45 protein-coding genes (1 of these 45 running past the window's edge) are annotated in these 57671 nt (G+C 38.2%); 17 read left to right on the top strand and 28 right to left on the bottom strand.

Annotated elements, in window-relative coordinates; all coding sequences use genetic code 11:
- The first annotated feature begins 160 nt into the window (after positions 1-160).
- The 11 genes from AC6CH7_RS20310 (at position 161) to AC6CH7_RS20360 (ending at position 11497) form a co-directional block, all read left to right on the top strand.
- Positions 161-574: a DUF5655 domain-containing protein gene (locus tag AC6CH7_RS20310; protein WP_498264461.1), complete on the top strand. Its 414-nt coding sequence runs from the start codon at positions 161-163 to the stop codon at positions 572-574.
- Positions 575-661: 87 nt separating this feature from the next.
- Positions 662-1600 (top strand): outer membrane protein assembly factor BamD, encoded by a 939-nt coding sequence (locus tag AC6CH7_RS20315; protein ID WP_498264462.1) that lies wholly within the window; start codon positions 662-664, stop codon positions 1598-1600.
- On the top strand, positions 1600-1926 hold the full coding sequence (locus tag AC6CH7_RS20320) for a DNA-directed RNA polymerase subunit omega (protein WP_172661099.1): 327 nt from the start codon (positions 1600-1602) through the stop codon (positions 1924-1926). The genes AC6CH7_RS20315 and AC6CH7_RS20320 overlap by 1 nt, the downstream gene beginning before the upstream one ends.
- 41 nt (positions 1927-1967) lie before the next feature.
- The gene (gene coaBC, locus AC6CH7_RS20325) at positions 1968-3161 is read left to right on the top strand and encodes a bifunctional phosphopantothenoylcysteine decarboxylase/phosphopantothenate--cysteine ligase CoaBC (protein ID WP_498264463.1); all 1194 of its coding nucleotides are present in this window, start codon (positions 1968-1970) and stop codon (positions 3159-3161) included.
- Between the two features lie 2 nt (positions 3162-3163).
- Positions 3164-4105: a type IX secretion system protein PorD gene (porD, locus tag AC6CH7_RS20330; RefSeq protein WP_498264464.1), complete on the top strand. Its 942-nt coding sequence runs from the start codon at positions 3164-3166 to the stop codon at positions 4103-4105.
- Positions 4106-4181: 76 nt separating this feature from the next.
- Positions 4182-4562: a BlaI/MecI/CopY family transcriptional regulator gene (locus AC6CH7_RS20335; protein WP_498264465.1), complete on the top strand. Its 381-nt coding sequence runs from the start codon at positions 4182-4184 to the stop codon at positions 4560-4562.
- Between the two features lie 27 nt (positions 4563-4589).
- The gene (locus AC6CH7_RS20340) at positions 4590-6410 is read left to right on the top strand and encodes a M56 family metallopeptidase (protein ID WP_498264466.1); all 1821 of its coding nucleotides are present in this window, start codon (positions 4590-4592) and stop codon (positions 6408-6410) included.
- 133 nt (positions 6411-6543) lie between these two features.
- The gene (recN, locus tag AC6CH7_RS20345) at positions 6544-8202 is read left to right on the top strand and encodes a DNA repair protein RecN (RefSeq protein ID WP_498264467.1); all 1659 of its coding nucleotides are present in this window, start codon (positions 6544-6546) and stop codon (positions 8200-8202) included.
- Between the two features lie 81 nt (positions 8203-8283).
- Positions 8284-9099 carry an enoyl-ACP reductase FabI gene (locus tag AC6CH7_RS20350; RefSeq protein ID WP_498264468.1) on the top strand — a complete coding sequence of 272 codons (816 nt, stop codon included), beginning with the start codon at positions 8284-8286 and terminating at the stop codon, positions 9097-9099.
- Positions 9100-9116: 17 nt separating this feature from the next.
- Positions 9117-10352, top strand: coding sequence for a carboxypeptidase-like regulatory domain-containing protein (locus AC6CH7_RS20355; RefSeq protein ID WP_498264469.1), 1236 nt, complete (start codon positions 9117-9119; stop codon positions 10350-10352).
- Positions 10353-10423: 71 nt separating this feature from the next.
- Positions 10424-11497, top strand: a complete 1074-nt coding sequence (locus AC6CH7_RS20360) for a PA0069 family radical SAM protein (protein ID WP_498264470.1) — start codon at positions 10424-10426, stop codon at positions 11495-11497.
- A gap of 4 nt (positions 11498-11501) precedes the next feature.
- Here the strand turns inward: AC6CH7_RS20360 and AC6CH7_RS20365 are convergent, their stop codons facing one another.
- The 6 genes from AC6CH7_RS20365 to AC6CH7_RS20390 all read right to left on the bottom strand — a co-directional run bounded on the left by AC6CH7_RS20365 (position 11502) and on the right by AC6CH7_RS20390 (position 20111).
- A complete protein-coding gene (locus AC6CH7_RS20365) occupies positions 11502-12440 on the bottom strand; it encodes a hydroxypyruvate isomerase family protein (RefSeq protein WP_498264471.1) in 939 nt (312 codons plus the stop codon).
- Positions 12441-12478: 38 nt separating this feature from the next.
- On the bottom strand, positions 12479-13486 hold the full coding sequence (locus AC6CH7_RS20370) for an FAD:protein FMN transferase (RefSeq protein WP_498264472.1): 1008 nt from the start codon (positions 13484-13486) through the stop codon (positions 12479-12481).
- A 14-nt stretch (positions 13487-13500) separates the two neighbouring features.
- Positions 13501-14826: a Gfo/Idh/MocA family protein gene (locus tag AC6CH7_RS20375; RefSeq protein WP_498264473.1), complete on the bottom strand. Its 1326-nt coding sequence runs from the start codon at positions 14824-14826 to the stop codon at positions 13501-13503.
- Positions 14827-14869: 43 nt separating this feature from the next.
- A complete protein-coding gene (locus AC6CH7_RS20380; RefSeq protein WP_498264474.1) occupies positions 14870-15838 on the bottom strand; it encodes a formylglycine-generating enzyme family protein in 969 nt (322 codons plus the stop codon).
- 211 nt (positions 15839-16049) lie between these two features.
- Complete coding sequence (locus tag AC6CH7_RS20385; RefSeq protein WP_498264475.1) at positions 16050-18590, bottom strand: ATP-dependent Clp protease ATP-binding subunit; 2541 nt, start codon at positions 18588-18590, stop codon at positions 16050-16052.
- 366 nt (positions 18591-18956) lie between these two features.
- A complete protein-coding gene (locus AC6CH7_RS20390; protein WP_498264476.1) occupies positions 18957-20111 on the bottom strand; it encodes a lactonase family protein in 1155 nt (384 codons plus the stop codon).
- A 156-nt stretch (positions 20112-20267) separates the two neighbouring features.
- Here AC6CH7_RS20390 and ettA point away from each other — a divergent pair, with 156 nt between their 5' ends.
- On the top strand, positions 20268-21947 hold the full coding sequence (gene ettA, locus AC6CH7_RS20395; protein WP_498264477.1) for an energy-dependent translational throttle protein EttA: 1680 nt from the start codon (positions 20268-20270) through the stop codon (positions 21945-21947).
- A 44-nt stretch (positions 21948-21991) separates the two neighbouring features.
- Here the strand turns inward: ettA and AC6CH7_RS20400 are convergent, their stop codons facing one another.
- The 6 genes from AC6CH7_RS20400 to AC6CH7_RS20425 form a co-directional block, all read right to left on the bottom strand.
- Complete coding sequence (locus tag AC6CH7_RS20400; RefSeq protein ID WP_498264478.1) at positions 21992-22912, bottom strand: TIM barrel protein; 921 nt, start codon at positions 22910-22912, stop codon at positions 21992-21994.
- Between the two features lie 89 nt (positions 22913-23001).
- Positions 23002-23820, bottom strand: coding sequence for an alpha/beta hydrolase (locus AC6CH7_RS20405; protein WP_498264479.1), 819 nt, complete (start codon positions 23818-23820; stop codon positions 23002-23004).
- 3 nt (positions 23821-23823) lie between these two features.
- Entirely contained in the window at positions 23824-24696 is an 873-nt protein-coding gene (locus AC6CH7_RS20410) for an ROK family protein (RefSeq protein ID WP_498264480.1), read from the bottom strand.
- Positions 24697-24848: 152 nt separating this feature from the next.
- Positions 24849-25076 carry a DUF1456 family protein gene (locus AC6CH7_RS20415; RefSeq protein WP_498264481.1) on the bottom strand — a complete coding sequence of 76 codons (228 nt, stop codon included), beginning with the start codon at positions 25074-25076 and terminating at the stop codon, positions 24849-24851.
- A gap of 45 nt (positions 25077-25121) precedes the next feature.
- A complete protein-coding gene (locus AC6CH7_RS20420; protein WP_498264482.1) occupies positions 25122-26429 on the bottom strand; it encodes a DEAD/DEAH box helicase in 1308 nt (435 codons plus the stop codon).
- 26 nt (positions 26430-26455) lie between these two features.
- Positions 26456-26674: a hypothetical protein gene (locus AC6CH7_RS20425; RefSeq protein WP_048907169.1), complete on the bottom strand. Its 219-nt coding sequence runs from the start codon at positions 26672-26674 to the stop codon at positions 26456-26458.
- A 268-nt stretch (positions 26675-26942) separates the two neighbouring features.
- Between AC6CH7_RS20425 and AC6CH7_RS20430 the strand changes: the two genes are divergently transcribed.
- Entirely contained in the window at positions 26943-27416 is a 474-nt protein-coding gene (locus AC6CH7_RS20430) for a ribonuclease H-like YkuK family protein (RefSeq protein WP_498264483.1), read from the top strand.
- 32 nt (positions 27417-27448) lie between these two features.
- Here AC6CH7_RS20430 and AC6CH7_RS20435 read toward each other — a convergent pair whose 3' ends face one another.
- From AC6CH7_RS20435 to AC6CH7_RS20500, 14 genes are all read right to left on the bottom strand, one after another.
- Entirely contained in the window at positions 27449-28033 is a 585-nt protein-coding gene (locus AC6CH7_RS20435; RefSeq protein WP_498264484.1) for a hypothetical protein, read from the bottom strand.
- Between the two features lie 96 nt (positions 28034-28129).
- Complete coding sequence (locus AC6CH7_RS20440) at positions 28130-29158, bottom strand: porin (RefSeq protein ID WP_498264485.1); 1029 nt, start codon at positions 29156-29158, stop codon at positions 28130-28132.
- A gap of 43 nt (positions 29159-29201) precedes the next feature.
- Positions 29202-30569 (bottom strand): ammonium transporter, encoded by a 1368-nt coding sequence (locus tag AC6CH7_RS20445; RefSeq protein WP_498264486.1) that lies wholly within the window; start codon positions 30567-30569, stop codon positions 29202-29204.
- A 410-nt stretch (positions 30570-30979) separates the two neighbouring features.
- Positions 30980-33283: a family 20 glycosylhydrolase gene (locus AC6CH7_RS20450; protein ID WP_498264487.1), complete on the bottom strand. Its 2304-nt coding sequence runs from the start codon at positions 33281-33283 to the stop codon at positions 30980-30982.
- A 15-nt stretch (positions 33284-33298) separates the two neighbouring features.
- Positions 33299-34249, bottom strand: coding sequence for a tRNA modification radical SAM protein MnmL/YtqA (gene mnmL / locus AC6CH7_RS20455; protein ID WP_498264609.1), 951 nt, complete (start codon positions 34247-34249; stop codon positions 33299-33301).
- 90 nt (positions 34250-34339) lie between these two features.
- Positions 34340-34840 (bottom strand): hypothetical protein, encoded by a 501-nt coding sequence (locus tag AC6CH7_RS20460; RefSeq protein ID WP_498264488.1) that lies wholly within the window; start codon positions 34838-34840, stop codon positions 34340-34342.
- The gene (locus tag AC6CH7_RS20465; protein WP_498264489.1) at positions 34833-36101 is read right to left on the bottom strand and encodes a condensation domain-containing protein; all 1269 of its coding nucleotides are present in this window, start codon (positions 36099-36101) and stop codon (positions 34833-34835) included. The genes AC6CH7_RS20460 and AC6CH7_RS20465 overlap by 8 nt, the downstream gene beginning before the upstream one ends.
- Positions 36098-37351, bottom strand: coding sequence for a condensation domain-containing protein (locus AC6CH7_RS20470; protein ID WP_498264490.1), 1254 nt, complete (start codon positions 37349-37351; stop codon positions 36098-36100). The genes AC6CH7_RS20465 and AC6CH7_RS20470 overlap by 4 nt, the downstream gene beginning before the upstream one ends.
- Positions 37348-38523 carry a glycosyltransferase gene (locus AC6CH7_RS20475; protein ID WP_498264491.1) on the bottom strand — a complete coding sequence of 392 codons (1176 nt, stop codon included), beginning with the start codon at positions 38521-38523 and terminating at the stop codon, positions 37348-37350. Before AC6CH7_RS20475 ends, AC6CH7_RS20470 begins: the two co-directional genes overlap by 4 nt.
- Positions 38524-38532: 9 nt before the next feature.
- Positions 38533-39741: a glycosyltransferase gene (locus AC6CH7_RS20480; RefSeq protein ID WP_498264492.1), complete on the bottom strand. Its 1209-nt coding sequence runs from the start codon at positions 39739-39741 to the stop codon at positions 38533-38535.
- Entirely contained in the window at positions 39734-40498 is a 765-nt protein-coding gene (locus AC6CH7_RS20485; RefSeq protein WP_498264493.1) for an alpha/beta fold hydrolase, read from the bottom strand. The genes AC6CH7_RS20480 and AC6CH7_RS20485 overlap by 8 nt, the downstream gene beginning before the upstream one ends.
- Complete coding sequence (locus tag AC6CH7_RS20490; protein WP_498264494.1) at positions 40489-40788, bottom strand: acyl carrier protein; 300 nt, start codon at positions 40786-40788, stop codon at positions 40489-40491. The genes AC6CH7_RS20485 and AC6CH7_RS20490 overlap by 10 nt, the downstream gene beginning before the upstream one ends.
- On the bottom strand, positions 40776-45053 hold the full coding sequence (locus AC6CH7_RS20495) for a beta-ketoacyl synthase N-terminal-like domain-containing protein (RefSeq protein ID WP_498264495.1): 4278 nt from the start codon (positions 45051-45053) through the stop codon (positions 40776-40778). The genes AC6CH7_RS20490 and AC6CH7_RS20495 overlap by 13 nt, the downstream gene beginning before the upstream one ends.
- Positions 45054-45065: 12 nt before the next feature.
- Positions 45066-52073, bottom strand: coding sequence for an SDR family NAD(P)-dependent oxidoreductase (locus tag AC6CH7_RS20500; RefSeq protein WP_498264496.1), 7008 nt, complete (start codon positions 52071-52073; stop codon positions 45066-45068).
- 547 nt (positions 52074-52620) lie between these two features.
- Here AC6CH7_RS20500 and AC6CH7_RS20505 point away from each other — a divergent pair.
- Positions 52621-53154 (top strand): OmpA family protein, encoded by a 534-nt coding sequence (locus AC6CH7_RS20505; protein ID WP_498264497.1) that lies wholly within the window; start codon positions 52621-52623, stop codon positions 53152-53154.
- Positions 53155-53194: 40 nt separating this feature from the next.
- Here AC6CH7_RS20505 and AC6CH7_RS20510 read toward each other — a convergent pair whose 3' ends face one another.
- A complete protein-coding gene (locus AC6CH7_RS20510) occupies positions 53195-53620 on the bottom strand; it encodes a hypothetical protein (RefSeq protein WP_498264498.1) in 426 nt (141 codons plus the stop codon).
- A 61-nt stretch (positions 53621-53681) separates the two neighbouring features.
- Positions 53682-54239: a hypothetical protein gene (locus AC6CH7_RS20515; protein ID WP_498264499.1), complete on the bottom strand. Its 558-nt coding sequence runs from the start codon at positions 54237-54239 to the stop codon at positions 53682-53684.
- Positions 54240-54439: 200 nt separating this feature from the next.
- Between AC6CH7_RS20515 and AC6CH7_RS20520 the strand changes: the two genes are divergently transcribed.
- The 3 genes from AC6CH7_RS20520 to AC6CH7_RS20530 all read left to right on the top strand — a co-directional run.
- Positions 54440-55390, top strand: coding sequence for a hypothetical protein (locus AC6CH7_RS20520; RefSeq protein ID WP_498264500.1), 951 nt, complete (start codon positions 54440-54442; stop codon positions 55388-55390).
- Between the two features lie 94 nt (positions 55391-55484).
- Positions 55485-56945 carry a PP2C family protein-serine/threonine phosphatase gene (locus tag AC6CH7_RS20525; RefSeq protein ID WP_498264501.1) on the top strand — a complete coding sequence of 487 codons (1461 nt, stop codon included), beginning with the start codon at positions 55485-55487 and terminating at the stop codon, positions 56943-56945.
- A 1-nt stretch (position 56946) separates the two neighbouring features.
- Positions 56947-57671 carry the 5' portion of an FtsW/RodA/SpoVE family cell cycle protein gene (locus AC6CH7_RS20530; protein ID WP_498264502.1) on the top strand. The gene runs 3322 nt beyond the window's last position, so only the first 725 of its 4047 coding nucleotides appear in the window; the start codon lies at positions 56947-56949; its stop codon lies beyond the right edge, outside the window.

Raw genomic sequence — 57671 nt, forward strand, 5'->3', positions numbered from 1 at the left:
CAATACACCATCGCCTGTCACCTCACATCAGAAAGTCTTACAAACGACAAAAGGTCGTTCAGAATCATTTCAAAGTCGTTGAAAAATATACAGCAACTCCTAAAATGTACCCCAATAAGCAATAATCAAGCAAGAAAAATCAGAACCACCTAAACGAAAAATGAATTATCTTTATAGATTGGCACCAATACAATATGCTATTATGGATAACAACAAATCATTGTCAGCATTCCTTCAAGGAAAATCATCTTCCTCGATTGATCTTTTCAATCACTTTGTTTCATGTTACCAACAATTAGGCGAGGTGAAATTCCATGCTACCAAAACAATGATAGCTTTCTCATCCCGCATCAACTTCGCTTACGTTATACAGTTTGGCAAAAACTTTATTGATGTTGTATTTCCATTTAAACAACCATATGAAGACAATATGTGTTTTCGAAAAATAAAGCTTGTTCCGGGGAGTGATGACTACAACCACCACCTTCGAATATATTACAAAGAAGACATAAATGACGAGGTGCTAAAGTATATGTCTATGGCTTATAAAAATGAAAACGTTAAATTATGTTAAGCACTTGACAGGATGAATGCCTTTACATAGCTTAGCGTCCTATTATTTTTAATTGACGGTATCGTATTATTAACTTATCTTTGCAGAATGTTTAAAATTAAACACGTATTATTATTAAGTTTCACCATTATAGCCCTTACTATTGCTGGTTGTAAAAGTCAGTTTGAGAAGATCAGACTGAGCAACGACGTTGCAAAAAAGTACCAGGAGGCCATGCGGCTATATAACAAAAAGAATTATTCTAAGGCATTGATCTTATTCGAAGACTTGTCTCAAAAATACAGGGGAAGAGCTGAAGCCGAGGAATTGAATTACTACTACGCACTAACTCTCTTTAAACTAAGAGATTACACAACTGCAAGATATCAATTCAAATCATTTGCAGATAGCTATCCAACTAGTAAATACGCGGAAGAGTGTAGATATATGAGCGCCTACTGCTATTATCTGGACTCTCCAAGACCCAGCTTAGATCAGGAAAATACCTATAAAGCTATTGATGCATTACAGCTCTTTATTAACTTCTATCCAAAAAGCGAACGTGCTGTAGAGGCAGCAAAATACATCGGTATTCTGCGTACTAAACTTGAAGACAAAGCATATGCAAATGCAAAAATGTATTATGAAATAGGTGGTAATGGTGGTGAAGCATCTAACTACAGGGCCGCTGTTATTGCACTAAAAAATGCACAAATCGATTATCCCGATATTAAATATTCAGAGGAAATGGATTTGTTAATGATCAAATCACAGTACGCTTTTGCTAAAAATAGCATTGAGGATCGTCAGGAAGATCGTTTCTCAGAAGCAATTACTTATGCCAATGAATTTGCAGAAGCGCACCCTGAAAGTAAATACTTAAAGGAAGCAAATGCCTTAAAGAAAGATAGTGAATCTGGAATAGAAAGTGCTAAACGCTTTATAGCTGAACGCCTTGCTAATTATGAAAAATATAAATCTCAATTAACGAAAGAATCTAAAAGAGATAGTTCTGCAATTAATACAATTAAAACCCCCAACAGATAATGAGTACGAATAAACCCGCAATACCAAATACTACGGTTACTAGAAATGTTAATGATCTGGATCAAAAAACCGGAAACATCTATGAGTCTTTAGTAATTATTTCTAAAAGGGCTAATCAGATTTCTAATAACATGAAAGAAGAGCTTCACGGCAAATTAGCTGAGTTTGCATCTTCTAATGATAATCTTGAAGAGATTTTTGAGAACAGGGAGCAAATTGAGATCAGCAAGCACTATGAGCGTTTACCAAAACCTTCATTAATTGCTATTGACGAATTTCTGAACGACAAAATTTATTACAGAAATCCTGCTAAAGAGCAACAATAATATCGCGCATAGGTATTAAACTGCATCAATGCATTAAAACCATGCTAAAAGATAAAAATATTATTCTAGGCGTTTGCGGCAGCATTGCAGCATACAAATCAGCAACCCTGGTAAGGCTACTGGTAAAGGCTGGCGCAAACGTCAAAGTAATTCTCACTGCAGATGCGGCAAACTTCATCACTCCGCTCACGCTCGCAACACTATCAAAACATCCTGTTTACACCCAATACTTTGAAGAAGAAACCGGAGTTTGGAGTAATCATGTAGAATTAGGCCTCTGGGCCGATTACATGCTCGTTGCACCGGCAAGTGCAAATACATTAGCAAAAATGGCTACCGGCCTGTGCGACAACCTACTAACTGCAGTTTACCTTTCGGCAAAGTGCCCTGTTTTAGTTGCACCGGCAATGGATCTGGATATGTGGAAGCATGAAGCCACTCAAACCAATATAGATAAACTATTGTCATACGGCAATCTCCTCATTTCTCCCGGGAAAGGGGAATTAGCAAGCGGCCTATATGGTGAAGGAAGAATGGCTGAACCTGAGGAAATCGTTTCATTTCTATTGGAAACAATAAGTGAAGACCTTCCATTACTAGGAAAAAAAGTCCTTGTAACAGCAGGACCTACTTATGAAGCTATAGATCCTGTACGCTTTATAGGAAACCATTCTTCCGGCAAAATGGGGTTTACTATTGCAGACCAGTTTTCTCGTTTAGGTGCTGAAGTAACATTAATTACAGGACCAACAGCTGAAAAGAGCTCACAACAGCTCAAAAGAATAGATGTTGTAAGTGCTGCTCAAATGCTAACTGCATGTCAAAAAGAGTTCCCTAACGTACAAATTATGGTAATGAGTGCTGCCGTTGCTGATTATACACCAGTAACTACAGCTAGTCAGAAAATAAAAAAAACCAGCGGCGAGTTCAACCTGGAGTTAAAAAAGACTGAAGATATTCTGGCTACTTTAGGCAGACTGAAGACAGAAAATCAAATACTTGTTGGCTTTGCTTTAGAAACTGAAAATGAGGAAGAACATGCAAAGGACAAACTTACGAGGAAAAATCTTGATCTCATTATCCTTAATTCCTTAAATGACAAAGGCGCAGGTTTTAAGATGGATACCAATAAAATAACTATCTTTAATAAAGCATTTGAGAAGACAGTTTTTGAAATGAAATCAAAAACTGAGGTTGCCAAAGACATTTGCAATGAAATTTTAAAGCTTGTTTAAGCATGAAAAAACGCTACTTACTTATCTTACTTTTCCTTTTTATTTGCCAGACCTTTGTTAATGCTCAGGAATTAAATGCAAGAGTTCAGGTGCAGGCTCCTACTATCCCTAATATGGACAGAAGAAACCTGGAAGTTCTTGAAACTACCATAAGGGAGTTCTTAAATAATAATAAGTGGACTAACGAAAATTACAGCCCACAGGAGCGTATTGAATGCAATTTTGTAATCACTATAACTGACTGGGATGGCAGTGCTGCCTATAAAGCGGAGGCACAGCTTCAATCTAGCAGACCGGTTTACGCATCAGCCTATAATAGTACGCTGCTTAATCTAAGTGATAAAGATTTCGATTTCAACTATGCTGAAGGTCAGTCATTAGATTTCTCCGATCAAACTTATATTTCCAATCTTAGCTCTCTACTAAGTTACTACGCCTATACCATTATTGGCTTAGATAAAGATAGTTTTAGTCACCTTGGCGGCACTCCTTTCTATAAGAGGGCCTCTACCATTCTAAACAACGCTCAGGTATCTGGCAATAAAGGCTGGAAAGCCTTTGATGGGTTACGTAACCGCTACTGGCTAAATGAAAATCTACTTAATAAAACCTTTGAAGAACTTAGAGTATTTATTTACGACTATCATTTTAATGGGCTTGATCGCTTGCAAGAAAATACCGGCCGTGGAGTAAAAAAAATGATAACCCTGCTTAGTGGATTAAAGCAAATGGACAAACAGAAATTAGGTTCTATTTTTCCAAACTTCTACTTTTCTACGAAAGCAGATGAGGTTGTAAATGTCTTTTCTATTCCTACCGGAGATGCCTCTGATCGTATAAAAGCATACAACCTGCTTGTGCAAATTGATCCTGCCAACATCAATAAATACGAAACGCTCAATCAGGCAATTGCCCCTCTTAATCAAGGTCTTAAAAACAATTAAAAAAAATGTTAGAAATATTTTTTTTATACGAATACATTCGTACATTTGAATACGAAACAATTCGTATAAACAAAATATGGCAACATCAATAAACCTTAAGCCTACAGAAAGCGAACTAGAGATCTTACAGATATTGTGGGAAAAGGGTAATTGTACGGTTAGAGACGTTCATCAGATTTTGGAGAAAAGCAAAGACTCTGGTTATACCACTACGCTTAAACTAATGCAGATTATGCACGAGAAAGGACTTGTTAAACGCGACACCTCTTCTAAAACCCATATTTATACTGCACTTCTCAATCAGCAAAAAACAGAACAGCACCTGGTAAATAAAATGATCGATAATGTTTTTAATGGATCGGCGGCGAGATTAGTAATGCAAGCGCTTGGAAACCACACCGCAAGCAAAGATGAAATTGATTCGATAAAAAAATATCTTGATGAATTAAGTAAGTAATAAACCTAAAGAACCAAATATAAACGCATGGAAGCAATAGTAAACAACCTGATTAAAGCTACCGGATGGAGCATCTTCCACTCTCTATGGCAAGGCGCCATCATTTATGGCATATTGGTAGCTGTTACAAGTGCATTTCCTAAAATAGATGCAAAAATTAAGCACAATATGGCCTATGGAGCATTGTGCCTTATATTTCTGGGGTTCTGTATTACATTCTTTACCCTGTTTAAACTTCCGGTAAATAGTGTTGCGATTGCATCTAATCAAATTTCCAATGTACAGCAATCAGAATACCTTCTTCACTTACCTCAGAATATGAGTAGCATAACAGAGAACTTTTTCCCTTATCTGGTTAGCATTTATAGTATTGGCATATTGTTTCAGCTGTTCATCCTGGGTATAGGCTATAAGAAATTACTAGATTTAAAATGGGCTGATCGTACTTCTGTTCCTGCTTCATGGCTTCCAATTTTTGAAACTATGGTGAGTAAATTAAATCTTCGCCAAAATATTGAATTCTACTTATCTTCCAGAGTAAACGTTCCACTAGTTATCGGTTATTTAAAACCAGTGGTATTATTTCCAATTGCTTTGGCATCTCAGCTTGATATAAAACAAGTTGAAGCAATATTAATTCATGAGCTTTCGCATATACGAAGAAACGATTATCTATTAAATTTAATAAAAACCGGTATTGAAACCATACTCTTCTTTAACCCATTTGTATGGCTGGGCGGCCGACTGATCAATATAGAACGTGAACATGCTTGTGACGATCTTGTTTTAAAATTTACTGGCAGCCCACTAACCTATGCACATGCACTTTTAAAACTTGAAATATTAAAAAACAAAACCACTCCTGCCCTTTCAATGGCAGCAACTGGAAAAGATCAACATTTGTATCAACGCATTAAAAGAATTACGGACATGAAAACCAATTATATGAATGCCAAACAGCAGATTTTGGCCATAACCTTAACAATAGCTACCATAATATCCTTAGCCTGGATTAGTCCTGCAAAAAAAGCTCCTGCTATAAATAAGGCCGACCAACATAGCAAAAAAGTTGATATTGAAGGAATAGCTATAAAATCAAAAATGCAGACACTATTAGCACCGGTTGCTAACGAGGACTGCGATAATGACCTTGTAAAAACAGATACCACAAAGAAAAAAAACAAGTTCAAAATTGTTACCGTTGATGCTAAAGGAAATAAAAAAGAATATAACTCGCTTAAAGAAATGCCTGATAGTTTAAGACAGGAAGTAGTTAATGAATCATTTATGAATGATTTTAAGTTCGATTACAAGTTTAATCTTGACTCGGTAACAAAAGTAAGCATGGCCTATATAAAATCGCCTGAATTTCAACAACAGATAAAAGACGTTAAAAAAAATGCTGCAGAAATGGCTAAGCATTTCACTTCTCCTGAATGGAAAAAACAACAGGCAGAGATTCAGCAAAAAGCCATTGAAATGAGCAATCATATAAACTCAAAAGAGTTCAAACAACAGCAAGAAATGGCATTTAAAATTGCTCAGGATATGCGCAAGAAATTTGATTCGCCAGAATGGAAAAAGCAACAAGCCGATATTCAGAAAAATGCTGTAGAAATGAGCAAAAAGTTTAATTCTGATGAGTGGAAAAAACAACAGGCAGAGATGAAGAAAAACATTGATCTGATGCGTGAAAAGATAAATTCTCCTGAATTTAAAAAACATATTGAGGAGATGAAAGAGCTACAAAACTCACCTGAGTATAAAGAGCTGAAAAGAAAATTTGACAATGGAATTGATAGCATTAAAAAGAAAAAAGGAATTAAAACAGATATAGACCTGAATTGATCAAACACAGATCATACGAATTATTAAATCACACAATAAAATTAGATTGAGGGCAGAAGAGAAATCTTCTGCTTTTTTTTGTTTGCAAGAATAAACATCCATTGATTAAGTTTTCATAATTTAGCAGCGTAATATGCTACAAAAACTTTCTATTCGTAACTATGCTTTAATAGATAGTGTTGATTTGGAACTTAACAAAGGTTTAAATATCATCACTGGCGAAACAGGTGCCGGTAAGTCTATCATGCTTGGCGCACTTTCCCTTATATTGGGCCAGCGTGCCGAAACTAAGTATTTCTTTAATCAGGATAAAAAATGTATTATCGAGGGGCAATTTCTGCTGAGCGACACTTCATTGCAATCTCTTTTCGAAGAAAACGATATTGACTTTTATAACGAAAGTATTTTAAGGAGGGAAATATCCACAGATGGAAAGTCAAGAGCCTTTATTAACGATACTCCCGTTACCCTTATTGTAATGAAGCAAGTTGGCGAGAAACTCATTGACATACACTCTCAGCATGCTACACTAGAAGTAAACGACCCTGGCTTTCAGCTGCTAGTGGTAGATACTTTGGCAAATCATCAATCTTTGTTAGCCCAATACCGTGAGCAATATAAAGTTTATAAAAAAGCGCAGCAACAATTATCCACCTTACAGGAAGCCGCTGCCGAAGCCCGCAGTAGACAAGACTACGAACAGTTCCTTTTCAATGAATTGGAAACCGCAGCCTTAAAGTCCGGTGAGCAGGAACAGCTTGAAACTGAATTACAAATGCTTAGCAATGCTGAAAGCATCAAAAGAAGCCTTTTAAATAGTCAGAATATACTGAGCGAACAGGAAACAGCTGTGTTACCTCTATTAAAAGAGGTTATCAATCAGCTGCAAAGCATTGAGAAATTTAATCCTGACTATGCTACTTTAAACGAACGCCTAAGGTCTTCACTTATAGAAATTAAAGACATTGCTCAGGAAACTGTAGCATTTGAAGAAGGAATAATTTTTAACCCTTCCAGAATTGAGGAAATTAATGCACGTTTAGACATCATTTATAATCTCCAGCAAAAACACAGGGTAAATTCTATTGAAGAATTGCTGGCTATTGAAGCGCAATTATCACAAAATCTAAGTGAGCTATTAAGCGGAGATGAAGAGATTGAACGACTTGCAAAAGAAATAGCCTTGATGAAGGAAGATCTGGAGCGCAAAGCAACCGAACTATCGGCAAATAGAAGCAAATCTATAACCAATACAGAAGATCAGGTAGCTAAGGTGCTTAATCAGGTTGGCATGCCTAATGCTAAAATTAAAATTGAACAGAATGTACTTCCTGAATTGAATAAGGACGGAAAAGACAATATCACCTTACTATTCTCTGCCAATAGCGGACAGGCGCCTGCTCCTGTAGGTAAAGTTGCCTCCGGAGGAGAGCTATCCAGACTGATGCTGGCTATTAAGTCGATCATGGCCAAGCATACCTCATTACCTACCTTAATATTTGACGAAATCGACACAGGTATTTCAGGAGAGACAGCCGTTCGGGTAGGTAATGTAATTGGAGATCTGGAACGGAATATGCAGGTAATATGCATTACTCACCTACCTCAAATTGCAGCAAAAGGTGATGCTCATTATTTTGTTTATAAAAATGAAGAGACTGAGCGTACCACAACAGGTATTAGAAAATTAAATCCTGAAGATAGAATAAAGGCAATTGCTGAAATGCTTAGTGGTAAAGACCCTGGTGCATCGGCGCTCAAGAATGCTCAGGAGCTGCTTGGTTTTAACTAATCTTTAACAATAACCGCCACACATATCTTTTAGATTTTTATTACTTTCGATAAATCATAAGAAGAACCAAAATAAAAAGATATGTATAACTTACTAAAAGGTAAACGTGGTATCATTACTGGAGCATTAGATCAAAATTCAATAGCATGGAAAGTTGCTGAAAAAGCACATGAAGAAGGTGCTGAATTTGTTTTAACCAATGCTCCCATTGCCATGAGAATGGGTGAGATTAATGCTTTGGCAAAAAAGACAGGTTCTCAGATTATTCCTGCTGATGCAACCAGTGTAGATGAGCTTACAAACCTGTTTACCCAGTCACAAGAAATATTAGGCGGTAAAATAGACTTTATGCTGCATTCAATTGGCATGAGTGTAAACATCCGTAAAAAAATCCCTTACACTGAACTAAACTACGACTATTATCAAAAAGGCATAGATGTTTCTGCACTCTCATTTCACAAAATGCTTGCTGTAGCCAAAAAACTTGATGCGATAAATGAAGGTGGCAGTGTTGTGGCTCTAACCTATATGGCAGCTCAACGAACCTATCCGTTCTACACAGACATGGCAGATATTAAAGCAATGCTTGAATCAATTGCCCGCAGTTTTGGCTATCATTACGGCCTGGAGAAAAAAGTTCGTATCAATACAGTTTCTCAATCGCCAACTAAAACCACTGCCGGAGCAGGAATTAAAGGCTTTGGCGACTTCTATGATTATGCAAATGCCATAGCTCCATTGGGCAATGCCGATGCTGAATCGTGTGCAGATTACTGTGTTACTCTTTTTTCTGACTTAACCCGCATGGTTACCATGCAGAACCTTTTCCATGATGGAGGGTATTCATCAACAGGCGTTAGCGATATCGTTATGCAGAAAATGGGATTAGAAGAATAACCCGTTAGTTTATAATTATGATCCGTCGACTATCATTAGCCATTTCCCTAATATGTTTTTCTATTACTGTTTGTGCACAAAATTCATATTCAATTAGTGGTGTTGTCAGAGATCAGAAAGAAACTTTACCTGGTGCAGGCATTTACATTAGTGGCTATAAAATAGCTACGGCAGCCGATAACAATGGCCGCTTTAAAATAAACAACCTGCAACCAGGAAATTACGATATCCTTGTTCAAATGGTAGGGTATCTGCCCTATTCCAAAAATGTTGTCATTTCCGATAAATCAGTAGAGGTAGAACTAACCCTTAAAGAGAATACAGTTCAGTTAAATGAAGTAGTAATTCGTGCAGATCCTAACAGGGCCAAATACATTGAACAGTTTAAAGAGTTCTTTATTGGTAAATCGCCAAATGCTGCCCAGTGTAAAATACTAAACCCTCAGGTCCTTAATATTGATTATGATGTCAGCAAAAGCTTGCTTACTGTAAAAACAGATGAGTTTTTAATAGTTGAAAATAAAGCTTTAGGATATCGCTTAAAATATATGCTGGATAATTTTGAGTACAATTCCAGAACACGCATAATTTATTATTCCGGACATCCATTTTTTGAAGAACTAAGGGCTTCATCATCACGAAGAAAAAAATATACTATAAATCGCGAAATTGCATATTATGGTTCTTCTCAACACTTCTTTAAATCTCTTTATCAAAACAAAACTAAAGAAGAAGGCTTCATCATTAACAAAATGATTAAAGTTCCTAATCCTAACCGTTACCCTGATAAGGTAATAAATGAGAAATTAACCAAACTGAGAACCATTCCGCCAAAGACTGGTATCTTTAAAACCGCTGCTAAAATAGACACAGCACAAGTTAATTTTTGGCAAAAGCAGCAAGATATGCCTAAATATCTTGATAAACTTGACCGTACAGAAGTGCTTCCAGACACGCTGGTTCACTATTACAACCAGAATTTAAAGCTACTCGACTATACTGATGCACTTTGTGTGATATACACAAAGGAAAAGGAATCCTTAGCTTATTCCAAAACCGGATTTTGGATTTTCCGACCATTGGATTTGCCGAATTATGAAATCTCTGTAGCCAATTTGATGAACGGACCAGTCCGATTCTATGAGAACGGGGGTATTCACGATTCGAGATCCTTTTTATACGAAGGCTATTGGGCTTATGAGAAAATAGCGGATATGGTACCTATGGACTACATACCTCTAAAGCGCAAATAAAGATTACATCCCCCTCAAAAAAGTGAACAACTTCTTTTTAATAATACTAATATTTTTAGTAATTTTAATTAATGATATTAGACAAAGAAACACCGGACAATTACCATAAAGGAAGAGGAGCTCAGTTTAACCCTCATAATCGCTTTGCTAAAAATGATTATGTAAAGGAACATGATGAAGGAATTGACGAATGGGAAGAAGAGGATCAAAAGACCACTTTCATTTTTGGCAAATCAAAATCTATTGTAAACAAAGTAGATAGTCCTGATGTAGGTATGCTCTACTCTCTAAACCCTTATCAGGGATGTGAACACGGTTGCACCTATTGCTATGCACGAAACGCGCATGAATACTGGGGATTTAGTGCCGGATTAGATTTTGAACGCAAAATCATAGTAAAAACGGACGCCCCTGTTCTGTTCAAAAAGTTCCTGGAGCGCAAAGGATGGGATGCATCTACTATCTCATTATCTGGCAATACGGACTGCTATCAACCCGCAGAAAGACGCTTCAAAATAACGCGTCAGCTTTTAGAAATTGCTTTGGATTATAAACAACCCATTGGGATGATCACAAAAAATGCGCTCATACTTCGTGACCTGGATATTCTGCAGGAAATGGCTAAACTTAATTTGTGCATGGTATATGTTTCGATTAATAGCTTAAATGAAAAGCTCCGTTCAAAAATGGAACCGAGAACAACTACTGCCAAACAACGATTAAAAATAGTGGAAGAGCTAAGCAAAGCCGGCATTCCTATGGGCGTTATGGTTGCTCCGCTCGTTCCAGGTCTAAGTGATCATGAAATTCCGATTATCCTAAAAACGATTGCCAATTGTGGAGCAATATCAGCGGGTTATACTGTGGTACGACTTAATGGCGCGATTGGAGGGATATTTGAAGACTGGTTGCGCAAAAACTATCCTGACCGCTTTGAGAAGGTGTGGCATATGATTCAGTCCTGTCACGGTGGAAATGTAAACGATAGCAGATTTGGAGATAGAATGAGAGGCGATGGCAATATCGCTCAGTTAATTAGAGATAACTTTAAACTTCATTGTCGGCTGAACCACCTAAACGAGAAAAAGATTGAGTTGAACCCCGGTTTGTTTAAAATCCCCAAAGCTCAACTCGATCTATTTTAAAACGCTAAGAAAGAAAGTTATCTTCTTCTCTATATGCCTGTATTACTCTGAGTTCACCTTCTTTTCCTGGCTTTGAATTGCCGTGTTCCATACCCATAACGCCTTTATACCCTTTTTCATAAAGGTGTTTGAATAAGTTCTTGTAGTTAATCTCACCGGTTGTTGGTTCATTTCTTCCAGGATTATCACCTATTTGAATGTAGGCAATCTCATCCCAGCATCTATCAATGTTAACTATTAACTGCCCTTCTGTTTTTTGCATATGATAAATGTCATAAAGAATTTTACATGAAGGGCTCTGCACTGCCTTACAAACAGCATAGGTCTCATGCGTTTGTTGTAAAAATAATTCAGGGGTATCACTTAAAGTCTCTAATACCATTATTAAACCATGAGGTTCAAAAATTTCGGCACCAGCCCTCATCGCATCAATAACATTTGCAAATTGATTTCCATAAGGTAATTTGCGTTCGTAAAATCCCGGAACAACTGTTAACCATTTTGCATTACATCTTTTTGCAGCTTCTACAGACTTTTTACAGGTCTCTACGAATTTATCTTTAAATTCTTTTTTACCCGTTGTTAATGATGTTTTCCAATTATCCCCTCCATCAACAACAAAAACCCCCATTCTCATACCCAATTTGGCAAGCAGGTCTCCTATTTTTGTTTGTTCATCAACTGATCTTCCTAAATAGCCATTGTCCTCAATAGAACGAAAACCCTGATCATGCATAAATCTAATCTGATCCAGAAAGCTATCGCCAGCATTATTCTTAAACATTCCCTGATGGGGAGCATAATCTAGATTAAAAGTTTTACCAGCCAAAGCTGAGCCTTGCCTCATAGTAGTTTTGTCCGCAGCAAGTCCATTTATTGAAGACCCCGCCACAAGCGCACCAGTGGCAACAAAGCTATTTTTTAAAAATTCTATTCTGTTCATATTTTTGGTTTTTGGTTAGGTACTTTTTTAATAGTGAATTAGTTTATTATCATTTTTTTAAATCCTGCCGTTAATGTATCGGCAATACTTCCGTCCTTGCGGTGATAGATAATATACGCTTCCATATTTTTTTTGGTTGCAAAATAAAGTGCTTCATTAACATTCATAGCCATTATAGGGCTATCATATCCATCGGCAGTGATAGCGTCCCTTGCATAAATTGTCACACTAATCAATGTATTATCTAAAGGATAACCCGTTTTAGGATCAATTAGGTGTGCAACCTTCCTGGAGCCTCTTCGTAAATATTTCCGATAATTACCAGCAGTGGTTATTGCTCCATTATTAACACTGATAACATGCCTCACTTCAGGTTCGGCATTTGGTGAGTCCGCAGGTCCCTCAATCCCGATACTCATTGATGCCCCATCAGGTTTCGGTCCTTTTATCCTTAGTTCACCGCCTATTTCTACTACAAAGGATGTGATTCCTTTATTAATTAAATAATCAGCCACTACATCAACACTGTATCCCTGGGCAATTCCATTAAGATCTACATTTATACAAGGCTTTTGTTTTTTAAGGAAATTACCTTTTAAACTCAGGTTATTCATGCCTACGCACTTCAGTAATTCCTTTACCTGAGCACTATCGGGGAATTTATCTATTGGCTTTGAACCAAAGCCCCATGCCTGTACAAGAGGTTCAACAGTTACGTCAAATTTTCCTTTAGTAGCTTTATAAACTTCAAAAGATTTTGCCATTACTTTAGCAAAATGTGGATCTAAAACGCCCCCTTTAGAAGAAGCATTAAACTTATTGATCAAAGAATATGATTTGTATAGCGACATAGATGAATCTATAACCATAAGAATGCTATCTACATTACCCTTAGTTACAATGCTATCCCGAGCAAAATACTTAATGGAATAATCAGTTCCCTGAGCATAACCATGTATAGCATACTGTCGCAGATCTTCCTTCTTAAAAAGAAGAAAAATTTGCGACAGCAGCAATAAAATAAAAGCTTTATTTATAAAAAACATTACGTTAGTAACGTTTATATCACCTTAGTTTGCCCTGGTGTAGGAATTGGGTACAATCCATTAACATCAGGTAATAATTTAGGTTTTGCAGTCCAGCTCAACTCATCAGGAAATAAACTGTTCTCTGCTTTTAAAGCATCGTCCCATTTAATTGTTTTTCCAGAATAGGTTGCATAACGACCAATAATGGCCGTCATACAGCTTTTTGCACCGCGTTCTGCATCCCAGAATTTATATTCGCCCTTAGCAATAGCGGCAAAAAGCTCATCATGCTCAGTTTGATAAGGATTAGGGTTTATTTTTGAACTGTAACTATAGATCAATTTATTTTTAGTGTCATATAATCTTCCTTCATTACCTGCAGATAAGAAAACACGACCTTTAGTTCCATGGAAACTTTCATCAACACGGTTATCAATACCTTCAAAGTGGCGACACTGACTGTTAATTACAGAACCATCTGCATAAGCTAATTCTACAGAGTGGTTATCATAGATCTCACCATAATCTTTTCCAGTTCTCCAAGCACGGCTACCGGTACCCTGAACAGAAACCGGATATGCATCTTTAACCCAGTTTGCAATATCAATATTGTGTACATGTTGCTCCACTATATGATCACCACATAACCAGTTAAAATAGTACCAGTTACGCATTTGGTATTCCATTTCAGTTTGGCTGGCTTCGCGTGGTTTTACCCAAACACCACCGCTGTTCCAATATACCTGACCACCGGTGATATCACCTATAGCCCCATCCTGAATGCGTTTAATAACATCTCTATAGTTATTTTGATATCTACGTTGTAGGCCAACAACAACATTTAATTTCTTAGTTTTCGCAATTTCGGCAGCTGCTAAAACTTTACGGATACCTGGCGAGTCAACAGCCACTGGTTTTTCCATAAATATGTGCTTGCTCTGGTTAACTGCCTCTTCAAAGTGACTAGGTCTGAATCCTGGAGGAGTTGCTAACAAAACAACATCGGCCAGGGCAATTGCTTTTTTATAAGCATCAAAACCTACAAATCTACGTTCTTGAGGAACATCAACTTTTGCTCCAAATTTTTCAGAAATCTCTTTGTATGCACTTTCTAATCTATCGCTAAAAGCATCAGCCATAGCCACCAATTTTAGGTTTTGCTTAGTACTTAATGCCTGAAAAGCAGCACCGGTACCACGACCGCCGCAACCAATTAATGCAATTTTGATGGTGTCATCTACAGATGATTGCGCTCCACCGTTAGCAAAGGCAACTCCATTTAACATAACACCTCCGGCAACTAGAGCCGAAGTTTTTAAAAATTCGCGGCGTTTGTCGCGCAGTTCTTCATTGTTCATTGTACTTTAGGTTTATATATGGTTCTTAGTATGTTTGGTTCTATTAGTAATCTTTAATAGGTGCCTTGCTATAATAAGCATCTATCTCTTCTTTTGATGGAGGTGTTACGGGCCTAACTAACCTCATTCCAACAAAAGGAGCTTCAGGAAACCACCAATTACTTTTTGGAATCTGAGGATCCAGCTGTTTCCAGCTCGGGTCTGATGCTAGTCGGGATGCCGAACGAGCATCTTTAGGTTCATCATTATATGCACCACCTCTTACCGCATTTGGATATAATTTTTCTGGAACAGCAACAGGATCATTTACCTTATCACCTTTTATTGATGCATAAAAATCTGGCAGATATTGATCATAAGTCCACTCTGCAACATTTCCATACATATCATATAATCCCCACGCATTTGGTTTTTTCTGACCAACAACATGAGTTTTACCATCACTGTTTCCGTTAAACCAGGCATAATCACCTAATTTTGAACCGTCGTTTCCAAAAGAATATTCGGTAACAGAACCTGCGCGGCAGGCGTATTCCCATTCAGCTTCAGTAGGAAGCCTGTAAAAGACTCCTGTCCTGGCATAAAGCCATTTACAATACTGAATAGCATTATAATGAGTCATAGCTAGTGCAGGCTGCCCCTCTTTACCCATTCCGAAAGTCATATCCAGATACGGTTTGGTAGGTCTTGTTATTGCATCAACATTTTTTGGAATTGGAGCAGTACTATGTGCTGCTTCGTAATCCTTATACAAAAATGGCTCGTAATTATCCCAGATCACTTCGTAGGTACTCATCCAAAACGGGGCAATTTTCACTTTGTGAACCGGCTGTTCATCAGCATTCCCCTTTTTACTTCCCATCATAAATTCACCACCGGGAATAGCAACCATATCGAACGACAACTTTGTGCCTTCCAATTGTTGTTTATAAGATTCGGGTTTCTCTTGTGCAAGAGTAGTTTGAACAGCAAGAAATGCTAAGGGCACTAACAATGATAATTTCACTTTCATTTATAAAATTTTGATACAACAAATATTTTAACCTAACCTATTTCTTCTCTAAAATAGAGGCAATAATTGATAAACCAAAATCTGCACCCATATAATTTCATAAAATGTGTAATCTAAACACTAAGCTAACCTTATAAAATGGAAATTAGCACAAAAAAAAACGCCTGTCAGATGTTCATCTAACAGGCGTTTCATAGTCACAGGTGGTAGTTTATTCTACGCTTCCCTCTTCTTTTTTCTTTTTCTTACCCGGACTTTTATTTTCTACAACAATAACATCTCCTTCTTTATCATAATCGATTTCCAAAATGTCTCCATCATGAATATCTCCTTTAAGGATTTCTTCAGCGATTGGATCTTCAAGATATTTTTGTATTGCGCGTTTAAGAGGTCTGGCTCCAAAGGCAGAATCAAAACCTTTATCAGCAATAAACTCTTTCGCTTTCTCTGTTAATTTAACTTCGTAACCTAAATTATGTACGCGACCAAATAATGATTTCAATTCTATATCAATGATTTTGAATATTTCCTCTTTTCCTAAAGAATTGAAAACAACCACATCATCAACACGGTTAAGAAACTCAGGAGCAAATGCACGTTTCAAAGCAGTTTCAATAACGCCTCTTGAATGCGCGTCAACCTGGTTTACTTTAGCTGAAGTAGAGAAACCTACTCCTTGTCCGAAATCTTTTAGCTGACGGGCACCAATGTTAGAGGTCATAATGATAATGGTATTTCTAAAATCCACTTTACGACCTAAACTATCTGTAAGCTGTCCTTCATCAAGCACCTGCAATAAGATATTGAATACATCCGGGTGAGCTTTTTCAATCTCATCCAAAAGAATTACTGCATAAGGCTTACGTCTAACTTTTTCAGTTAACTGACCACCTTCTTCATAACCCACATATCCTGGAGGCGCTCCCACTAAACGTGATACCGCAAATTTCTCCATGTACTCACTCATATCAATTTGAATTAGTGAATCATCACTATCAAACATAAAACGGGCAAGTTCCTTAGCTAATTCAGTTTTACCAACACCTGTCGGGCCTAAGAAAATAAATGAACCAATTGGTTTTTTAGGATCTTTTAATCCGGCTCTGGTACGTTGAATTGCCTTAGTCAATTTTTTGATGGCATCATCCTGACCGATAATTTTCTGTCCAACAGTCTCATACATATTCAATAGCTTAATGCTATCAGTTTGTCCAACACGTTGTAACGGAATACCAGTCATCATAGAAACAACTTCAGCCACGTTATCTTCTGAAACAGTATAACGTTTAGTTTTTGTTTCATTCTCCCATTCAGCCTTAGCACGATCCAACTCCTCTAAAAGATTTTTTTCAGTATCTCTTAATTTGGCTGCTTCTTCGTATTTCTGACTTTTTACAACTTTATTTTTTTCAAGTTTGATCTCTTCGATCTTGTTTTCAATTTCGATGATGTTTTCTGGAACATGAATGTTCGTTAAGTGAACTCTTGAACCGGCCTCATCTAAAGCATCAATAGCTTTATCTGGTAAAAACCTATCAGTAATGTATCTTGATGTTAAGGCCACACAAGCATTAATTGCTTCGTCGGTATAAGTTACGCCGTGGTGATCCTCGTATTTTTCTTTAATACGATTTAATATCTCGATAGTTTCATCTGGTGTAGCAGGCTCAATCATTACCTTTTGGAAACGACGGTCCAATGCACCATCTTTTTCTATATACTGACGGTATTCATCAAGCGTGGTAGCACCAATACATTGTATTTCGCCCCTGGCTAATGCAGGTTTAAACATATTCGATGCATCTAGTGAACCAGAAGCACCACCTGCGCCTACAATTGTATGAATCTCATCAATAAACAAAATTACATCAGTAGATTTTTCAAGCTCGTTCATCACTGCTTTCATACGTTCTTCAAACTGCCCACGGTATTTAGTACCTGCAACTAAAGAAGCAAGGTCTAAAGTAACTACACGTTTGTTGAAAAGAACTCTTGATACCTTGCGTTGAACAATTCTCAAGGCCAATCCTTCAGCGATAGCTGATTTACCAACACCCGGCTCACCAATTAAAATTGGATTGTTTTTTTTACGACGAGATAAGATCTGAGACACACGCTCAATTTCTTTTTCACGACCAACAATTGGGTCTAGTCTTCCTTCCTCAGCAGCTTTTGTTAAATCTCTTCCAAAATTATCCAAAACCGGAGTTTTAGATTTTATGTCAGAAACTTTTTTAGGGCTACTAAAGCTCTCTTCCTCGCGGTAATCTTCATCACCGCCTGTTGATGCACTATTTTGAGTTTCGTCTTTGAATCCGTTTTTATTCACTTCAACCTCCTGCTTAAAGATTTCGTAATTAACGTTGTATTGTAATAAAATCTGCGAGGCAATATTGTCATCATCACGAAGGATAGACAACAATAAATGCTCAGTTCCTATCAAATCGCTTTTAAAGATTTTTGCCTCCAGATATGTTATCTTAAGAACCTTTTCAGCTTGTTTGGTTAAAGGAATGTTGCCCAGATTTACTGTTACACTTGAGGTACCTCTCACGGAATCCTCAATTGAGCGGCGAAGTTTTGAAGTATCAACTCCTAATGATTTCAATATCTTAATAGCCATACCATCGCCTTCGCGAATAAGGCCTAACAAAAGATGTTCTGCGCCTATGTAATCGTGACCTAATCTCAGGGCTTCTTCCCTGCTAAAAGAAATCACGTCTTTTACTTGTGGAGAAAATTTAGCTTCCATATATACCTTTCTAAAATCCGGAATGCTCTAAACTATAAAAATTGTTTAATAAAAAGCATCCCTGATTTTTTTATTTTATCAACAATTACGCCATTGACTATTAATTAGATGTTGGAACTGCCGTAATTTCATAAATGTTACCAATCTTTGACTAATTCATTTACGCTTAATTTTCAATATTTCCACATATAGCTATAGGTCAGAAACGCTTATTTATCTGTTTTAAACAGATCCAGATCACTTTGTCGTATAAATGTAATGATTTTTATGCAATTATATTACCTGTCAAAACTGGATATTATCAATAAAAAAACTACCAAAATGGCAGACTTTTGCCAGATCAAATAAAATGGCCACCTTATCCTCTTATTCTACCGGAACCAACTTTAAACACACAGGTTGTCCTACTTCTATTTTATTGGATGTTAGTGTCAATTTTCCGGTTGCCTTGTTTATTTTATAAGCTGTAACACTATTAGCATCTTGAGCTGCAACCAGCATGAAATTTCCAGATGGTGTTATCAAAAAGTTTCTTGGCGTCTTATCAACATCGTATCGTTCCACAAAGGTTAGCCGACCATTCTTTTTGTTGATAGCGTAAGCCACTATATTGTTCGCATTCCCTCTATTCGACGCATATAGAAACAAACCATCAGGCGATACATGTATATCTGCGGCACTATTTTCATTAAATGTTTCGGGCATCATATGAACGCTTTGTAAAAAGGTTAGCTTACCGTTATTAAAGCTGTATACGTTAACAACCGCCGTCATTTCCTGCACGAGGTACAGGTATTTTTGATCAGGAGAGAAATCCATATGACGAGGACCATTACCAGGCTGCACACTTTCAAAAGCAGGCTTAGCCGGCGTTAAGGGACTTTTTTTGCTCCTATCATAATTATAAATGTTTACCTTATCTGTTCCAAGGTCTGCATAGAACAGAATTTTCTCGTTCTTTGATAGTAAAGCCGAATGTACATGCGGGCCCTCCTGTCTTAATTTATTGGCGCTCCCTCCCTCATTTTGTATACTTTGCGATGCCTGCGCTAAAGAGCCATCGCCATTTATGGGCAAAACAGTTAAACTACCACTCCCATAATTAGACACAAATACATTTTTACCATCCCGATCTATAGTAACATGGGCTGGCCCCACGCCTGAAGACGATTGTTTATTGATAAATTCCAGTTTACCCGTTGAACGATCAAATTTAAATGAACTTACCTCTCCTACTTTGTTCGAATTAACTGCATAAACAAACTTAAGATCATTGCTTATTGTTAAAAAAGCAGGATTTTCTACACCGTCGATCTGGTTTAAATAGGTCATTTTACCACTTTCATCATTAAATCGATAAACCAATATACCCTTGCTTTCATTAGTTCGGGTATAAGTACCAATCAGCAGATCAAATGTTTTAGAGGGAATACTTGTTTTCTGAGAAAGGCCAATCAGAGGCAGCAACAACATAGCCAGGAAAGGGACAGCCTGTTTTCTGTATTTTTTGAAACAATTCATTTACTTAATTTTACTACTATAGGTGAATTTAGCGATCTAAAAAACTGGTTAATGTAAACATATAAAAAATCTTTGACTGGTGTTTTCTTATCTTTGCTCTAAATAGGGGCCAATATGTCCTTTTTTCACTAAAAACTATACTAACAAGAAACATCGATGTCAGACGAGAAAATAATATTTTCAATGGCCGGGGTAAATAAGATTTACCCCCCTCAGAAACAGGTTTTAAAGAACATATACCTCTCCTTTTTTTATGGCGCAAAAATAGGTGTTATTGGTCTAAATGGATCCGGAAAATCATCGGTTTTGAAGATCATTGCTGGTATTGACAAAGCTTTTCAAGGCGAAGTTGTTTTCTCTCCGGGCTACACTGTAGGTTATCTTGCGCAGGAGCCGGAACTGGATGAAAACAAAACAGTTAGAGAGGTTGTTGAAGAGGGTGTAGCTGAAATTACCGCCATCCTTAAAGAATACGAGTCTATCAATGAGCAGTTTGGCCTACCAGAAGTTTATGAAGATGCTGATGCAATGGACAAACTAATGGCCAAGCAGGGTGAGCTTCAGGATAAAATTGATGCCGTAAATGCATGGGAGCTGGATAACAAACTAGAGCGTGCAATGGATGCACTTCGTTGTCCAGATCCGGATACAAAAATTTCAGTACTATCGGGTGGAGAGAGAAGACGTGTGGCCATGTGTCGTTTACTCCTTCAGGAGCCAGATGTTTTATTACTAGATGAGCCTACCAATCACCTTGATGCTGAAAGTATCGACTGGTTAGAGCAGTTTTTAAAAGAATACAAAGGAACTGTAATTGCAGTAACCCACGATAGGTATTTCCTTGATAACGTTGCCGGATGGATTCTTGAATTAGACAGAGGTGAAGGTATTCCATGGAAAGGAAACTACTCATCATGGTTAGATCAAAAGGCTAAACGTTTAGCACAGGAAGAAAAAACGGAGAGCAAACGTCAGAAAACTCTTGAAAGAGAGCTTGAGTGGGTACGTATGGCACCAAAAGCGCGTCATGCTAAATCTAAAGCACGTCTATCAAACTATGACAAGCTGGCATCAGAAGATTCAAGAGAAAGAGAAGACAAATTGGAATTGTTTATTCCGCCTGGTCCAAGATTAGGAAATGTAGTTATTGAGGCCAACAATGTTACCAAAGCCTATGGTGATAAATTGTTATTTGAGAATCTGAGTTTCTCTTTACCACCTGCCGGTATAGTAGGTATTATTGGCCCGAATGGTGCAGGTAAAACAACATTGTTCCGCCTAATTACTCAACAGGAAACTCCTGATACCGGAACATTCCGTGTTGGAGAAACTGTTTCACTTGGTTATGTAGATCAAATGCACAATGACCTTGACCCTGCCAAAACGGTATATGAAAATATTACTGATGGCTTAGATAATATCCAATTGGGTAACAAAGCGGTAAATGGCCGTGCATATGTTTCTAAATTCAACTTTAATGGTGGTGATCAGCAAAAGAAAGTTGGCATTTTATCTGGTGGAGAGCGTAACCGGGTGCATTTAGCCATTACTTTAAAGAAAGGTGCAAACGTATTGTTACTGGATGAGCCAACCAATGATATTGACGTAAATACTTTACGTGCATTAGAAGAAGCGTTGGAAAATTTTGGTGGCTGTGCAGTTGTAATCAGTCACGATCGTTGGTTCTTAGACCGTATCTGTACACACATTTTAGCCTTTGAAGGAAACTCTCAAGTTTACTTCTTTGAAGGTAACTACAGCGATTACGAGGAAAACCGTAAAAAACGCCTGGGCGATGTAACTCCTCATCGAATTAGGTACAAAAAGTTAGTATAATCCTCTTTTAACAAAACAGGCCGGTAATACCGGCCTGTTTTGTTTTATTTATATTGCTTTTGTATTCTTAACAACAGCTCTTTCGTTTTTTTAATTCCCTCATCTTCCGACAAGCCATCACCTTCATATTCAATTCCCACAATACCACTCCATTTTGCATCCTTAATAATTTTAAACATGCGATCGTAGTCGATATCTTTTTCATCACCCTTTTCATTGAAATTAAAGGTTTTCGCACTAATTCCTTTTGCAAATGGAACCAAATCAGTTACTCCCTGATACATGTCGTACATTCTATCTGCACTTATCTTAAAATTACCAAAATCAGGTAAAGTTCCACAATAAGGACTATTAACCTGTTTCATTACATCCGACAACCATTTTCCATCAGAAGAGTACCCTCCATGATTTTCAACTATAATATTGATTTTATTTTGCTTACCATATTCAGTAAGCCTGCCTAAACCATCAACCACTGCAGTTTTCACATCTTGTTCAGATCCATTTCCTGCGGCATTAACCCGAATCGTTTTACAATCAAGCACCTTGGCTGCATCCACCCATTTATAGTGATTTTCAATAGCCTTTGCACGCGCTTTTTCATCAAGATTACCCAATTCACCTTCTCCGTCTATCATGATCAGATGGTTTTGAATTCCCTCATTTTGAGTTATGCTTTTTAATTCCTTCAGGTACGCCGGATCAGTTTCTTTTTTATTAAAAAATGGACTTACATACTCAACTATATCAATGCCGAAATCTTTTTTAGCTTTTATAGGGAACTCAAGGTTTGTTAGCTTACCGCCAAACAATGATTTATGCAATGACCACTGAGCTAAAGATATACTGAAAAATTCTTTTTTAGGGAGCGCCAGTGCGTCAAACGGAATTAAAGAGGAAAGTCCTGCAGCTGCAGACAACATTCCTAAATCTTTGAGAAAACTTCTGCGATCTGTTGTATTCATGTTCTTATTTATAAAGGGTAACTATCGGTTTTGTCCTTCTAAAATAGGAATAATTCCAGCAGATCTCACTCGTTATTTATAAAAACGCATTATTTTTTTGTGAACTGATTATTGAAGAACATCAGTTGAAATCCGATCGCATTTTTCCAGTAATCCCAGTTATGAGATCCTGGCCTGATGGTAAAATCATGCGGTATGTTACTGTATTGCAGTTTTTCATGCAATTTGATGTTCACATTGTAAAAGAAATCTTCAGAACCGCAATCGATAATTAAAGCAAGTTTGTTAGGAACTAGCAGATAGGTTAGATCGATAACAGAATTTGCTTTCCAGCGTTCAGAATACTTATCTTCAGGCCCAAGGCGCTTGGCTATATCCCAGTTCAATGGGAAAGGTTTAATGTCTACACCACCACTCATACTACCCGCAGCTCCAAATATGTCCTGATGTTTAAAGGCTAAGTATAGTGCACCATGGCCACCCATACTTAAACCTGTGATTGCACGACCTTTTCTATCTTTTATGGTCTTGTATCTTTGATCTACCCAATTAACCAGTTCAGTAGCTACATAAGTTTCATATTTCCAGGCAGGGTCTTCAGGACTATCAAAATACCAACTGGTAACATTTCCATCGGGGCATACAATGATCATCTGATAATGATCTGCATATTCTTTAATTGCCGGCACCTTATTTACCCAACCGGAATACGCATCTCCTGCTCCGTGCAGTAAATAAACTGCCGGATACGTCTTGCTTTCATTATAACCCTCGGGAGTAATTACAACAGCCTTAATATTTTTCTTCATTGCAGCGCTATATGTCGATACCGTATCAACCTTAGCTGCAAAAACTGGTTCAGCACTTAAAAATACAAAGATGCCGATGAGAAAACTCCATTTTTTCATTTCCTAATTACTTATCCAGGTACATGCAGCACCAACAAGAGCAGCGTCTTCCCACATTTCACTTTGCTTTATTACCACGGTTTTATTAACTAATTTTTCCTGCAATTTAGTAATAAAATGATCCCATGTTTTGGCAATGTTTCCACCAATTACCAACACCTGTGGATTTTCATCCGCAATAAAATCATTTAAGAAAGCCGCCAGGTTTGTAGAAAATTCTTCAAATAATTGTTCTTTTACTGACTCATCTGCCGTAGCAAGCAATTCTTCAACATTTTTCGCTTCTTTTCCGGTTAGCTTTTTATAGTGTTTTAAGAACCATCTGGTTGATATGTATTCTTCAGCAATACTGTCTTGAAAAGGAGCAAATGCTAAGTTCATATCCGTTACCCGACCATTGCAATTACTTGTTGAGCCAAGGCCTGTGCCTAATGTTATTCCTATTGCTCTTTCAAAATCTGAAGCAGCACCTGATGCAAGTTCACCTCTTAAAAATGCTTCTGCATCATTTATAAAAACAATATGCTCACCTGGAATACCTAATTTTTCAGACAAAATGGTGCGGATATTTAGTCCATATAATGAATCATATTTCTGCATACCTTTCATCAAAGAAATACCTTCCTGATAATCAAAGGGTCCGGGCATGGCTATTCCAATTCTTATCGTCTCATCAGAAGATTTTAAAATTAGTGAAGAAAGCGCATCTACCCATGATTGGATAATTACTTCAGCGCTGTCCATTGATGCCACGCGTAAACGTTGCATAGAACTATCAATAACTTTATATGTTGAGCAATCTACGTGTGCTGCAGTGATGTGAGAGCCACCTATGTCGACCCCAATAAAGGGAAGTTTAGAGGTTTTAGTATTCATTTATTTAGGTCTATTTGGTTAACAATAGAATTGATTTGATTCTATAACTCAAATAAAGGCATTTAAACCGTTTTAGCAAAATTTATTTGCAATTTTTTATTGCTTACATATCGGCAGAATGTTAATATATCGAAGATGACTAAAAATATAATTTATTTCACCGGTCTTGGTCCACGTTTGTAAATAACGAGTCCATTTAAAAAATTACGAAGAATCTGATCGCCACAAGGCTTAAAATTTGGATGATCATCACTTCTAAAAAACGAGCCCAATTCACTCTTGGTGATCTTAAAGTTTACTAATTCCATGATCTTAATAATGTCATCATTAGTTAGTGCAAGTGCTACACGCAACTTTTTAAAAATATCGTTATTGCTCATATGTTGAGTTTTATATAGTAAATGCTTTAGATGCTCTTGGTTCCATTACATTGCCACTTCGATCTTAACCTTTTTTCCTTTAATCTTCTCATTAGCCAAAGATTTTAGAATTCGGTTAATCATACTGCGCTTCACTGCAACGTATGACGACTGATCTTTAACTTCAATCAATCCCACATCTTCCTTTTGTAAACCGCCTTTTTTAAGTAACAAGCCCACGATATCAATTTTATTTACTTTATCTTTTTTACCGGCAGCAATGTATAAGGTTTGCCATTCGCTATCGCTTGGCAAGACAAAATTACCTTTTAAATTTTCAGTTTCTATATCAGCTTTTAAAAATGGGTACTTTTCATCATCAGCAACAATAAGATATGCGCTACCTTTGGCATTCATTCTGGCTGTACGCCCGTTACGATGTAAAAATGCATCTTCTGTATATGGCAATTGGTAGTGGATGATACATTGCACTTCAGGAATATCTAAGCCGCGTGATGCGAGATCAGTAGTGATAAGGATCTTTATACTTCCATTCCTGAACTTCAACAAAGCCCTCTCTCTCTCATCTTGCTCCATTCCACCATGAAATATATCATGTGCCAGATCTTTGTCGATCAATAAATCGCTAATGCGGTCAACCGTTTCTCTATGGTTACAAAAAATCAAAGTATTTGTATTCCCGATTTTGCAAATCAGTTTTAACAGGGTATCTAACTTATCTTCGGCTGTAGTAAGTACTTTTTTAAGCTTTAAATCGGGAACAATTTTAACATCCTTTAGAAAGTTAATCTCTGTAGGGTTACTAACACCAGCAAAGCCAGGGATCTCTTCCATAGCTGTTGCCGAGGTAAGTAAACGTTGCTTTAAAGAAAGCAGCTTATGGATGATATACGACATGTCCTCCTGGAAGCCAAATTCGAGGGCTTTATCGAATTCATCCAATACAAGTGTACTTATAGTAGATTCATCAAAATTTTCATGACGGAGGTGATAAGCTATCCGACCTGGTGTACCAATAAGTACTGCAGGTGGTTGCTCCAGATTATTTCGTTCGGTTCTTACCGGATGACCGCCATAACAGCAATTCACCTTAAAACCTGTGGCCATCTGTTTAAAAACAGTTTCAATTTGCAATGCAAGTTCTCGTGAAGGGACAAGCACTAAAGCCTGCACACCCTTAACTTCGGCTTTTAGGTTGTTTAGAATAGGCAATAAAAACCCAATTGTTTTACCTGAACCTGTTGGAGCCAGCAAAACTACATCCCCACCCTTTTTCCATGCAGCAACAGATGCCTGCTGCATTTCATTCAGTGAAGCTATTTTTAAATTTTCCAATACCTTTTCTACCATCATGGCGCAAAGATAGCGGAATTAAGGCATTAAAACTTCAGATACTTCTTTCTTAAGTGTTTCATTGAACTGTTTAGCCGAACCTCCATGTTCATCAGCATATGTCCTCTTTCGCAAATCCATGTTGTCATTTTCCGATTCGCATGCTTAATTGGGGTATATACGTTATCGTCAAGCATTTCATTATAATCTACAGATGCCCTGCTTCGTTGCATCAAATAAAACTCATTTATCAATTCTGTCTTCATAATGATTTAATCTGATTAATTTATTATTGGTACATTTATATATATAATATTATCTAGTGCTGTTTTGTTTTAACGAATATTCTATTAGCAATAGTATAACAAACATAGATTAAAGATACCAAAACCTCCAACAAAACGACACACTAAACTGTTGACAACTAGAGAATTGTTAGCAATTAAACAATAAAGAATTAACTTCATTTTAATTTAATCCTCTTATTTTTAGGAAACCTGAATACGGGTTGTTTATAATAACACCAATTAGCGTATGATCTGGAAAAAATTTAGCGGCGAGGTAATCCACGCACCCATCTTAGAAGAAGTAGAAAAAGCCATCATCAGAGAAACTGAAAAAGGCTACCGCCTTAAAGTTTGTATAGGAACAGATTCACAGGTCAAAGGAGCTTTAACTGATTTTGCGACTGTAATAGTCCTGTTAAGAGAGCACCATGGAGGTTTTATGTACATCCATCAAGAAAAAACACCTCAGCGAATGAGCATAAAGGAAAGAATGCTTATTGAGGTTCAGAAATCTATTGAAACCGCTTACTCAATTTGCGATCTTTTAGATTTGTACGATGTAGATCTGGAGGTTCATGCTGATATTAATACTAACCCAATGTTTAAATCAAACAAGGCCTTAAATGAAGCCATGGGCTATATTCTAAGCATGGGCTTTATTTTTAAAGCAAAGCCCGAAGCGTTTGCCAGCTCTACCTGTGCTGATAAAATGGTGCATTAGGTAAAACGTATATTCTAACCTATTTTAAGCCATTACCACTTTGTTGTGGAAATGGCAGCAGGTTTCTTTGCTTCAGGCTTCGGGTCTTTAACGGTATTACTCATCATAGCTTTTAGCTTATCAGCAATTTTTCTAGATTCTCCGGCAATAGATGATACATTCTTTTCCCATTCAGTATTATTTAATTTGCCTGGAGATTTCTCAAGCGCTGTACTAACAGCCACCGGAACAAAATTACCATAACGGTCCCGTTCATAAGGAGTAAGCATAAACTCGGTAAGTATTAATCGATATTTACCATTGCGCAGTTCTAATGAGATATTATATTTAGCCTCACCGGTTGGATGACCTACTCCTACAAGGGTTTTATTTAAAACCATTTTACCTTTTCCATAAAAAGCAGTATCTCCTTCTGAAGAATCCAGTTTAATAGCTTTTGAGTAACCTTTGAAAAAGCGCTTTGCATTAGCTGACATCACCTCTTTTTTAACAAGGGGGAGTTCTGCAACCTCTAAAAAAGTATACTTCCCGCGCTCATCCATGGGCAATGCACTTGTTTGAGAGAATGCGCCAACACTAAATGCTAATAGGGATAAAACAAACATTATTTTTTTCATCGGTGAATAATTGATTTAAGCTTAGAAAACAGAATAAAAAGCCGCCAGAAGTAATATTCTGGCGGCTTAAAATTAAAAAATATTTTGTACAAATCCCTAGAATGCGTAAACAGCAGCCAGAGAGAATTGCGAGGCTGATTTAGCCAGAGCACCGCTCTTTTTCACAAATTCCTGAGAATAATCTTTATCACTATCGAAACGTACTTCAGGAATAAAAGTTAACCCACCTGCTTTAATATTACCAGATAAAGTAATAGCCGCTACACTTGCATCAGGAAGCTCACCTATACCCTTGTAATTAAAATACTCACCTCTTAAACCCAATGAAACAGCAGGGGTAAATGCGTATTGCGGATACAATGCAACACCCGTATAACCACCATTATCATTAGAAACAGAGTAATCAGCAGCGTTTAAACCTAACTTGAATTTATCAGTTACCTGATAAGCAGTTGTTAAATCGAAAATAGTTCCTGTACCTCCGGCTCCGGCTGAATAACCAGACAAGAAGTTCAGGTAAGCAGACCAGCCCTCAACAGGAGCTACCATTAACTGAGCACCTATATGTGATACTCCATTAAGATCCTGATAAACATTCCAGTCATTAAACAAACCAACCATTAAACTAGCTTTTTCAGAAAAAGCGTAGGTTCCTTTGATACCCGCATTTTGAAAAGGACCAGCACCAAAAAGGTAAGAAGTAGAATAGTTGAAGTTAGCCACCGGCGATATCACCTCATAACCGATAAACGTACCCATATAACCTGCAGTCATGCTAAATTTATCAGTAAATGCATAGTTAACGTACAAATTCTGGATATGGAAAGAGTTATCATCAGGTCCATTTGGAATAGATTGATACTGTCCTCTTGGTCCAAAAGATAATTCTCCAACAAATGAAGCTTTACCGGTAGTTTTCTTTAAGGCCAAATCGATCATCCCAATAGAAACCGAGTTTTGCTCTGAAGCAAAATAGGTTTTAATATTTGGAGCTTTCGCAAAATCATATTTAAAATATGTATCAACTGAACCCGAAATTTGCAATGGAGCTTCAGCGGCTTCCTGAGCGTAGGTAGCCGAAACAATAGATAGTAATGCTATGGTTAGTATTGATTTTAATTTCATAATTTTCGGTTTGAGGTTGATAATTCAGATAGTTTGTGGTTGGTTAAAATGTATTTTCTATTTCTGCTCCGGTTGAAGCAACAATCAAAGTACCTTGAGAATATTTCTCGTTATGTTGAGAAGCATCTAACCCTTCTTCTTCTTCTTCTGAAGTAACACGGATTGGTTGAACTATGTTGATTAGTTTAAAGATGATGAAAGAAACTACGAAACTGAATATGATTACAATTACAGCTCCTTTAAGCTGAGTAAAGAAGAACTCAGGATTTCCATAAAACAACCCGTCTGCACCTGCGCTGTTAACAGTTTTAGTAGCAAATACACCGGTTAATAGCATACCAACAATACCACCTACACCATGGCAAGGAAACACATCTAATGTATCATCTAAGCTAGTTTTTTGTTTCCATGAAACAACAAGGTTAGAAATAACCGCTGCAATTACACCAATAAAGATACTTGAAGGAATACTTACGAAACCAGCACCTGGAGTAATGGCAACCAAACCTACTACAGCACCTATACAGAAGCCTAAAACAGAAGGTTTTTTGCCTCTTGCCACATCAAAGAACATCCAGGCTAAACCTGCAGCACCGGCAGCAGTATTAGTAGTTAGGAAAGCCGAAACTGCTAACGCATTAGCACCCAAAGCAGAACCTGCATTAAAGCCGAACCAACCGAACCAAAGTAAGCCAGTACCAATTAGTACATAAGGGATATTAGCCGGTGGAACTTCCTGATGTTCAATATGAGATTTCCTGCGTTTTAAAACCAATGCACCAGCCAAAGCAGCCATACCAGCAGAGATGTGGACAACAGTACCACCTGCAAAATCAAGTACACCCATTTTTAGAAGGAATCCATCGGCAGACCAAGTCCAGTGTGCTAAAGGAGAATAAACAAATAGGGCAAATAATACAATAAACAAAATGTAAGAAGTAAAACGAATACGCTCTGCAACTGCTCCAACAACTAAGCCTGGAGTAATGATAGCAAACATCAATTGGAATACCGCAAACAATGAAAGTGGAATAGTTCCCCATGCTGGACCAGAATTCACACCCTGGAAGAACAAGAACGTAGTTGGATTACCTATAAATCCACCGAGCGTTTCTCCAAAAGCAAGACTAAAGCCTACAACAATCCAAAGCACGGTAATTACACCTGCTGCCACTACACTTTTAATCATGGTAGATAGCACATTTTTACGATGAACCATACCGCCATAAAAAAATGCAAGTCCTGGAGTCATCAAAAATACAAGAGCTGAAGCAATTAATACGAATGCAATATCAGGCGCACTGTATTTTCCCTCGTCAAAGTTAGGAAGTAAGGGAATAAAAAGAGCCATAATTGCAATTATTAATAAAACTGCAAATGGACCCCATTGTTTAAATAAAACTTTTGCCATAAATGTTAGATTTTACTTGTTTATAATTATACTTTATCTGATTTTTTGATAAAACTAGATAAAATTTTCAATTATTCATATTTTAATTAAACAAAACAAAGCAAAAACAACAAAATATTCAAAAATTACACCAAAAAACATTAAAATTTAATAAAATCAGCATCAAATTTTTAAATATTTATCACATTCGACATAAAAACACCTTTATTTTTTAACAAAAACATAAAAATCAGCAAAAAACAAAAAAAACAGAGAAAAACAGGATTTTTCCTCTTTGCCGATGAATTTGGCAAGAATAACTCCAGAAAGCACCCAGGAATGATTATTAGATATAAGATATCCCAGTTAATGGGAATTAAACTTAACTGGGATGATCGAAATCACCCAGATTAAAGAAGAAGAGTATTTTATTAATGAAAGAAAACGGATGAATCAACACCCTTAAGCTTACCAGAAGGTGTTTTATATTGTAATTTTAGGGTATAACCTCCACCACCTTCCAAAAACATCAGTTCAAAAGGATGATATCCTTTTTCAAGCGCTATTTCGGCAGATTTCTCAATAGATGTGTGCATTCCATCGCTATCAATAAATACTTTATTGCCTAATTTTAGCACACTACCATCATCCGAACGCAGTGCGAAAGAATAAATACCCGTTTCTTCGGCATAAAAATAACCTTTATGACGGGTAGCAAAGCTTTCCGCTGTTTTTGCTACAGGAATTTCAATTGCTGAACTAATACTTTCGCTGGCAAGATCTTTTTCATCAATTGCGTTTACGGTTTTGTAAAAGCGCGGATAATATGAAAACTTTAATCCCTTCGCAGGTGATGCTAGCGGTACAGGTCTCATATAATCCTGATGCTCGTAATTAATGGTATAGACATCTCCTCTGTTACCATTTGGCCTAAAACCTGCTACTTTAAACTCTACAGGTTTAGTTATAGTCAAATCGCCATTAAAAATTTTGGACTGCAGGGTAGGTAAGGTACCATCAGTGGTATACCTTATTGTTAAACCTGCAAGTGGTTTATTTATATGCAACTTACCTTTATCAACAAATACACTCTGAGTAGTAAATCCATCCAGATCCGGAAGTCGATAATTTATATTCATAGCATCCAGCAATGAAAAGTGCTTTTGCACACGATTTTCAAAATTGTTCCAGTCTACACCCTCACTAAACCATGCTACCTCAGCCATAGCCAACATTCTTGGGAACACCATATATTCTAATCTTCTCTCAGAAGGAATGTATTCCGTCCATATATTAGCCTGTACCCCAATTATAAATTTCTTCTCACTTTCTGAGATGTTAAATTTATATGGATCAAAAGAATACACCTTTTGTAATGAACCGCCATCTTGTTGAGCATCAAAATAACAAAACTCACCAGGAGTCATGATCACGTCATTCCCTTTTTCCGCAGCGTGTTTAGGTGCTGTAGGCACCCAGGTTCTCCAATACATCATTGTAGCTGTTGGCGATACACCACCGTCCAGAATTTCATCCCACCCAATTAGCTTTTTCCCTTTGCTGTTAAAAAAACGCTCCATTCTGCGCACAAAATAGCTTTGCAACTCATCCACACTTTTCAACCCCTCTTTCTTCATCAGTGCCTCACATTCAGGCACATTTTTCCAGCTGCTTTTTTCGACTTCATCGGCACCCAGATGAATGTATTTGCTCGGGAATAAGGCCACAATCTCTGTAAACACATTTTCCGCAAATTCAAAAGTTGTTTCTTTACATGGGCACAATGGCTCAGAGAAATCCTTTGCCTGTCCGCCTTTGCCATGGGAAGTTAACCATGGCATAAGGTTAGTTGCAGCCATCATATGCCCCGGCATATCAATTTCAGGTATGATCTCTATTCCTTTCGAATCAGCATACGTAATTAGCCCACGCATCTCTTCTTGAGTATAAAAGCCTCCGTACTTCTTTTTTCCATCAATCATTTTGAAGTGTTTTTCAGGAATAGCATAATCAGGATTTGTTTTAGCAAGCGCAATACAACTCGAATCCTGACCATTCATCTCTCTCCATGCGCCTTTTGATGTTAGTTCAGGATATTTTTTGATTTCAATCCTCCAACCCTGATCATCCGTTAAATGCAAATGAAACTTATTGAATTTATAATAAGACATTCTATCTATCATCGTTCGCAGATAAGCAAGATCAAAGAAGTGACGTGAAACATCCAAATGAATACCCCTCCATGAGAAACGTGGTGCATCTTCAATTTTTACGCAAGGAATATTGATTGCGCTCAATAGTGATTTTCGTAAAACCTGTTTGCGACTAAATATCGCAGTTCCCATCAACTGTTTCAGGCTGGTTATAGCCCAAAAAGCGCCTTGTACTGTGGCTGCTTTAATTGCAATTTCATTTTTTTCAACTGACAATGTATAACCTTCATTTGCAATGGAAGGATCAAGGCCTAAAGTAACTGTATTTGCCGCTGTTTTTCCTTGTTTAAGCACTGTAAAAGCCGCCTTTAATTCATTTAAAGCTGGCGCCAGACCTTCCGAGTTTTCAGCCAGAACCAGTTTTGTAGCAGTTGTCCATTGAAAATTACCTGCAGCAGGAATGAGTTTCACAGGTTGAGGTATAATTGCATAAACCACCTTTTCTTGCTGTGAAAATGTTGTAAGTACACAAAGAAACAGAACTAAGGTGATCTTAAGCTTCAAAGTAATAAAGTTGTTCATAAAATGTTTGGCAATCTATTTAGCTACGTATTCTGATCCTTGCACTACACCTCTTCGTTCAATTTCCTTATCAATATAAGTTTGAATTGCCGATTTATTTAACCCCCAATTAGGTGCTATTAACAAATCCCAATCTGATATCCCAAATAATCTTTGAATGACAATATCGGGTCTCAATAAAGGAATTAATTTACAAAGCAGATCGGTATATTCTTCTAGTGAGAATAACTTAAAGGGTTCCTTTTTATATTTTACTCCCATAATTGACCCTTCAACTATGTGGAGGTGATGGAACTTTACAAATTTGATTTGAGGAAAACGGTTAATCTCATGGATGTACCCCAGCATCATTTCTTCAGTTTCCCAAGGGAAGCCAAAAATAGTATGCACACATAGATCAAGCTTACTGTTTTCAAGTAATTTAATCGCCTCAACAAACTCTCCATGACTACATCCTCTATTGATCTGATTAAGCGTTTCGTCGTATATAGACTCCATTCCCATCTCCAAATCTACATCAAAGCGATCAGCATAGCTTTCAAGTAAAGCAACCTTTTCTGCATCAATACAATCCGGTCGGGTACCCACAGAAAAGCCGACAACATCTTCTGTATTTATAGACAGTGCTTCATCGTACATCATTTTTAAATAATGTACCGGAGCATAGGTATTTGTATTGGGCTGGAAATAAACAATAAACTTATCGGCTTTATAAAAACCCTTACCTCTTTCCATACCCTGTTCTAATTGTTCGCGTATGGTTGGCAGCTTTCTGGAAAGCTCGGGGGTAAAAGAATCTACATTACAATAGGTACATCCTCCATAACCTTTACTGCCATCTCGGTTAGGACAAGTAAATCCACCATCAACTATTACTTTAAACACACGTTGCCCATTGTATTTCTCTTTGAGGTGTGTTCCGTAATTTCTATATCCTTTTATTCCTTGATCCAGTAAAGTTCCCAATTGCTTTTTTTCTTGCAAAAATACAGCTTTTAATTTATTTCTGACAAAGAATGATTGTTAACCGCCAGGTAGTTACTATCAAGCTAGAAATTAAGCGTTTTTTAACTCCTTAATTTTTTTAATTGGCCAGAGGGTAAAAATTATAGACAATGTACCAGCCAGGACACCCAAAAGGATAGAAAGCAATTTCCCATTAAAACTATAATCTTTAGGGATACTAAGTTGAACCGCCAACATAAAAAACAAAATAACAGACGAGGTCGTTATGCCGTTAATACCTGCCATCTTAAACATAAATTTATTCTTAGTAAAGTTATCAGGCAGAACAAATCCTGCTTTACCCTCTTCAGAAAGTGCTATTGTTTTTTTTAAAATATCAAAGGTGATTATAAATGGAAGTAACAGTGCCATAGGTAGCAGAAACCTTGCGATGCAATACTCACCTTCGAATAAGTGAACCGCATTGAGATTTTTAAAGCTAAAATAGGGGATAATAGTGTTGGCAATAACATTAGGAATGAAATAAAGCGGCAGGTTTCGCAGAACAAGCCTTTTCAATACCACATCATCACTTTTTAAATCTTTAAGCATAACTTAACATCAACTCTTGCTGTAATAGTTCCAGCGCTTTATTTCTAATTGCTATTGCCTCACTTTCAAGTAAAAAAGCGTCATTTGAGCAAAATGTAAAATCCATTTCTCCTTTAAAAGTACTTACAACTATGGTATTAGGATTTCGCCAGGGGAAACCGACTGACGGACTATATATAGCTTCCACTTCAAAGGAATCATAGTTTTCAGGAATTCCCAACCTGCCCATATTTGAAAAAGTTATATCATGACTACCCTCAGTAGTCAATAAATACTTCACCATCTTTTTTACCGAGCCATGGAAATATTCACTCATGATCAATAGTTCATAAACATTCATGCCAGCAATTTTTGCATTCAGGTCTTCCTTTACTTTCTTTGCTTTTTCCCAAAAACCGTCAAGCTTATCATCAACCGATAGTTCGGCAATGGGTGCAAAAGCAAACATGGTATCGCCTTTTATTTCAGCGACAAACCTCCTCACATCAACCGGGCAGATTACCTTCCCATGAGCCTTACCTCCTTTAACAGATTGAAATGCTTTTAATAAAATAACACATAATGCAGCATGTACACTTGCTCCCGCTGTTTTACATTCAATCGTAAGCGCCGCTGTTTTCTCTGCATCCAGTCTCCAATGCAATAAATAGTTCTGTCCCTCAGGTTTTTTTCTTTTTGTAGATTTAAAAAGAAAAAACAACCTTGCAACAACTGAAAAGAACTTTGCTTTTAAAATCTTTCCTTTGCTCGCTTTAAATGATTGAGAGAGTAACCCCTCCATAGAGTTGAATGGCAAGTAGCTGGATAGCTCCTTTTCCGGTTTATCCAGCACTTCTAATATCTCACTCATCAAAGCAACAAAAGTAGTACCGTCACAAATACAATGCGGACAAACTAAAATCAGATCGGAAACTTCGGCATCCTTAAGCCATACAACTCTTGCCAATGGCGCACTCTTGCCATCAAAGAGTTTCCTCCATTCAGCTTTAGATTGTACTTTCCAATCGTCATCACTAACCCGCTCCCCAATCCTAACTGGAATTTCAGAAAGCTTATTACTTGAAACAAAATAAGGAACCCCCGCAGCATCTTCCTTTATACTTGCTCGTAATAATGGATGCTTTTGCTGCACTTTATGTAATGCATTGCGCAATCTTTCAAGGGTAAAACTCCCGCGAATAGTTACTGCAAACACACAATTTAAAGGGGTAGAAGAATCTACATACATGATTCTTTCTCCCATGATCAGCCTTCTTCTCATAGCTTATTCAGTATTTCCATCATTTTTTCTTTAATGACCTGTGCTTCATTGTAAGGTATAAATCCTTCGCTGCCAATAAATGTAAAATCCATTTGTCCAAGATAAGTTGAGGTAACAAGTGTTGTTGTATTTCCCAGTGGACCTATCACAGAAGGGCTAAAAATGGTTTCGACAGCAAAATTTTTATATAAAAAAGGAATATCTACTCTGCCCAGATTAGAAAACATGCAATCGTTACTGGACTTGCCATACTTTAGAAAATTAGTAAAGTTATTTAATGATGAATGAGACTCTTCCATCATCATAATCGTTTCATACGGATCTAACTTTGCGGTTTTCTTATCAATATCTATCTGCATTCTTTTAGCGTCAGCAAAAAAGCTGAGGTCTTTATCTGCAGAAACTACCAGCATCAAACCAAACGCAAAAATATTATCCCTCTTAATTTTTGGGGCAAACCTGCGAATATCAACAGGGAGTGAAATTTTGTTATGAAAGTTTTCTTTTCGAACTTCCTTAAAGGCATTTAATACTGCCACACATAGGGCTGTATTAACAGTAACTCCTTCCGATTTACACTTATGGATTAACCGTTCGCTCAATTCTTTATCAAGCTTCCAGTGAATCATATAATCACGCTTTCTTTCGATCAACTTCTTTTTAACGGGAATCAACCACAGAAATAGATTTGCTGCACCTCCCATTAGTTTGGCTTTAATGATCTTCTTCTTGTTATTAAGAACTGAAACCGGTATAATATCTTCAATTCTTAAAATTGGGTCTTCCTTACCTATTTCTACTGAGCCATCATCTATAAGCAGTAAAAGCTCAGCCAAAATTGCCATAGCCGAACCTCCGTCGCACAGACAATGATGAATAACCATTATAAACTCCGAAAACTCTTCGCCTTTTATCCACACCAGCCTCATTAAGGGTCCTGATCTTGTATCAAACAAGGTCGACCACTCACTCATTGACTCTGTTTTCCAGTCGTCATCAGTATTCCGAGTTACGATCCTTAAAGGAATTGGAAGTTCAATTTTTTGACTGACCACAAACCAAGGTCTCGACTTCTGATCATCCACCACAAACGCATTCAAAAACGGGTGTTTTTCCTGAAGCCTCCGTAATGCATAGCGCAGACCCTCTATCTCAAAACTACCCTTTAACTTTATAGGAATTACGGCATTAAAGGGGGCTTCTCCATTTCCATGAAGCATTCTTTCGGCAAATAGAAGTTTCCTTTTCATGCAAATTCTTCTAATAGCTGCACTGCTTTATCATTTCCACCGGCAGCAATAAATGTTTCTTTAATTCTTAAAGAGGCGTTTCTGTATATCGGATTTTCCAGCAATTCAAACACTGCCTTTTTCATGTCCTGAATGCGTAACCTTTTATAACGGATCTTGATTCCGCAACCGGCATTTTCAATAAGTTTGGCTGTATGAAAATGATCATAAGCAATTGGAGTGATCAACATCGGCAACCCATTAATGAAAGTATCGTTAACGGTATTAAAACCACCATGGCAAATCACAACATCCATTTTCGGCATCAGTTCGGCCTGTGGCACAAAGCCATTGACAATAAAATTATCCGGCCACTGCTCAAAAATATCCGGATTGGTTGCCGCCACGATAGTTACGGGGGCGTCTGCAAAAGCCTCAATCAACTTACCAAAAAACTCTTTTCTAATGTCAACCAACAAAGTTCCTAATGAAACAAATACTTTGGGAGTAGTTGCCTTTTCCAATCTCTCCCAATCAAAATCAGCATGATTTGGCCGACCTTTAACAGGGCCAACAAATTTCATATGAGGCATTGAGTCTTGAGCTCCAGCAAACTCTTCAGAAGTAAAAACGATGTTCATTTTATGTGAGTGAATTACAATCTCTTCACTAAACACACCAAATTCTCGTTGTAATCCTTTAATCAGGTTTTCCTGCCATTCAAATATTTTAGGTGCGCTGTTCGCAGTATCTCCCATCACATCTGGTGGCACCGGTGTGGTGGTAACACAAGGAATTCCTTTAATGTAAGCGCATAATGCTCCCGCAAAAGTGATGCAATCATTTATAATTACATCTGGTTTCCATACATCCACATACTTACCAAGACCTTTCATCATCATGCGGGCAATAGGAACATAGGTTTCTTCAAGTGCCAGTTTCATTACCTCAGGGCCAGAACAGGCAGGGCCATCATCCTGTCTCTTTAATATTTTTTGAAGTTTTTCCTGATGTTCAACCAAATCTTCCTGTGGATAGATATACTCCCCACCTTCAGGAATATGAGATTCCGAAAGTGGTATAACACCGAGCCATTTCACCTCATGACCTTTAGCAATCAGACTAGCTCCAATACTTAGCGTTGGGCTTATGTGACCAAAAAAAGGTGGCACAACGAACAAAAACTTTGACATAATTCTCTTTTAATTATTTAATACCTCAACATATCTCACCGCGCTTAACTGTACAAGCAAATCTGCTGCAGTCTCCGTTCCTCCGGCCTCTTCAAACGACAAACCCATCTGCTGGGCTGCCTTAGCGAAAGAATCATTATTTAAAATTTCTTCAACAGCTTCCTTAAGATGTTTGGATTTGAACCGATTGAAGTTTAATCTCAAACCGGCACCAACTCTGACCACTCTCCCGGCAACGTGCGACTGGTCGTACGCAATAGGTACAACTACTATTGGCAAGCCATTCGTTAAAGTTTCACATACTGTATTGTGACCTCCATGACAAACAACTGCATCGAGATAAGGTAGCAGCTCCAGTTGTGGGACATTGCGCTGAACGATAAAATTCTCTGGCCATTTGTCAAACAACGAAGGATCAGAAACAACAACAACAGTTAAAGGTTCCTCTGCAAAAGCTTCAATCACCTTAGCAAAAAAGCTCTTCTTGTGTTCATGATCAAAAGTAGTCCCTATACTTACCAGTATTTTTGGTTGTCCGGTCCTCCGTTCCAATCCTTCCCAATCAAAAGTCGTTTGTTCTTCTCTCTTATGGATAACAGGACCCACAAATTGATAATTAGAAGGTAATTCCATTTCACCAAAAAATGCTTTAGAAGTCAACACCATTGTTAATAGGTCCGAGCAGGCAATGGAGTTCTCGGTTTCAATACCCAACTCCTTTTGAAGTGCCACAATTTGATTTACCTCCCATTCATGAATCTTAGGGAGTTCATCCATCACCTTAATTGCAGCCGGTGCCGTAACAGAAGTTGCATAAGGAATATTTTTATTAACTGCAGCAATAGCCCCGGCAAACATCTGATGATCTGTAATTATCAGATCTGGTTTAAACTTATCCAACAAAACCGCAATACCTTCATAACTGTGTTTGTTCAGAGGGATCAAAACTTCCTCATAAAGGAATTTGATGCTATCGATACCGTAAACGATCTTCTTTGTTATAATGTCAAGATATTTCTCGCTGTCTTGTTTTTGCTGATCATCTTCATCATACTCGATAAGCAGTAACTGCCCCCCTTTAGGGAGGCGTAAGGCCAACGATTTATCCAGGCTAATCCAGGCTACTTCGTGACCACGATGCAGTAAAAGTGCACCAATACTTAATGTAGGGTTAATATGCCCTGTTAAAGGCGGAACTATGAATACGAATTTAGCCATTATTAAAAAATGTTTCCATGATATTTCCAATACTTACCGGCTCCTGTATGGGGATATTATGATCGCCGTCGACTTCAAGCAGTGCTGCTGCTCTTATCTTATTTTCCAATTTCTTACCTGCTCCCAGGCAATTTGAATGTGCACCATATAGCAGTAAAGTGTCTTGCTGTATATCCGAAATCTCAGCAGCACTAAAAAACTCTTTCTCAAGAATCATATCACTCTTTATGCTGGTTTCATGAAAAAGATATTCATACATGCGATGGTTACGTTCCATCTGTCTCTTCCCCATTTTTACCTTTGTGGTATCTGTAAAATTGGTTACATAATGCTCCAGAAACTCCCTGCTGTAATCATCTATAATATCCCGAGTTTTATCATCATTAGGATCCGGCGCCTCTATAACAGCAAGTTTTTTTATCTTTCCAGGGAAACGTGCAGCCATTTTTAAAGCAATAAGTCCCCCAAAACTATATCCGGCCAGGTGCACTTTATCAATCCCCAAACTATCCAATAAATTCACCAGATCATCGGTCATACTATTAAGGTCGTAGCCATTTTCTATCCTTTCACTTAAGCCATGGCTTTTAAGATCATACATAACCACATGAAAGTGTTTTGCTAAAATGGGAGCAATATTAAAATAGTAAATAGAAAGGTTGCTAAACATCCCATGAACAAGCAGCACCGTTTCCGCAGCTCCTTTATTCAGTTCCTGAATGTGTACCCCTCTGTTATTTACCTCTATTATTGGCATTCTTCTATATAATTTACAATTGTTCCTAAATTCAGATTGATCAGCTGATCAAGATCCATGTTAGACAACCATCCTGTAAAGTCTATCTGTTCACCAAAATGTGTCTTAATTTTCTCAGAAAAGGATACAATTTCAATACTATCCATCTCAAGGTCTTTAGTGAAAGAGCTTTCCATGGTGATATCCATTTCTTCCACAAACTCTTCTCCTATCACTTCTGTTATAAATTGTTTCATAAGATCAAAGATCTCATTGCTGTTCAGTTTTGCTGTCGATACTACTGCGTCCATCCGATTATATAATTTTTGTGTTTTATTGTTTTTATAAATATGTCGTTAATTCTTAATTCTTCTCCTCTAATCTCCTGTATAGTATATGCTTTTGGATTTCCTTGCAAGCCTTTACCAAGGTATTTCCCGTAAGCTTCCTTCGCCACCCAAAAACGGGTTGCCCATTCTGCTTTGTCTTTATCTGCTAACAATACCTTCTCTTCCTCAGAGAAAACGAGATCACCAAACCCTTCACTTCGTTCCTCAATCCTTTCAATGTCAATACCAACCGAGCGATCGTATTGTGCAATTCCAACAGCATCAGTCCCTTTATGGGCGATAGAAACATGTATACCATCAGTCATATTGCCATAAGGATAGGGCTTTCTGAATTCGTCAGATCTGATTTCAAACGCAATTGGAAAGTATGCCTCTTGCTTGGTCTTGTTCAGTAAATTTCGAACAGCATCTTTTACCGCAACTCTACTGATCATCCATTCTTTTCGCTTATTTGGCAATAAAGAATTATGATGTTTTTTCTCATCCTGATTGAAATAGCGTTTTAAAATAAAATCCCACGAAACCACCCTATTGTAAGCGTTGTGAAACATGAACACCCCAGGGGCAATCTCTTCTGAAAGTCTATTATTTAATGGCGACATAGAAACACTCCACAACGCATCGTCAATTTCGAGTCTTCTGTTTTGCCAGCCTGATATTATTGCCCAGATCTTGTTATCCCTTTTCATCACAAAATCTGCGGTAGCAAATTCTTCATTCAACTCCGTGAGCACACAAGTACATTCAAAGCTCCCCTTTTGGTCTTTAAAATCATCAAAGAACTCTATTTCTTGTATTTTAACAGGGAAAGCGATACGATCTTTTGTAAGTGTAAGCTGCAGCCATAAACCAAACAGCTGTCCGGCATTATCTAAAAGAGAACCCTTGCCAGTGTCACCCTCAATGATACCGGTAATGCCTTTTTCACCAACAGCAATTAATTTCTTTATACCCTGATAGCCGGGTCCATGGAACATATGTCCATCATATATCTGTTCAGTTGTTCTTTCGATGTTCAAAATCTTACCCACATCAAAACTCCTCACAGGAGCATTGGCAAGTTTTCTAGCCAGCAATACTTCTGCGTTTGCAAAGCGCTCCAGATTCAGATATACCAACTGCTGCTCTTTCCACTCGCCTGTAACTGTTTCTACAAATGGTCTTGCAACATTCATCCATTGAAACACCTTTATGTTCATGATCTTTTGAACCTGCTCTTGGGGCGACTGCTCAACTGCAATTTCAGCGAACAGCTCAAAAATCATTGTCATAGGAATTACGGGATCCATATCATCTACACAGTGCCATCCTTCGGGTTGTCTGAGCAATGAATGGTCTACCAGATACGGGCAGTTTTCCAAACTAACATCCAGCTTTTTAGAAAATGGAACCCTCTGACCAGAGGTTCTCATAACCGGAGTGGGGGCATTTGCGGTTTGATTAGCAGAAACTCCATTCTTAAATAGCTGAAGTAATTCCGATTGAATATCAATCATCTCCTCAACATTCTCATTAAAAGCCTTCATTAAGGGATGTGAAGCAGTTGAATCCTCCAGAACTGCCTCTCTCCGATAAGCAGTCTTTTCTTGTTTTTGTGCCAGTGCTTTAATGCCCGTAATGTTATTAATTATAGGCAAGCCAAGCTGAAGAACAATACCTTTTCTTGTTGCATTTTTTTTCTTATCATACCCCATGAATTGCATTCCGGCTTCTTTACCTTCAACGAACAATGAAGCAAGTACGCGTTGCAATTGGGCAATCCCAGAACGGATTGGTACGTTTGAAGATACCGCACTATAATTTTTGCCACGTAAAGTATCATCAATAAAACCAATCAAACCACCTGACCCAATTTGGACAAACACCCTTGCGCCTTCATTATAAAGTCGTTCAGTAAGTTCACGAAAGCGAACGGGTTTTATCAGATGTTCCACACTTAACTGCCTGATTGCTTCAAAACCTTCCGGATAAAGCTCCAAAGTAGTTGCCGACCATAAAGGGAACTTCGCTTTTCTAAACTGCATATCCTTCATGCCTTCCAGCATAACATCCAGTTTATCTGCCACAAAAGGAGAATGGAATCCAGACTGAAAAGGCAGTATCTGATGAAAGATTTGCTTGGTCCTTAATATTGGCACCAGCTCATCAAGAGCCGTATTACTTCCGCAAAGAATAACCTGTTGCGGGCAATTATCATTTGAAAGATATAATTGATCTATGTTTTCGATAATAGGCTGCAGCTTGTCAATTCCACACCCTACAGCAATAAATTTGGAATCCTTTAACTCGAATGTTTCCGGACGGAGGTAATTTAGCAATTGCATTACCGACGTTTCTTCTGCTAACTCAGAAGATCTTGCCGCGAGCCATTCACCTAAACTATGTCCTGCATTCATATCAGGTAATACACCTAATTGCTTAATGGCCGTATCAAGGATGCTGCTTTTCTCCAGAATTTTCAAAGCTTCATCTAATAAACCACCAGCTGTCGAAGTCTCCTTATGTGCAATATTGAAATGCTCAGCGACACTAAGCACCTCTCCACCTGCCAAACCATCAAGGCCTGGAAACACAAAGGCTACTTTTCCGCCATTGCTTAAAAGAGGTTCATTATTATACCATATATCTTGTTTATTGCGCCAGGGAATATTTTTTCCGGCAATTTTAAGCGCTTTCTTTATCCGCTCGGGGCTGGGGTCAAACACTGCAATGCGATATTTGCCCTCACCAGGGTCCTTGTCATTGGTTCCCAAAGCATCCAGTAAAGCTTCGTGGCTATGGCGCGCTATTAACAGCACATCATCTGTTTTGGCACTTGTTGAGGCAGGATCAGGCTGGGCCTTATTAGCCCCATAACCTTCAAGTACCACGTGCGCATTTATACCACCAAAGCCGAAGGCATTTACCCCCGCAATCCTTGGTAATCCTGAAGACTCCCAATTCTGTGGATCTTGTACCGCTCTAAATCTCGTTTCTTTTAATTGCCCTAAAGGAACATCACAATGCAATGTGGGCGGAATAATACCATGATACAATGCTAATGATGTTTTTATCAGTCCAGCAATACCCGAAGCAGGCATTGCATGACCGATATTAGATTTTACAGTCCCAATACCTGCCTTTGGCAGCGAAGTATCGCTACCAAAAAATTGCAATAAGGTCTCTATCTCAGTTTTATCACCCAATGGTGTACCGGTACCATGGGCTTCAATGTATCCTATATCATTTAAATCAACACCTGCATTTTCCCAGGCCTGGGCAATCGCTTTGATCTGTCCTTTTACCGAAGGGCTCATTACGCTGGCGCCGCTGCCATCACTACTAACACCGATACCTTTTAATACTGAATAGATCCTGTCGCCGTCTGCAACTGCATCTTCAAGGCGTTTTAACACCACAAACCCACAACCTTCTCCAATAAGTAATCCGTCGGCTCCTTCATCAAAAGGAGCTATCTTTCCTTTTCTGGATAAGGCACCCAGTTGAGTGAAAATACTCCAGAATGCTGCATTCTGGCCAACATGAACACCCCCTGCAATAACCATATTGCAACGATTACTATTCAGCTCCTGTACAGCATGATCAATGGCAATAAGAGAGCTCGCACAGGCCGCATCTAAAGTATAAGCTACTCCGCCAAGATTTAACCTGTTGGCAACTAAAGAAGCCACAAGATTAGGAATAAGCCCCATCGCAGTATCAGCACCAAAACGACCTTTACGAACCTGAAACTCTTTCTTTACCTTATCTATTTCTTCTTCGCCCAAATGAGGTAAAAGATCTTTTAGAACACTGGCAATCTGCTCACCTGTTCTCACTATTTCTATTGCCCGGGTAGCCCCTGGTCCGGCATAATTCCCTTTACCGATAATGATACCTGTTTTATCAAGGGAGACATTCTTTTCAAACACCCCTGCATCTTCTAATGCTTTCTGCACTAAGCTAAGTGTTAGCAAATGATCCGGTTCAGTACCTTCAACAGCTACCGGAAGTATCCCAAAATTTGCAGGATCAAACTCCACCTCGGGGATAAAACCTCCCCGGTTACAATAAAAGCGATCAACACCGGCTGAACTCTTTTCGAAATGTACCTGATCAATTCTGTTAGCAGGAACAATCTGCGTTGAATCTACCTTATTAATTATATTTTGCCAGAATGTCTCCATATCACCCGCACCGGGAAAGATGCAAGACATTCCTATTACAGCTACATCCGTTTTTTTCATAACGCCCTCTGGCTACCAGTTACTTCCTGCCATGATGAGTACCTGACTCTCATTTCCGTATTTAACCTCATTTACAAATGTTTCCATGCCATCCTGCAAGGGTATCATGGAAATTCCTCTGCGTTCATATTCTTTCTCCAGCGTAGACGAAACCATTCCGGCACCTTTCCACGGGCCCCAGTTTATAGCCATCACCTTACCTTTTATCTTTGCTTTTAATGCCCAGGCATACCTATCCATTACGCTATTTGCTGCCGCATAATCTGTTTGCCCACGGTTACCGTAAACCGAAGCTATGCTCGAAAAGAAGATGACAAATTGCGTTTCTGGTCTTAGTTGCTCCGCAAGTACACGTAAAGGAGTTACCTTGGTTTCAAAAACACGTCTAAAGGATTCCACTGTCTTACCATGGAACAATTTATCCTCTAGCAAACCTGCTCCATGAACTACTCCATCTATTCTTCCGTATTCCTCATAAACGTCACCAATAAATTTGCTTAAGCCTTCTTCGTCACGTAAATCAAGTGATGCATATGATACTATAGAGCCTTCTGATTCAAGTGAACTGATAGTTTCCAGAATCTGATTGTTTTTATAGATTTTGTTGATTTCCTGTTCAATTTCCACCGGTTTTTTAAGATTTCCCTGTTTGATTAGAGAAGCCCTGATCTCTTCTTTGGTTTTCATAAAAGTAAACTGGTCCAATCCATTGGCTCTGGGATCAGGAGAACGGCCAACTAAAATATATCTGCAAGGATAATCTTTTGCAAAATGTGTCATCAGCTTAGCGGTAATGCCCTGGGCCCCTCCAAGAACCAATACTACCGCTTCTTTGTCCAGTTGAATATGAGAATCAGCCAATCCGGTTAGCAGCTGTGAAGGGATAAGTTCAAGTGTTTGCCTGTTAACCCCATCATATATCACCTCAGAAGGCTCATCCGGGTTTAAGATCTCATTCAAGGTAATTTTGGCAATTTCTGATGCAGCAGATTTTGTGGTTAAACTTACGACCCTGCATTTGGTATTTTCATATTCCTTATCTAAACTTTTAAATAAACCGGAGTATCCCTGAAAGTGCCTCAACATGGCGGCATCAGACTCATTGTCCATATAACCCTTGGTATCCGAGATTAGATATACCCATTCCATCTCCTCAAAATCCAGCTCCTTTATCATTGCAATATTGTCAATAATGGTAGCCTTATCTGGCGTACTGAACATGTTCAGCATAATCAAACCTTTATAACCTTTTAAACTATCGTTAGCAGAAACAACATCTACAATTGCACCCTGTGCCTCAAATAGTTCTTTAATGGCCACAGCCTGCAAGCCAGCATCATCCGTTACTGCAAAACGAACTCCTTTTAATGATGAAGTATCTTTATTTAAAAGTTCCGAAGGGGTAAGCTCAAACCGAAGTCTCGACAAAGTTTCACTATAATTATCATTTACAGCGCTCTCTTCAATAATCTTTTTCGCCTCAGCAACGGTTTCAGTACCTTCTGATTCTATTTCCGAAATCCAATTTACCAAACCATTAAGCGTCTTAATCGCAGCAAGTTTTTCCATTAGATCATCGCCACTTTCCTCACCTTTATTAAAACCAATCTTTACCTTCAGCTCGCCAATAATTTCCATGCGTTTAATTGAATCTATGCTTAGATCCGCTTCGAGATCAAGATCCATCCCAAGCATATCCTGAGGATAACCGGTTTTATCGCTTACAACTGAAAGAATTGCAGATTTAATATCTGCAAGCGTAAATTTCACACTAGTCACTTCCTCTACAGCCGGAACAGCCGAGGCAGTGTTTTCATTGATCCAATTTACTAAGCCATTTAATGTTTTGATAGCTGCAAGCTGCTCCATAAAAGCATCTTCATTTTTATCTGAATTACTAAAACCACCCAATTCAGTGCGTAAGGAACCAATAATCTCCATGCGTTTGATAGAATCAATACTTAAATCAGCCTCCAAATCCATTTCCATCCCAAGCATTTCCTGAGGATAACCAGTTTTATCGCTTACAATACTCATTAAAACTGCTTTAACATCAATTTTTAATGCTGCAGGTTTTACAACGGTTGTTAGTGGCTGAATCTCGGCCGCTGGTTGTAACGCAATCTGTACAGATGGTTCAGATTGCGTTACAACCGGTGCAGGAACATACATTTGCTGAGGCATTTGCATATTTGGCGATTGCTGAGCTAAAAACGTTAACATCACATCACGTTGTGCCTGAATCATCATTTTCATGCTGTTCAGGTATTCCTGCATCATTTGCTCTGCCCCATTCGATGGGTTATTTATATATTCTGTTTTCACTTCTGTTCCTTTTAGTTTAAGTGGATGCATTATTGGCAAAGCACCGTTAACAGGTAATTTCCCTACCGATGGAATCGCATGCTGCCCATTTACATGCCAAACTGTTTTACTCTTTTTGTACTGCCCCGGCTGATCCAGGTTCAAATGCCTGGCGTTACGACCGTCAAACAATTTCTCCAATTTAACATCGCGCCCTGTGGCTATGTAAGTAGCAATTGTACAAAGCAAATGTGTTATCTTATTGTGGCTATTGTCCTCAGCATAAAGCAACAACTCATCTCTGCCTAAGCATGCTTTGACAAGAGCTGTTAACACTTTTCCAGGCCCAACTTCAATAAAGATTCTTGCTCCGTCCTCGTACATCTGTTTTACCTGTTCTACAAATTTCACAGGCTTCACCAGGTGATCCGCAAGTCTTTCCTTTACTGCTTCGGTCCCTGTCGGATATAGTCCCGCAGTCGTGTTTGACCAAACAGGTAAACTGAGATCTGTAAACTCAACCTTATCTAACACATACTTATAAAGCGCTTTCGATTTAGCAACCAGCGGACTGTGGAAAGCACAAGCAACTTCCAATTGTCTGAAAGAAATTTTAGCCGTCTTAAGTACCTCAGCAAGCTTTTTAATTGCAGGTGTTGTACCGGCAATTACCAGTTGAGTTGGCGAATTATAGTTTACTGCATAAACATCCTTCATGCCATCAATCACCTTAAATATCTCATCTTCCTTACTGGTCACTGCAATCATAGCCCCCGTATCCCCATCTTCTACAGCATCGAGAATGGCTTTGGCTCTTTGTTCACTTAAAAACACCAGTTGATCATCATCAAAAGCACCGGCAAAACACAAGGCAGGCAACTCGCCATAGCTATGTCCTGCAACCATATCAGGTTCAATACCCAGATCTTTAAGGAAATTAGCAATTGCCAAATCCACAATACCTAAAAGCGGCTGTGCCATGCGGGTATCCTTAATTCTTTCTTTCTGAGCTTTTAAAGAAGCCTCATCAAATACCGCATTAGGGAAAAGGACTTGCTCATATTTACTCCTGTTGTTTAACAGTTTCCGCATGGCAGGAAATATCACAAAAAGATCTCTCGCCATATTGATACGCTGACTACCCTGTCCAGGGAACATAAACGCTACCTTACCAGCTCTTTTTTTAGTGATATAGGTATCTTTACTTTCAACGCCCGACAAAGCCAGGTCAATCTTCATAATCAGGTCTTCAACTCTATCAGCTACAATACTCAACTGTATCTGCTTAGTATTTCCCAAGGCCAAACTAAAGGCAATGTCTTTTAAATCTATATTGTCGTTTTCATCCAGTAAAGCCTTTACATTACTCAATTGTTTTTTGGCTTCGTCATAGGTATCGCCTCTAAAAACAAACAGTTCAGATGGCAATGAAGTTAATGCCGATGCCTGTTCAGAAACTTTATGATCGCTTTCAATAACCGCATGGAAATTAGTACCTCCAAAACCAAAAGCACTTACCCCGGCATAACGTTTATCTTCCATCCACAAACCTGCTTCGGTATGAAAAGCAAAAGGGCTTGTACTACTATTATAATAACTGTTAGGTTTTGTTAAGTTAATGGTTGGCGGTTTTACGCCATGATAAACAGATAAAGTAGCTTTTATTAAGCCTGCTAAACCTGCAGCACATTTGGTATGACCTATTTGGGTTTTTACGGATCCCAGATGAGTTTGATTTGCTCTTGCACCTGACTCATTTAACATATCAGTTAAAGCACTAAGCTCGGTTCTGTCGCCAACTACGGTACCCGTTCCATGAGCCTCTACAAGTCCAAGAACTGATGGCGAGATGCCCGCCTGCCCGTATGCACGTTCAAGTGCCCTTACCTGACCAGATTTACGTGGGGCTGTTAAACCAAGGCTCTTCCCATCACTTGAACCACCAATACCCTGAATTACAGCATAAACCCTATCACCGTCCCTCAAGGCATCTTCATGCCTTTTCAGTACGACCATAGCTACACCTTCACCCAATGCAATACCATCAGCCTCAGCATCAAACGTTGCACATCTTCCCTTGCGGGACAAAGCATGAGTACTCGAGAACATCAAATAATCATTGATACCGTTATGTAAATCCGCGCCACCTGCAAGCACCATATCCGATTTCTCCAGGAACAATTCCTGACAAGCCAAATCGATAGCTGCTAAAGATGAAGCACACGCCGCATCTACGGTATAATTACGTCCACCAAGGTTTAACCTGTTGGTAATACGTCCTGAAATCACATTAGCTAAAATTCCCGGGAAAGAATCCTCTGTTGTTTTCGGCAACAGTTCGTCCAGTTCAGCTGGCATTTCGCCAAATACCTGTTTAAAGAAGCCTCTGAAACTATAACTGTTCGCAAGGTCATTCCCACCTTCGGCCCCTATTATTACAGATACATTCTCTGCATTAAAGTTCCCATCTCTATAACCGGCATTTTCCATTGCCTGTTTGGCTACCATAAGGCTCAATAACTGCGTTGGTTCAATTGCTGCTAACGATTGCGGAGGAATTCCATATTCCAATGGATCGAAATCAATCTTAGGGATAAAGCCACCCCATTTAGAATGCGACATGTCATTCTCCGTTGATTCGGGATTATAGTACAGCTCTTTATTCCAGCGTTCATCCGGAACTTCCGTTACCGAATCGTTCCCCAGAATAATATTACGCCAATACTCTTCAATATTTTTTGCTCCCGGGAAAATACAGGCCATTCCTACAATGGCTACATTTAGTGATTTTTCTTTAGCCTCAGGAAGTGCAGACAATGCTGCGTTTTGAATATATTTATAGTTGCCTTCAGCAACATCTTTATGTAAATCTAAAATAGAAACAACCTCATTACGCATTGCCGCTATTTGCCCAATCATGTACATGCCCAGATGCAACTGATCCTTTTCATCAATTGTTACCAACTTATCGCCTTTGCGTTCAATACCTTTAGCGGCAATACGCAGGCGGCCAACATTTAAGCTTTCAAGTTTTGCCCAGATTTCCTTTTTATCTATTCCTTCTTGCTGGAGCTTTTCTTTTTCTTCATTAAAGAATGCAGCAAACGGAGAATCTAAACATCTGGTTTCGTGACCAGGTGCAGTTTCCAGTAATATAGTATTGCTAGACATCATGGCTTGTTCCTGGAATTTATCCTGAATAGCTCCCGTACTTACCGCCTCTCTAGTATATAAATATGAAGTGCCCATCAAGACCCCAACCTTTATGCCTTTTGCTGCTAACGGCGCTGCCATTACAGCAATAAATGCAGTTGATAAAGCATCATGAATTCCACCAGCAAAAAATACACTGACCTGTTCCGGTTGATCTTCTTTTAATAAGCGCTCAATCTGTTTCTCCCAAAGCACCATACTAGACAATGGCCCCACATGCCCGCCGCACTCTCTTCCTTCAAAAACAAAACGCTTGGCACCTTCCTTTAAAAACATATCCAGAAGCGACACTGATGGCACGTGAAGAAAGGTTTTTATACCCAGTTTTTCAAGTGGTTTAGCTTGCGACGGTCTACCACCCGCAATTAACACTACAGGAGGCATTTCTTGCTTTATATATTCCAGCTGCTCATCACGCAGCTCCTGAGGAGCAAAACCCAATATGCCCACGCCCCAGGTCTTATTTCCCGCAAGTCTCTTAGTTTCACTGATCAGTTCCTTTGCACGATCTCCCTTTAACAACGATAATGCAACAAAAGGCAATGCCCCCGCTTCAGCTACAGCATTAGCAAAAGGCGCAACGTCGCTAACCCTTGTCATAGGTCCTTGTGCAATAGGATAAGTAATATTTAAATCTCTTGCCAATGCATTACCGGAGCTAATCACATTAATTGATTTAGCCTGATTAAGATGTCCGTGAACGGCTTCGTGAATACCAAATACTAACTTGTCTAATTTTTTATACCGGTTTACAAAATCTGCAGAAATAGCAATATCCTGCCCCATAGGGAGGAATGAGCGCTCCAGATCAAAACCATTAAAATAGGCTTCAAGATCTTTCACTGTAGCATCTTCAACAAGTACTGGTGAATTCGGTCTGACCAATATCCGGAAATCTCCAATTAGCCTGGTCTCGTTACCACTTAGTTTTTCGCAGATCTGTTTTATGGCAGTTGGAACACTGCATTCAGGAAACAACGCAAGTTGGCTGTCCAATACAACTCCTGCTGCACCACATGCAATTAAAGCAGCAGCGGTATGTGCCCCAACACCACCCTGAACATATATATCTATATTTTTAACTTCTTTAACAACGCGTTGAAATAGTATATATGATGATTCATAGGCAACCTTACCGGCACCTTCATTACCTTTTACTATGATGCCATCAGCACCTTCTGCCTGGGCTTTTTTAGCATCTTCAACACTGCAAACCTGATAAAACAGCTTAATCTGTTTTTTTCTGGTGAATTGCATTCCATAAGGCAGGACAACCATAGTAACCTGTTCAGGAAAAATGACATCCTTAAGATCGTCCGAAATCAGGCATACGCCAAATCCTTTCGAACATTTTTTTGATAACTGCTCTAGTGCATCAGCAGCTACGGTTTTATCTCTTCCGAGGTGAAGCACAGGAAAGGCCTTCGCATTTGACACCGCACAAGCAAGATTTACATCAGGTTGTTCAAATGGAGTTATTCCAATAATAATGGGAGTTTTCATGTTGTTGAGGGATGATTAAGGTTCAACTTCGAGTATTCTTCGAACACCACTTAAGACATTCTACAGATGCAGGATTTTTATACAGAAAAGCACCATGATTTCATTCAAAGTAGCTCTATATCAAGAAAATTATGCGTTTTCAATCAAATATTTCAACAACATTTTAAAAAACACAATAAAAAGCAATAATCCTACGCTCTTGTACACCCAAAATTACAACTATAAAGACTCAATCCCTCTAAAGACGCAAAAGTGAACAAAAAGAACAAACACAAAAAAGCCCAAATAAATGTATTTGAAGCAATAATTTAACAACCCATTAACACCTAGCTAAAATCTGACAATAAAGAGCGCAAAAGTTCGTTCAACACGGCTTGCTTAAGGAGGGATTTATGGAATGCCGCCACTTCATTTTTTAAATAAATTTATACTGAACACACGTTCTTAATATAAGTCGCGTTATTAGTGTGTTATTATATTTGCATTTTAAGATATAATTAATACCTTTTGTGCACATAACAAATGAACTAAATTTTATAAAACTCAAATGAAAATTACAAAAACAATTTCGCTCCTTGCAGTTATCGGACTTTTGTCAATCTCGATGTATTCGTGTAAAACAAAGAAAGTAGTAGCGAAACCAAATCCGGTTCCGGTTGAGAAACCAGCACCGGCTCCAGAGCCAGAAAAACCTGCGCCAACTCCTGCACCAGAGCCAGAAAAACCAGCTCCTGCACCAGAACCAGATTTTAACTTCAAAAACATTCAGTTTGAATTTAACTCTGATGTGCTAAAAACTGCTTCTTTCCCAATTTTAGATAAAGCCGTTGTCGAAATTAAAAAGGACCCTACGGCTAAATTTGTCTTAAACGGTCACTCTTCAGCAGAAGGGACTCCGGAAAGAAACATGTCTTTGTCTGTTGACAGAGCGAACTCGGTTAAATCTTACCTTGTTAATGCGGGCTTAAATGCGTCTAACTTTACCGTTAAAGGTTTTGGTGAAAGCCAGCCTATAACTTCAAATGCTACTGAAGAAGGAAGAGTCTTAAACAGACGAGTAGAAATTAAAGCAGACAAATAAGGTCTGCTAAAAAGGAGGGAATATGTTGCTTATCGGCAAATTAATCAAACTTAATTTGCTCAGGCCCATCAATTTTTGATATATGGCAGGCACAATTCCCTCCTTTTACCTTTATAATTGCTGACTTGGTTTGGGCATTTCTGGCATAAGTTCCAGTAACTTTAATATCATCTCCACCCTCTGAAAGTTTGCTGGTATGGCGGTCGCTAACCACAATATAAATACCCATTTCAGAATTAATATCATTTCCGGACGCAACGCTAACGGTATCGCCCGTGCGTTGATTTATCGCACTATAATTGTCAACAGCAACCCCTTCTCCGTTTTTATCTACGAACTTCACTACAAGCATAGCAAAACTTTCATCACAAATTTTATCCTGGCAATTTGAATTGTCCGCTTTATCACATGCGCTCAGCAGTATTCCCCCTACTCCGCATACAAGCATCGCTATTTTCTTAAACATAAACATCCTTTTCATCACTAAACGTAAAACATATCAAAAACGCTACAAATTACCTGCAGCCTTATTTGTCGACACTCATGGCCTCAATTTCCGACATATATTTAGTTAAAGCTTCACCATAGGTAAGCTTACTATGTTCCGGGGCGGCCAGGAAAACCTTGAAATCATCAAGGTCATTAACCGTAAAGCCCATTCTTACAAACAGTTCTTTATCTGTATCCCATTCATTCAGATTTACCTTCTTCTTTTTTAGGTTTCTATATAAAACCATGCCCTTAGCAAACTCCTTATAAGATTCGGTATCCCTAAAAATGGTCAACATCTCAATCAGTGTTCTATATGTAGCCGGCTTCCCTAACCTCACCTGATCTAACATTAAAGCTCCCAATATGGGCCCCTTAAAAAACTCATTGTCAATGCTATCAAAATTACCGCAGTGTTTTAAAATCTCTATATCACGTTTTAGCATTCTGTCTTGTTCTACAGTTTTATGCTTAACAAAATAGGGTTCAGTATCAAGTACTTTAACACAGTCAATTGTATCTTGCTGTGCGAAAATCTGAAAACCGGAAAGAAAAAAAAAGAGAGGGGTAAATAGAAAGAAAACAGATAATTTCATAAGTTCCGGCAAAGTTAACCAACTCTGTCATACTCCCAACACAAAATCATCGTTGTAATTGTTAAATCTTTAAGGACCATTTGGCACGAAAAATGGTTACAAACGAATACAAGCTAATTTTCCCTTCAAAAAACCGGGGATGAGAGGCACAATGTTTTTTTCCTTATCTTTCGATCTAATATTTATTACAGCAATTATAAATGAGTACAAAACCTTCTATTTGGCAACGCATGGGCATCCAGGACTGGTTCTTAACCAATAATGGAACCACATCATCGGGCAAGTCGAAACCACTTACACCTAACCAGGTTTATAAATATATCATCGAAGAATTTCGGAAATCCATTTCAGAATTGTCATTTGCGGAACGGGTGGTTTTTTATCACGAATTTATTATATGCCTTAATCCCGACGATTATCGTGAGTTTATAGATAACAAAAAAGGGATTCTTGGCTTAATATCGCAGGAATCCGTCGATAATTTTTATGAAATATTAAACAAGCAGGTTGCAGATGGCAAAAAGGTAGAACCATCAAGTAATAAATGGGTATTCAGATTTGTATCTCATCCCGATTATAAACCGGGCGACATTAGTTTTATAGGAAAACTATTACCGGACAGCACGCAAAAAGAAGAAAACCTTAGGGTTACTTTTATACCCCGGCAAACTGGATTGGCTCAAACATTTGACATTAACAATGATATTTTAAAAGATTTCATTTTTTACAGCGAAGGGTATTACGAGATCCCTTATGTAGATATACAGAAGCCTGAAGAAAAGACAATAAATGATAGCCAAAGAGTGGTGTTGGCACGTTTTGAAACTACTATCCCTGATAAAGCTTACTCCGGACAGAAATTAGAATACCTGATGAAAGCAGATGATATAATAGTCTCCGGAAACGAAGAAACGAGAGAAGAAAGTCATATTTTCAGGATTCCATCTGAGTGGGTAAATACTCCTCATCTTAAAATCAGGTATAACAGACCCGAAGATAAGTTCTACGTAGCCTCTTTTGGTGAAAAGACCATTTTAAACGAAAATCTAATTGAAAGAAGTGACATTACCGGGCCTAAATGGTCCGAGCTACCTGTTAACTCACGACTCATATTGAATGGAATTATTGGTGTTAACATATTTAAATCCTAATATATGTCGCATATCTTATCTATAGCGTTATTCATTATATGCATCATTTTATTGATTGCACATTTTAGAGACATTAAAAATTCGCCCAAATAAAATGGATAGAAATTACTTTGGACTAACCGATACAGGAAAAGTAAGAGATAATAATGAGGATACCTTTATTGCCGAAACTACGGCAACAAACGATCTTGTTATTGCCTGTGTGATAGATGGGGTTGGGGGTTATTCTGGAGGTGAAATCGCTTCAGGGATTGCCAGACAATCAATTTTACAACATCTGAACAGTCAGCGTAAAGATTTGCCTTCATTGATGAAGGATGCTATAATTGCTGCCGACGAACAGATTATGGCTGAAAAGCAAAAAGTTAAGGAACATGAAAACATGGCCTGTGTACTTACACTAGCAGTTATCGATCTTCAAAAAAACCTGCTCTACTACGCACATGTTGGTGATACGAGGCTATACTTGCTTCGCGATGGATCATTGATTAAAATATCAAAAGATCAATCATTTGTAGGCTTCATGGAAGATAGCGGCCGACTTACTGAAGAACAGGCCATGAGCCACCCCAAACGTAATGAAATTAACAAAGCTTTGGGCTTTGGGGCAAAAATAGCAGCACAGGACGATTATATAGAGACCGGCCAATCTCCATTCCTTCCCGGTGATTTGTTATTGCTTTGTAGCGATGGCCTGTCTGACATGGTTAACAGGCAAGGCATTACAGACATTCTAATAAAAAAAACCACTTTACAAGAAAAAGGGGCTGAGCTTATACATGAAGCTAACAATAATGGCGGACGCGACAACATCACTGTTGTTTTGGTTAAAAATGATAAACAATCACTCGTACATGAGGCAACAAAACCTGCTATAAAAGTAGAAAGCCCAAAACCAATTGTTAATCACCAGCCTACCATAACGCCTGTTAAGCCTAAAGATGTTGCTGTTCAGAAAGAGATTACACCTGTTGCTATTCCTGTAGTTCAGAAAAGCAATAAGGGTTTGGTTGCCCTGTTATCGGCACTTTGTGTTGTTTTTCTGGCCTTCGCACTCTATCTGCTTTGGCAAAATAATATTCGTTCTGACGCCATTAAGCAACAAAAGCTAACAGCCTTGCAACCTATCCGTAATACGCAGGAAGCAAAACTTCAGGACACTATAAACAAATTGATTGGGAACACGCTGATCATTACAGATTCACTGTTCAAATCGCCAATTATACTTAATGAGGATATACATTTTAATAAGGACACACTTTTCATCATTGCTAAAACTCCTATTATCATCAGAAGTGATTCTGCATATAAAGGCAGTGCTGTTTCTATTAAACCCATCTGCAAATATGTGTTTTTGGAGAACATTACCTTCGAGAATTTCCATACTGCTATATTATCGCAAAACAATGTGCTGCAGCTAAAAAATGTGAGGTTCAGCAACTGCGTTAATTCCATAGAAGCTACCTATAATTTGCCTCAAAATATGTATATCCAGGGAAAAATACCTGCCAGTTCCTTTAAAACAGATTCATTACCAACCACTGGAAGTCATTAGTATGGAAGAAAACACACCTAAACCCTGGAACAGAAAAATAGAACGAAATTTTATTATACTGATAACCATCGTATTAGGATTATTATTCTTTACACTTTTCAATACATTACAGCGCAATTTTGCTGACGTGGGTATCCGTTTGGACAACGGAACCATGATGAACCTAAATGCTAAAAATCCAGGTGGGCTTATAAAAACCTTGCTTGAAAAGGGTTACTATTTTGAAAACAAAAAGGACGTCAACCTTATAGAACAGGCAGTTACAAAAGGCGTTAAATCTTTTAAAGAGCCCCTTGATAACGTTGGTGAACTGAATAAAAGCAAATTCTTTGTTGAGGCGGATTATGCTTTCGCCTCAGGCGGAGAAAATTTCAAGAAACGAGCTAGTGACTCGCGCGCGTTGCTTGGGTATACGGGAGATGATTCTTTGCGTTTTACTCAGGAAAGAAACAGACCTCCTCAACTACCTGCACAAAATGATCTTAAACTCGGGGTGCATAGCATATCAGGTAAGATTATAGATACGGCCAATAAAGCTGTATCGGGTGTTCTCATAAAACTACAAATGATAGTACCTCAGGACAGTGCTTATGTTGATGATGAGGTAGAGGTAAAATCAGCAGGATTAACCTCATACGTTCGAACAGATGCCAATGGGAATTTTGCATTTTTAAACTTACCGGAGGACAAAGCTTTTGAACTGTTGCCTCTAAAACCCGGCTTTCA

Source organism: Pedobacter sp. GQ55 (genome assembly GCF_059758925.1).

Coding starts and splice junctions, on each gene's coding strand:
- AC6CH7_RS20310 (WP_498264461.1), top strand. CDS start 161: ATGAATTATCTTTATAGATTGGCACCAATACAATATGCTATTATGGAT.
- AC6CH7_RS20315 (WP_498264462.1), top strand. CDS start 662: ATGTTTAAAATTAAACACGTATTATTATTAAGTTTCACCATTATAGCC.
- AC6CH7_RS20320 (WP_172661099.1), top strand. CDS start 1,600: ATGAGTACGAATAAACCCGCAATACCAAATACTACGGTTACTAGAAAT.
- coaBC (WP_498264463.1), top strand. CDS start 1,968: ATGCTAAAAGATAAAAATATTATTCTAGGCGTTTGCGGCAGCATTGCA.
- porD (WP_498264464.1), top strand. CDS start 3,164: ATGAAAAAACGCTACTTACTTATCTTACTTTTCCTTTTTATTTGCCAG.
- AC6CH7_RS20335 (WP_498264465.1), top strand. CDS start 4,182: ATGGCAACATCAATAAACCTTAAGCCTACAGAAAGCGAACTAGAGATC.
- AC6CH7_RS20340 (WP_498264466.1), top strand. CDS start 4,590: ATGGAAGCAATAGTAAACAACCTGATTAAAGCTACCGGATGGAGCATC.
- recN (WP_498264467.1), top strand. CDS start 6,544: ATGCTACAAAAACTTTCTATTCGTAACTATGCTTTAATAGATAGTGTT.
- AC6CH7_RS20350 (WP_498264468.1), top strand. CDS start 8,284: ATGTATAACTTACTAAAAGGTAAACGTGGTATCATTACTGGAGCATTA.
- AC6CH7_RS20355 (WP_498264469.1), top strand. CDS start 9,117: ATGATCCGTCGACTATCATTAGCCATTTCCCTAATATGTTTTTCTATT.
- AC6CH7_RS20360 (WP_498264470.1), top strand. CDS start 10,424: ATGATATTAGACAAAGAAACACCGGACAATTACCATAAAGGAAGAGGA.
- AC6CH7_RS20365 (WP_498264471.1), bottom strand. CDS start 12,440: ATGAACAGAATAGAATTTTTAAAAAATAGCTTTGTTGCCACTGGTGCG.
- AC6CH7_RS20370 (WP_498264472.1), bottom strand. CDS start 13,486: ATGTTTTTTATAAATAAAGCTTTTATTTTATTGCTGCTGTCGCAAATT.
- AC6CH7_RS20375 (WP_498264473.1), bottom strand. CDS start 14,826: ATGAACAATGAAGAACTGCGCGACAAACGCCGCGAATTTTTAAAAACT.
- AC6CH7_RS20380 (WP_498264474.1), bottom strand. CDS start 15,838: ATGAAAGTGAAATTATCATTGTTAGTGCCCTTAGCATTTCTTGCTGTT.
- AC6CH7_RS20385 (WP_498264475.1), bottom strand. CDS start 18,590: ATGGAAGCTAAATTTTCTCCACAAGTAAAAGACGTGATTTCTTTTAGC.
- AC6CH7_RS20390 (WP_498264476.1), bottom strand. CDS start 20,111: ATGAATTGTTTCAAAAAATACAGAAAACAGGCTGTCCCTTTCCTGGCT.
- ettA (WP_498264477.1), top strand. CDS start 20,268: ATGTCAGACGAGAAAATAATATTTTCAATGGCCGGGGTAAATAAGATT.
- AC6CH7_RS20400 (WP_498264478.1), bottom strand. CDS start 22,912: ATGAATACAACAGATCGCAGAAGTTTTCTCAAAGATTTAGGAATGTTG.
- AC6CH7_RS20405 (WP_498264479.1), bottom strand. CDS start 23,820: ATGAAAAAATGGAGTTTTCTCATCGGCATCTTTGTATTTTTAAGTGCT.
- AC6CH7_RS20410 (WP_498264480.1), bottom strand. CDS start 24,696: ATGAATACTAAAACCTCTAAACTTCCCTTTATTGGGGTCGACATAGGT.
- AC6CH7_RS20415 (WP_498264481.1), bottom strand. CDS start 25,076: ATGAGCAATAACGATATTTTTAAAAAGTTGCGTGTAGCACTTGCACTA.
- AC6CH7_RS20420 (WP_498264482.1), bottom strand. CDS start 26,429: ATGATGGTAGAAAAGGTATTGGAAAATTTAAAAATAGCTTCACTGAAT.
- AC6CH7_RS20425 (WP_048907169.1), bottom strand. CDS start 26,674: ATGAAGACAGAATTGATAAATGAGTTTTATTTGATGCAACGAAGCAGG.
- AC6CH7_RS20430 (WP_498264483.1), top strand. CDS start 26,943: ATGATCTGGAAAAAATTTAGCGGCGAGGTAATCCACGCACCCATCTTA.
- AC6CH7_RS20435 (WP_498264484.1), bottom strand. CDS start 28,033: ATGAAAAAAATAATGTTTGTTTTATCCCTATTAGCATTTAGTGTTGGC.
- AC6CH7_RS20440 (WP_498264485.1), bottom strand. CDS start 29,158: ATGAAATTAAAATCAATACTAACCATAGCATTACTATCTATTGTTTCG.
- AC6CH7_RS20445 (WP_498264486.1), bottom strand. CDS start 30,569: ATGGCAAAAGTTTTATTTAAACAATGGGGTCCATTTGCAGTTTTATTA.
- AC6CH7_RS20450 (WP_498264487.1), bottom strand. CDS start 33,283: ATGAACAACTTTATTACTTTGAAGCTTAAGATCACCTTAGTTCTGTTT.
- AC6CH7_RS20460 (WP_498264488.1), bottom strand. CDS start 34,840: ATGCTTAAAGATTTAAAAAGTGATGATGTGGTATTGAAAAGGCTTGTT.
- AC6CH7_RS20465 (WP_498264489.1), bottom strand. CDS start 36,101: ATGAGAAGAAGGCTGATCATGGGAGAAAGAATCATGTATGTAGATTCT.
- AC6CH7_RS20470 (WP_498264490.1), bottom strand. CDS start 37,351: ATGAAAAGGAAACTTCTATTTGCCGAAAGAATGCTTCATGGAAATGGA.
- AC6CH7_RS20475 (WP_498264491.1), bottom strand. CDS start 38,523: ATGTCAAAGTTTTTGTTCGTTGTGCCACCTTTTTTTGGTCACATAAGC.
- AC6CH7_RS20480 (WP_498264492.1), bottom strand. CDS start 39,741: ATGGCTAAATTCGTATTCATAGTTCCGCCTTTAACAGGGCATATTAAC.
- AC6CH7_RS20485 (WP_498264493.1), bottom strand. CDS start 40,498: ATGCCAATAATAGAGGTAAATAACAGAGGGGTACACATTCAGGAACTG.
- AC6CH7_RS20490 (WP_498264494.1), bottom strand. CDS start 40,788: ATGGACGCAGTAGTATCGACAGCAAAACTGAACAGCAATGAGATCTTT.
- AC6CH7_RS20495 (WP_498264495.1), bottom strand. CDS start 45,053: ATGAAAAAAACGGATGTAGCTGTAATAGGAATGTCTTGCATCTTTCCC.
- AC6CH7_RS20500 (WP_498264496.1), bottom strand. CDS start 52,073: ATGAAAACTCCCATTATTATTGGAATAACTCCATTTGAACAACCTGAT.
- AC6CH7_RS20505 (WP_498264497.1), top strand. CDS start 52,621: ATGAAAATTACAAAAACAATTTCGCTCCTTGCAGTTATCGGACTTTTG.
- AC6CH7_RS20510 (WP_498264498.1), bottom strand. CDS start 53,620: ATGTTTAAGAAAATAGCGATGCTTGTATGCGGAGTAGGGGGAATACTG.
- AC6CH7_RS20515 (WP_498264499.1), bottom strand. CDS start 54,239: ATGAAATTATCTGTTTTCTTTCTATTTACCCCTCTCTTTTTTTTTCTT.
- AC6CH7_RS20520 (WP_498264500.1), top strand. CDS start 54,440: ATGAGTACAAAACCTTCTATTTGGCAACGCATGGGCATCCAGGACTGG.
- AC6CH7_RS20525 (WP_498264501.1), top strand. CDS start 55,485: ATGGATAGAAATTACTTTGGACTAACCGATACAGGAAAAGTAAGAGAT.